Annotated in this window: 61 protein-coding genes and 1 other annotated feature; all 61 genes read left to right on the top strand. The window is 35.9% G+C overall.

What is annotated here, in order from left to right:
• Positions 1-547 (top strand): flagellin (locus tag GX308_04840; protein NLK21401.1); only part of this gene is annotated, 547 nt, incomplete at its 5' end.
• 124 nt (positions 548-671) lie between these two features.
• Entirely contained in the window at positions 672-2948 is a 2277-nt protein-coding gene (locus tag GX308_04835; protein ID NLK21400.1) for a glycosyltransferase, read from the top strand.
• A 327-nt stretch (positions 2949-3275) separates the two neighbouring features.
• Positions 3276-4787, top strand: a complete 1512-nt coding sequence (locus GX308_04830) for a hypothetical protein (GenBank protein NLK21399.1) — start codon at positions 3276-3278, stop codon at positions 4785-4787.
• A 21-nt stretch (positions 4788-4808) separates the two neighbouring features.
• On the top strand, positions 4809-5006 hold the full coding sequence (locus GX308_04825) for a putative motility protein (protein ID NLK21398.1): 198 nt from the start codon (positions 4809-4811) through the stop codon (positions 5004-5006).
• Between the two features lie 110 nt (positions 5007-5116).
• Positions 5117-7678 (top strand): flagellar filament capping protein FliD, encoded by a 2562-nt coding sequence (fliD, locus tag GX308_04820; protein ID NLK21397.1) that lies wholly within the window; start codon positions 5117-5119, stop codon positions 7676-7678.
• Between the two features lies 1 nt (position 7679).
• Positions 7680-8153 (top strand): flagellar protein FlgN, encoded by a 474-nt coding sequence (locus GX308_04815; GenBank protein ID NLK21396.1) that lies wholly within the window; start codon positions 7680-7682, stop codon positions 8151-8153.
• A 136-nt stretch (positions 8154-8289) separates the two neighbouring features.
• Complete coding sequence (locus tag GX308_04810; protein ID NLK21395.1) at positions 8290-8667, top strand: flagellar protein FlaG; 378 nt, start codon at positions 8290-8292, stop codon at positions 8665-8667.
• A gap of 132 nt (positions 8668-8799) precedes the next feature.
• Positions 8800-9204, top strand: a complete 405-nt coding sequence (gene fliS, locus GX308_04805; protein ID NLK21394.1) for a flagellar export chaperone FliS — start codon at positions 8800-8802, stop codon at positions 9202-9204.
• On the top strand, positions 9197-9667 hold the full coding sequence (locus GX308_04800; GenBank protein ID NLK21393.1) for a hypothetical protein: 471 nt from the start codon (positions 9197-9199) through the stop codon (positions 9665-9667). Before fliS ends, GX308_04800 begins: the two co-directional genes overlap by 8 nt.
• 120 nt (positions 9668-9787) lie before the next feature.
• Entirely contained in the window at positions 9788-9937 is a 150-nt protein-coding gene (gene rpmG / locus GX308_04795) for a 50S ribosomal protein L33 (GenBank protein NLK21392.1), read from the top strand.
• 32 nt (positions 9938-9969) lie between these two features.
• Complete coding sequence (gene secE, locus GX308_04790; GenBank protein ID NLK21391.1) at positions 9970-10152, top strand: preprotein translocase subunit SecE; 183 nt, start codon at positions 9970-9972, stop codon at positions 10150-10152.
• A 15-nt stretch (positions 10153-10167) separates the two neighbouring features.
• Positions 10168-10686 carry a transcription termination/antitermination protein NusG gene (gene nusG, locus GX308_04785; protein NLK21390.1) on the top strand — a complete coding sequence of 173 codons (519 nt, stop codon included), beginning with the start codon at positions 10168-10170 and terminating at the stop codon, positions 10684-10686.
• Positions 10687-10756: 70 nt separating this feature from the next.
• The gene (rplK, locus tag GX308_04780; protein NLK21389.1) at positions 10757-11182 is read left to right on the top strand and encodes a 50S ribosomal protein L11; all 426 of its coding nucleotides are present in this window, start codon (positions 10757-10759) and stop codon (positions 11180-11182) included.
• A 64-nt stretch (positions 11183-11246) separates the two neighbouring features.
• Complete coding sequence (gene rplA, locus GX308_04775) at positions 11247-11942, top strand: 50S ribosomal protein L1 (protein NLK21388.1); 696 nt, start codon at positions 11247-11249, stop codon at positions 11940-11942.
• 86 nt (positions 11943-12028) lie between these two features.
• Positions 12029-12157: a sequence feature (ribosomal protein L10 leader region), on the top strand.
• Positions 12158-12172: 15 nt separating this feature from the next.
• Entirely contained in the window at positions 12173-12682 is a 510-nt protein-coding gene (locus GX308_04770) for a 50S ribosomal protein L10 (GenBank protein NLK21387.1), read from the top strand.
• 44 nt (positions 12683-12726) lie between these two features.
• A complete protein-coding gene (gene rplL, locus GX308_04765) occupies positions 12727-13107 on the top strand; it encodes a 50S ribosomal protein L7/L12 (GenBank protein ID NLK21386.1) in 381 nt (126 codons plus the stop codon).
• A gap of 245 nt (positions 13108-13352) precedes the next feature.
• Positions 13353-17234: a DNA-directed RNA polymerase subunit beta gene (locus GX308_04760; protein ID NLK21385.1), complete on the top strand. Its 3882-nt coding sequence runs from the start codon at positions 13353-13355 to the stop codon at positions 17232-17234.
• Positions 17235-17251: 17 nt separating this feature from the next.
• Entirely contained in the window at positions 17252-20776 is a 3525-nt protein-coding gene (gene rpoC, locus GX308_04755) for a DNA-directed RNA polymerase subunit beta' (GenBank protein NLK21384.1), read from the top strand.
• A 144-nt stretch (positions 20777-20920) separates the two neighbouring features.
• Entirely contained in the window at positions 20921-21160 is a 240-nt protein-coding gene (locus GX308_04750) for a 50S ribosomal protein L7ae-like protein (protein ID NLK21383.1), read from the top strand.
• 17 nt (positions 21161-21177) lie between these two features.
• Positions 21178-21591, top strand: a complete 414-nt coding sequence (rpsL, locus tag GX308_04745; GenBank protein NLK21382.1) for a 30S ribosomal protein S12 — start codon at positions 21178-21180, stop codon at positions 21589-21591.
• A 141-nt stretch (positions 21592-21732) separates the two neighbouring features.
• Positions 21733-22203 (top strand): 30S ribosomal protein S7, encoded by a 471-nt coding sequence (rpsG, locus tag GX308_04740; protein ID NLK21381.1) that lies wholly within the window; start codon positions 21733-21735, stop codon positions 22201-22203.
• Positions 22204-22472: 269 nt separating this feature from the next.
• On the top strand, positions 22473-24572 hold the full coding sequence (fusA, locus tag GX308_04735; protein NLK21380.1) for an elongation factor G: 2100 nt from the start codon (positions 22473-22475) through the stop codon (positions 24570-24572).
• Between the two features lie 74 nt (positions 24573-24646).
• Positions 24647-25840 carry an elongation factor Tu gene (tuf, locus tag GX308_04730; GenBank protein ID NLK21379.1) on the top strand — a complete coding sequence of 398 codons (1194 nt, stop codon included), beginning with the start codon at positions 24647-24649 and terminating at the stop codon, positions 25838-25840.
• Between the two features lie 374 nt (positions 25841-26214).
• Positions 26215-26526, top strand: coding sequence for a 30S ribosomal protein S10 (rpsJ, locus tag GX308_04725; protein NLK21378.1), 312 nt, complete (start codon positions 26215-26217; stop codon positions 26524-26526).
• 99 nt (positions 26527-26625) lie between these two features.
• Positions 26626-27258: a 50S ribosomal protein L3 gene (gene rplC / locus GX308_04720; protein ID NLK21377.1), complete on the top strand. Its 633-nt coding sequence runs from the start codon at positions 26626-26628 to the stop codon at positions 27256-27258.
• A gap of 28 nt (positions 27259-27286) precedes the next feature.
• A complete protein-coding gene (gene rplD / locus GX308_04715; GenBank protein NLK21376.1) occupies positions 27287-27907 on the top strand; it encodes a 50S ribosomal protein L4 in 621 nt (206 codons plus the stop codon).
• A complete protein-coding gene (gene rplW / locus GX308_04710; GenBank protein ID NLK21375.1) occupies positions 27907-28206 on the top strand; it encodes a 50S ribosomal protein L23 in 300 nt (99 codons plus the stop codon). The genes rplD and rplW overlap by 1 nt, the downstream gene beginning before the upstream one ends.
• 61 nt (positions 28207-28267) lie before the next feature.
• Complete coding sequence (rplB, locus tag GX308_04705; GenBank protein NLK21374.1) at positions 28268-29101, top strand: 50S ribosomal protein L2; 834 nt, start codon at positions 28268-28270, stop codon at positions 29099-29101.
• 54 nt (positions 29102-29155) lie between these two features.
• Positions 29156-29440, top strand: a complete 285-nt coding sequence (gene rpsS / locus GX308_04700; protein NLK21373.1) for a 30S ribosomal protein S19 — start codon at positions 29156-29158, stop codon at positions 29438-29440.
• A 24-nt stretch (positions 29441-29464) separates the two neighbouring features.
• The gene (rplV, locus tag GX308_04695; protein ID NLK21372.1) at positions 29465-29851 is read left to right on the top strand and encodes a 50S ribosomal protein L22; all 387 of its coding nucleotides are present in this window, start codon (positions 29465-29467) and stop codon (positions 29849-29851) included.
• An 11-nt stretch (positions 29852-29862) separates the two neighbouring features.
• Positions 29863-30522 (top strand): 30S ribosomal protein S3, encoded by a 660-nt coding sequence (gene rpsC / locus GX308_04690; protein ID NLK21371.1) that lies wholly within the window; start codon positions 29863-29865, stop codon positions 30520-30522.
• Positions 30522-30962 (top strand): 50S ribosomal protein L16, encoded by a 441-nt coding sequence (gene rplP / locus GX308_04685; protein ID NLK21370.1) that lies wholly within the window; start codon positions 30522-30524, stop codon positions 30960-30962. Before rpsC ends, rplP begins: the two co-directional genes overlap by 1 nt.
• The gene (rpmC, locus tag GX308_04680; protein ID NLK21369.1) at positions 30952-31155 is read left to right on the top strand and encodes a 50S ribosomal protein L29; all 204 of its coding nucleotides are present in this window, start codon (positions 30952-30954) and stop codon (positions 31153-31155) included. The genes rplP and rpmC overlap by 11 nt, the downstream gene beginning before the upstream one ends.
• 27 nt (positions 31156-31182) lie before the next feature.
• Positions 31183-31440, top strand: coding sequence for a 30S ribosomal protein S17 (gene rpsQ, locus GX308_04675; GenBank protein NLK21368.1), 258 nt, complete (start codon positions 31183-31185; stop codon positions 31438-31440).
• A 26-nt stretch (positions 31441-31466) separates the two neighbouring features.
• Positions 31467-31835: a 50S ribosomal protein L14 gene (gene rplN, locus GX308_04670; GenBank protein ID NLK21367.1), complete on the top strand. Its 369-nt coding sequence runs from the start codon at positions 31467-31469 to the stop codon at positions 31833-31835.
• 19 nt (positions 31836-31854) lie between these two features.
• A complete protein-coding gene (gene rplX, locus GX308_04665) occupies positions 31855-32178 on the top strand; it encodes a 50S ribosomal protein L24 (GenBank protein NLK21366.1) in 324 nt (107 codons plus the stop codon).
• Positions 32179-32199: 21 nt separating this feature from the next.
• Entirely contained in the window at positions 32200-32739 is a 540-nt protein-coding gene (gene rplE / locus GX308_04660) for a 50S ribosomal protein L5 (GenBank protein ID NLK21365.1), read from the top strand.
• A 14-nt stretch (positions 32740-32753) separates the two neighbouring features.
• Complete coding sequence (locus tag GX308_04655) at positions 32754-32939, top strand: type Z 30S ribosomal protein S14 (GenBank protein ID NLK21364.1); 186 nt, start codon at positions 32754-32756, stop codon at positions 32937-32939.
• Between the two features lie 21 nt (positions 32940-32960).
• Positions 32961-33362: a 30S ribosomal protein S8 gene (rpsH, locus tag GX308_04650; protein ID NLK21363.1), complete on the top strand. Its 402-nt coding sequence runs from the start codon at positions 32961-32963 to the stop codon at positions 33360-33362.
• Between the two features lie 58 nt (positions 33363-33420).
• A complete protein-coding gene (gene rplF, locus GX308_04645; protein NLK21362.1) occupies positions 33421-33957 on the top strand; it encodes a 50S ribosomal protein L6 in 537 nt (178 codons plus the stop codon).
• Between the two features lie 21 nt (positions 33958-33978).
• Positions 33979-34347 carry a 50S ribosomal protein L18 gene (rplR, locus tag GX308_04640; GenBank protein ID NLK21361.1) on the top strand — a complete coding sequence of 123 codons (369 nt, stop codon included), beginning with the start codon at positions 33979-33981 and terminating at the stop codon, positions 34345-34347.
• A 16-nt stretch (positions 34348-34363) separates the two neighbouring features.
• Entirely contained in the window at positions 34364-34873 is a 510-nt protein-coding gene (rpsE, locus tag GX308_04635; protein NLK21360.1) for a 30S ribosomal protein S5, read from the top strand.
• Positions 34874-34885: 12 nt separating this feature from the next.
• On the top strand, positions 34886-35068 hold the full coding sequence (rpmD, locus tag GX308_04630) for a 50S ribosomal protein L30 (GenBank protein NLK21359.1): 183 nt from the start codon (positions 34886-34888) through the stop codon (positions 35066-35068).
• Between the two features lie 21 nt (positions 35069-35089).
• A complete protein-coding gene (rplO, locus tag GX308_04625; GenBank protein NLK21358.1) occupies positions 35090-35530 on the top strand; it encodes a 50S ribosomal protein L15 in 441 nt (146 codons plus the stop codon).
• A complete protein-coding gene (gene secY, locus GX308_04620) occupies positions 35531-36790 on the top strand; it encodes a preprotein translocase subunit SecY (protein NLK21357.1) in 1260 nt (419 codons plus the stop codon).
• Positions 36791-36812: 22 nt separating this feature from the next.
• Complete coding sequence (locus GX308_04615) at positions 36813-37463, top strand: adenylate kinase (protein ID NLK21356.1); 651 nt, start codon at positions 36813-36815, stop codon at positions 37461-37463.
• Positions 37463-38212 (top strand): type I methionyl aminopeptidase, encoded by a 750-nt coding sequence (gene map, locus GX308_04610; protein NLK21355.1) that lies wholly within the window; start codon positions 37463-37465, stop codon positions 38210-38212. Before GX308_04615 ends, map begins: the two co-directional genes overlap by 1 nt.
• A gap of 22 nt (positions 38213-38234) precedes the next feature.
• Positions 38235-38519, top strand: coding sequence for an RNA-binding protein (locus tag GX308_04605; GenBank protein NLK21354.1), 285 nt, complete (start codon positions 38235-38237; stop codon positions 38517-38519).
• A gap of 14 nt (positions 38520-38533) precedes the next feature.
• On the top strand, positions 38534-38752 hold the full coding sequence (gene infA, locus GX308_04600) for a translation initiation factor IF-1 (protein ID NLK21353.1): 219 nt from the start codon (positions 38534-38536) through the stop codon (positions 38750-38752).
• A 26-nt stretch (positions 38753-38778) separates the two neighbouring features.
• Positions 38779-38892 carry a 50S ribosomal protein L36 gene (gene rpmJ, locus GX308_04595; GenBank protein ID NLK21352.1) on the top strand — a complete coding sequence of 38 codons (114 nt, stop codon included), beginning with the start codon at positions 38779-38781 and terminating at the stop codon, positions 38890-38892.
• A gap of 218 nt (positions 38893-39110) precedes the next feature.
• Positions 39111-39479: a 30S ribosomal protein S13 gene (rpsM, locus tag GX308_04590; GenBank protein NLK21351.1), complete on the top strand. Its 369-nt coding sequence runs from the start codon at positions 39111-39113 to the stop codon at positions 39477-39479.
• A gap of 22 nt (positions 39480-39501) precedes the next feature.
• The gene (gene rpsK / locus GX308_04585) at positions 39502-39903 is read left to right on the top strand and encodes a 30S ribosomal protein S11 (GenBank protein ID NLK21350.1); all 402 of its coding nucleotides are present in this window, start codon (positions 39502-39504) and stop codon (positions 39901-39903) included.
• Between the two features lie 20 nt (positions 39904-39923).
• Positions 39924-40550, top strand: coding sequence for a 30S ribosomal protein S4 (gene rpsD, locus GX308_04580; GenBank protein ID NLK21349.1), 627 nt, complete (start codon positions 39924-39926; stop codon positions 40548-40550).
• Between the two features lie 61 nt (positions 40551-40611).
• A complete protein-coding gene (locus tag GX308_04575; GenBank protein NLK21348.1) occupies positions 40612-41571 on the top strand; it encodes a DNA-directed RNA polymerase subunit alpha in 960 nt (319 codons plus the stop codon).
• Between the two features lie 31 nt (positions 41572-41602).
• On the top strand, positions 41603-42133 hold the full coding sequence (gene rplQ / locus GX308_04570; protein NLK21347.1) for a 50S ribosomal protein L17: 531 nt from the start codon (positions 41603-41605) through the stop codon (positions 42131-42133).
• Positions 42134-42297: 164 nt separating this feature from the next.
• A complete protein-coding gene (locus tag GX308_04565) occupies positions 42298-43161 on the top strand; it encodes an energy-coupling factor transporter ATPase (GenBank protein ID NLK21346.1) in 864 nt (287 codons plus the stop codon).
• A complete protein-coding gene (locus tag GX308_04560) occupies positions 43137-43991 on the top strand; it encodes an energy-coupling factor transporter ATPase (GenBank protein ID NLK21345.1) in 855 nt (284 codons plus the stop codon). Before GX308_04565 ends, GX308_04560 begins: the two co-directional genes overlap by 25 nt.
• Positions 43992-43998: 7 nt before the next feature.
• Positions 43999-44799 carry an energy-coupling factor transporter transmembrane protein EcfT gene (locus tag GX308_04555; GenBank protein NLK21344.1) on the top strand — a complete coding sequence of 267 codons (801 nt, stop codon included), beginning with the start codon at positions 43999-44001 and terminating at the stop codon, positions 44797-44799.
• Between the two features lie 47 nt (positions 44800-44846).
• Entirely contained in the window at positions 44847-45584 is a 738-nt protein-coding gene (gene truA, locus GX308_04550; GenBank protein NLK21343.1) for a tRNA pseudouridine(38-40) synthase TruA, read from the top strand.
• A 223-nt stretch (positions 45585-45807) separates the two neighbouring features.
• A complete protein-coding gene (gene rplM / locus GX308_04545) occupies positions 45808-46245 on the top strand; it encodes a 50S ribosomal protein L13 (protein ID NLK21342.1) in 438 nt (145 codons plus the stop codon).
• Positions 46246-46268: 23 nt separating this feature from the next.
• On the top strand, positions 46269-46661 hold the full coding sequence (gene rpsI, locus GX308_04540; protein NLK21341.1) for a 30S ribosomal protein S9: 393 nt from the start codon (positions 46269-46271) through the stop codon (positions 46659-46661).
• Positions 46662-46966 lie beyond the last annotated feature (305 nt).

Here is a 46966-nt window from a genome sequence, read left to right as displayed (position 1 = left end):
TGATACTTATACAAAATCAGATCGTGAGAAGATTGCTGAAGAATTAAATCAACTTTCACAAGAAATTACAGATATTACTACAAAAACAGAGTTTAATACTAAGAAATTATTAAATGGTTCTTTAGCATCAGCTTCTGTATATCTTCAAGTTGGTGCAAATGAAGGGCAAAAGATTGAATTTACCATAGGTACAATGAGTGCTGAAGCTTTAACAGTAGCATCTGCAAATATTGGATCTATTGTTGCAAACTCTACTTCAACAGGTGCGGCTATTAGTTCATTAGTTGAAACAGTAAATACAGCTATTGAAAAAGTTTCTAGCGAAAGAGCTAAACTTGGGGCGGTTCAAAATAGACTTGAACATACCATCAAGAATTTAGACGTTGCTGCAGAAAACCTTCAAGCTTCCGAATCTCGTATCCGTGATACAGATATGGCGCAAGAAATGATGAACTTTACAAGAACTAATATTCTTCAACAGGCTGCAACGGCAATGCTTGCTCAAGCAAACCAAGCACCTCGAGGAGTACTTCAATTATTAAGATAATTGATGATTTTATAGCCATTTAAAAAGGGGTTAATGATAACCCCTTTTTTTAAAAGAATTATTTAAATATTAGAGAGGGCATTTCTGATATTTAAATGATTCTTTTATTTATAGGAGGGATTTTATGTTACTTAGTATTGTTATGATGGTTAAAAACGAAGAAAAATATTTATATAAATGTCTTACTAATTTAAAACCAATATTAGAAGGTATTCCTTCTGAGCTAATTATTTTAGACACAGGCTCCACGGACAAAACTATAGAGATAGCTAAAAGCCATACAAAAAAGGTATACGAGCATCCTTGGGAAAATGATTTTGCTAAGATGAGAAATATATCTATTAGCCATGCTAAGGGTCAATGGCTATTTATATTAGATGCTGATGAAATAGTGAGCAATCCAGAAACAATTATCGAGTTTTTTAGGACTAAAAAATATAAGGAATATAGGACTTGCGTTCTAAGTATTAAGAACTTTTTAAATGAAAATGAAAGCGATTGGAACATTATACCCATGATGAGATTGTTTAAAAACACCCCTGATTTTAAATATAGTGGTGCAGTTCATGAACAGCCTTTAGTGGCAGAACCTTTCCATCATCTTGAAACGGTACTTGAACATTATGGATATGTATCATCTGATCCAGTATTGATGAAAAGAAAATTTAAAAGAAATGTAGAAATTTTAGAACAGGAATTAGAAAAGAATCCTGATAATGTTTATTACCTATTTCAAATATCTCAGTCTTATGGGATGTATAAAGATCATAAGACAGCTTTATATTATGCGGAAAGGGCATATGAATTGGCTAAAGAAAAAAAGGTTACTATGATATATATTTATATACATTTATTGCATGTTGCATTATTTAATAATAAATATAAAAAAGTCTTAGAAGTAGCAAAAAAAACTATAGAAATTAGTGACGAATATATAGATGCATATTTTTACTTAGGTAAAGCACAACAAGCTCTGCTTAAAAACAAAGAAGCAATCAAAACCTTTGAAAAGTATATTGAAATGGCCATGGATTATAAAAGTTATGCCGGTTATAAGGATATGGTTACACCTACTTTAACTATCGATTCAGTGGAAGAAGTTTATGGGGATTTATGTTTGCTTTATTCAGATATAGGAGAATATGAAAAAGTATTAGATATAAAAGATAAAATAAGTTTTGATAAGGCAGGGGTTTTGGACTCTATATATCACTCCATAATACTATCTTACATAAGACTGAATCGATGGAAAGAACTAAAAGAATATTACAATAAGATAAAGGTAGAAGGGGAGGATTTAAAAGAAAGCTTTATAAATAATATAGAACTACTTAAAGAAAATATAAGCTTAGATGAAAAGATAGCACTTGAAAAGCAATTTAGTTCTTATGAAGATAATTATGGATTATTAAGTAAAGTTAGAATTGCACTGCAGGAGGGTAATTTTAGTAGTCTAGGAAACATTAAAAAAGACATAAAAACACTGGATTTTGTAAAACTACCTCATTTTTATGGAGATATCCTATGGTACAATATCATAGAAGGAAGCCCCATAGAGGAATATTTATCTCAGGTTAGGGAAGAAAAAATATTTAATTATATACAATATATATTAAATGAAAAAAGTAAAAGGTCCTTTGATATTTTATTTAAGTATATAAAAAATCAGTATCCTATTCTTAATATCAAAACAGCCCATGTTACTAAGATTTTACTTAAGGCTTTACTATTGGATGAAAGTCTAGAGGATAATTACTACAGGGGCATTTTAGAAAGATATGTTGCTAATGGTAATCTTTTAATGAAATATACTTATCAAGAACATATACTAGAAGACGAATTAGAACAATACCTAAAAAACGATGAAGAAAGATTTCTTATGTATATGGATAAAGCCATAAGTATGAAGTTTGAAGACTTATCCAAATCCATAAGCTACCTTAAAAAAGCTCTAAGGGTTTTTCCAGTTATGAAAAAAGGAATAGAATTATATATTGATGAATATAGAAATCTAATTAATCAAAACTTAGAGTTTAACAGTTTGAAAAACAACCTTCAAATAAATATTAATCAATTACTTCAAGAAGGGAAAATTGATGAGGTAGATTCAATGATAAAAGAATATGAAGCTATAATAAAAGATGATTCTTTTATATATTCAACTAAAAGCACTATTGCTATGTTGCAAAATAGTACAGATAAAGCAAAAAGAGTCATTAAAGAAGGCTTATTAAAATACCCTAGAAATTTTGATTTATTATGTAATGGGGCCTATTTATGTGAAATAACAAAAGAAATCAGTATAGCTAATTTATTATATAAAGAAGCATATAAAGCTGCACCAAATGAAGAATATAAGAACCAAATTCAAGGGATTATTAATAAATTATACAAGGAATAAGATGATTATTAGCATATAGGGGGAATATTATACAAGCAATAATATCTGTACCCCCATTAAATATATAAATAATGAGATTTATTATAAAACCAATAATATATAGTCACTTTATTTAGTTAGAGACTATTTATTAGCAGATATTTGAAAAATATAAAGAAGATTATAGGTTCATTTCCATCTTACATGGCTCCTAGGATTGCAGCGGTTATTGAAGATATTATTGGAATAAAGTGTAATGCAGTACCAAATTATTTATCAATAACTTTAACACCGTCAAAAATTGATATAACTAGAAAGATTTTAAGTTATAGAAGGTAGGGTATATATATGAGAAGGTATTTAAAAAGAGATATACTTTCTTTGCTTTATACTATGGAGAAAGCAAGGAAAGTATTAAATAATGAGATAAAAAAGGGAAACTTTGATGTAGCCAATCATATTTTAAAAGATTGTCAAGAAGGGGTTATTGAAATAAAAGATATTGTAAGGGAAACTGAGGGAAAAGAAGTAAATACTATCCATATGATAGAAAAGTATTGCAAAATAATACATGAGCTAAATCAAGCATTTGCTATGAATATAAGCCCAAAGAACACCCTAAAGGAATTTCAAAAACAAAGTTATAGGATTATTAATAGTGTTAAATATGATATTCCAGAAGCAAAGACGGAGATAGCATTTCTTCCATATAAGTATTCGATGTGGGATAGTATGGAAAGCATATGGATGGCCGCTAAGGAGGATTCTAATTGTAATACATATGTTATACCAATCCCTTATTATGATAGAAATGCAGATGGTTCATTTGGCGAAATGCATTATGAAGGGAACGAACTTCCAGAGTATGTGCCTATAACTAACTGGAAGGAATATGATATCAAAAAAAGACATCCTGATATAATTTATTTTCATAATCCATATGATGAATTCAATCTCGTAACCAGCGTACATCCAGATTTCTATAGCAAAAAATTAAAAAATTATACGGAACTATTAGTATATAGTTCTTATTATATTTTAGGCACTGTAGGTACAGAGGAAGAATTTTTAAATAAAATCAGATTGCCTGGTATAATATATGCAGATAAGGTTATTTTGCAATCAAAAGTATTATATGACTTATATCTTAAGTACGGATTCGAATCAGAAAAATTATTATTATGTGGTTCCCCTAAAATAGATGCCTTTGTAAACTTAAAAAAAGAAAATATTGAAATACCACAGGAGTGGTTGGATAAAATCGGGGATAAAAAGGTCATAGCATTGAACTCAAGTATAAAAAACTTATTAAACAGTGACAATTATCTTGATAACTTAGAAATATTATTAGAAGAATTAACTTCAAAGGAAGGGATAGTTTTACTTTGGCGCCCCCATCCTTTGTTAAAACAAACGGTTTTATCTATGAAAAACCATTGGATAGAAAGATACGAAAATATTGAACAAAGAATAATGAGAAAAAGCAATTTTATTTTGGATAGTACCTTGGATAATAAAATCGCAACTATTATATCAGATGGAATGGTCAGTGATGTTAGCTCCTGGACAATAGAATACCTAGCTACAGGAAAACCTGTATTATACATTTATGGCAGAAAGAAAGATTTTGAAGAGTACTTTTTACCATTTGATGAACATATAGCATACTTTATAGAAGATGGAATGAACATAGATATGTTTTGCCAAAAGATTATAGAAAATAGGGATGATGAAAGGGACAAGCGTCTTAAGGAATTAGATACATTAATGGAAAATATGGATGGCACATGTGGGAAAAAAGTGCATAATCTGATAATGGAAGAAGAAATACAAAGGACTTTAGACTCCCATATCGAATAATAAATAATAGGGGGAGATTATATGAATATTGAAGCCATGTCAACTGTATTAAGTCAAGCCCAGATAAAACAAGAAGTTAGTACCACCATGCTAAAGAACGTAATGGATCAAGCAAAAATGCAAATGACATATATATTAAAAATGGCCGATGTGAGCCGTAATATTTTAGAACAGTCCCTACAACCCCATTTAGGACAAAATATTGATATAAGCATCTAAAATCCCCTTAGGGGATTTTTTTGTGCATAATATTGTAAAGGCTATTAAGAAACTATATCAAAATCCGATATTATAGATAAGTAGAGTAATGTGGATGAGGAGGAATAAAGATGATTACTAGTAATAGATTAAGATTTACAGGGATTGCTACCGGTATTGACACAGATATGGCTATACAGCAAATGATGAAGGTGGAATACACCCGAGTAGATAAAATGAAACAAGCAGTTCAGCTGCTCCAATGGAAACAAGAAGGGTTTCGGGATATAGCTAATTTGCTTAGGGGGTTTCAAGACACTTATTTTAATAACCTCAAGATGAAAGACAACTTCCGTTCGCCTACTGCTTTTTCTGCTTTTACCTCCAATGTGAAATCTGGTGGGGTAAGTAGTGAAGGTATTACTGTGGAAGCGGGAGCGGGGGCAGCAGTAGGAAGTCACTCTTTGATAGTGAAACAAGTAGCTGAGGAGGCGGTTTGGAAAGGAACGGACTCGGTTTCAGGGGGTATGAAAGGAAGGCAAATAAGTGCAGAGAACTTAAAGACCTTAACCAAAGGTAAGGAATTTAATGTGACGTATGATGGCGTTACTAAAAAAATTAGATTGGATGGCGGTAGTGGGGAAAACGGCAGCTATACCAATATCACACAATTACAAGAAGAATTGCAACAAAAATTTGATATAGCTTTTGGGATTACCAATAACGGGGAAACTACAAAAAGTAATATAGAAGTTTTAGTAAACGGTGCCGGTCTAGAATTCAAATCAAAGGGCCATGAACTTTTGATTACTAATGTATCTAATACATATGTAAGCTCCCTAGGATTTTCCAATGGCCAAACAAATGCAATAACAGGAAAAGAAATAAATATTACAGAAGAAATAACAGGAAAAATAAAAGTTAGTCTTAATGGAGAAGAAGCAAAAGAAATAGATGTTCATTTTACAAAGGACAATATAGCTGAAAGCTTAGAACAACAAATTAACAGCGCCTTTGGTGAAGGAAATATTGTAAAAGTAACTATAGGTGAGAACAATAAGCTTCAGATTATTTCCTATGATACTTCAAACGAAATCAAGTTTTCCACGGGAGATACGGATAATGTATTAGACAAATTAGGTCTAAGCAATGGTGCTACCATTAAAAGGATGGAAGGTTCAGTTAATATAAATGTAGATGATACAGGAAAAGAATTTAGCATAAATGTTGATGGCATGGATTATCTCATAGAACTTACAAAAGACTATAAAGAAGAAGATTTAGAAGTATTGGCACAGGATATAACAAGTCAGCTAAGTGAAACGGGAGTACAGGTCATAGTAGATGGGAACAAATTAAAGTTCACCAATACCAACGGCAATCAAATCAAAGTATCTAATAATACCCCGTCAGTGGTAGAAAACCTAGGCTTTAAAAATGGAGCAAAAAACACTCTGAACCTAGATGAAAAAATCGAGAATGCCTTTGGAATCGAAGGGAATGTTAAATTCGAACTCAATGGAAAGACCTTTGAATTCGGGAATGATATTACAGTAAAACAAATGATGGATGAGATTAATGGTAGTGCTATAGGGGTAAGCATTCGCTATAGTACCTTTATAGATTCATTCACCATCCAAGGAACAAAAACAGGTTCTATGAATAATATACAGTTTAATATGGATTATGCAGACACCAACACTAACACTTTATTTAGAAAAATGAATCTTATCACTGGTGAGTCAAGCGAATCGGGGTATGAAAAAATAGGTTATAGCGAGGCAAAGGATGCTATATTTAATATAGACGGGGTTGATGCCAATAGGACGGAGAATACCTTTAATATAGATGGGATAAAATACACCATTAATCTAGATCCTAAAAAAGTAGATCCTAGTCAAACCTTTGATATTAAAATTGGAACCGATCCGGATCAACTAGTAGAAAAAATCATAGGATTTGTAGATAAATATAATGAAATAGTAGATACAATCAATGGCAAATATAGTGAAAAAAGAGCAAGGTCCGGCAAATATGAATATTACGAACCCCTAACTGAAGAACAAAGAAAAGAAATGTCCGAAGCAGATATTAAGCTTTGGGAAGAAAAAGCAAAACAAGGGGTATTAAGAGGCGAAGATATCCTAAGTAATATTGCATCTTCTATGAGAAGGGTATTGTATGAAAAGGTAGAAGGGCTAGATATTGGCTTATACGATATAGGAATTACGACTTCTAATATATGGCAGGAAAATGGTAAACTAGTTATTAATGAAGAAAAATTAAAAAAGGCAATCCAAGATATGCCTGATAAGATAACTCAGTTATTCACAAAAGAATCCACGGTAGAATATACAGATACTAAGAATCGTAATCAAAGAATGAAGGAACAGGGTCTAGCTCATAGGCTGTACGATATTTTACAAGATAATATTCGCACCAGTTCCATCAGCGGCTCAAAAGGACTGCTTATAGAAAAAGCAGGTCAAATAGGCACAACCACCGAATATGACAATACCGTATATAATCAGATAAAGGCACAAAACGAAAAGATAGATGAACTATTAGATAGACTGATGCAAAAGGAAGAAAGATATTATGCAATGTTTGCTAGATTAGAAGCAGCTATGCAAAAAGCCAATGCCCAAAGCCAGTGGTTGACGCAGCAATTAGGCGGCATGGGTGGTATGTAATATGGAAAAAGCAGAGATACTAAAGCATATAGCTGATCTTTTACAAAAAAAATTGTCACTCCTGCATTTTATACATGCTATTAGTAAGGAGCAAATTGGTTATGATGCGGAAGAACAAATGGACGATATAGATAGGGCTATTGAAAAAAAACAAGGATTTATAGATAAGATAGAGGGCATCGATAGTAAAATAAAAGACTATAGCCAAGCATTAAAAATAAAAGGGTATATTGATTCCATAGAAGAGCTAGAAGATAAAGATAGACTAGGTGTTATCAAAAAGCTTAATCAAGACGTCTTAAGGCAATTAGAAAAAATTCAACAATTAGATAAAGTAAATAATGACAAATTAAAAGCTTCCTTGTCAGAAGTTAAAAACAACATAAGAAAAATGCAAGAAAGGAAAAAGGCCGATAAAACCTATCAATATCAAATTCCCAGTATAGATGGAGCGTTTTTTGATAAAAAAAATTAAAAATATTACAAAGACTATTTAGGGATTCTATAGGAAATTCGATATTTTATATAGAAAGAAATGCACAAAGGGTTTAAATCTTTCCATTAAAGAAAATACAGGAAAACACAAGGAGGTGAATTCCGTGAAATTAGAGATGATAGATCGGGCAAATTTTGATGTGTCAATTAAAAATACTAGTCAAAGTACAGAAAAGAAAGATTTTGGACTTGAGCAGAATATAGAAAAAGAGTTTAAGACCAGTGTAGCAAAGTACATCGAAGAAAACCCGGGATACCGACCTAATATAGGGGAAGATGCTTTAATCAAAGCTATAGAGTCAGCCAATAAAAAGCTTCAGGGAGCTAATCGTGAGTTCCAGTTTTCTATCCATGAAGGAACCAAACAGATTATGGTAAAAGTAATGAATGCAGAAACAAAAGAATTAATAAGGGAAATTCCCCCTGAAAAGGTGCTGGATATGGTGGCGAAAATGTGGGAATTAGTAGGTTTAGTTGTAGATGAGAAGATATAGTAATAAAAGTAGCTCCCATATAAATATATGGGAGTTATTTATATTTTACCAAAATACATAATGGTGAATTCTATGGTATTATATAAGAAAATGTTATATAATTGATGTAATTATGAGATAGGGGGGTATAACTTGAACAACAATCCATATCAGCGATATAAAAACAACTCTATTTTAACAGCATCCAAACCAGAGTTAACCTTGATGTTGTATGATGGGGCATTAAAGTTTTGTAATATAGCCATTAAAGCAATAGAAGAAAAAAACATACAAGGGGCACATAACGCGATAATCAGAGTGCAAGACATTATCCAAGAATTTCAAATAACTCTGAATAGGGAGTATGAGATTTCAGAGACTTTTGATTTTATGTATGATTATATAATAAGAAGGCTAATAGAAGCCAATGCAACTAAAAATAAAGAAATACTCGAAGAAGTAAAAGGACTAATAAAGGAATTTAGGGATGCATGGAAAGAGGCAATGAAAGCCGCTAAAACCAAACCTGTAGACAATGAAGAAAAAGTAAGTGAATAGTATGGAGGAAGTATTTATACTATCAAAGATACTATTAGAAATCATGGAAAAGAAAATAAACTACCTAGAAAAAATCAATAATATAACAGAGAACCAATCTTCGGTTATACAATCAGAATCCATTGACTTTGAAATTTTTGGAGCCCTTTCTGAGCAAAAATTAGAATTAACCGAAAAAGTAAACGAATTAGATATCCAATTTGAAAATATTTATGCCAATATAAGGCCACAGATTGAAAATAACATGCAACAAATAAAGGAAATCTATAAAGAACTTCAGATAAATATTAGAATAGTGGCTGATTATATTATAAAGATTGAGATAAATGAAGAAAACAATAGGCAACACCTACAAGCATACTTTAGTAGGACTAGAAAAGAACTTAACATATTGAGCAAAGGAAAAACTCAAATACTAAAATCTTACAAGGATAACAATATGTTTTCAAAGAGGGAAAGTTAAAATTTATCAGTGCCTTGACTTATTCGCTATTTCATGCTATATTATTTTAGTGGCGAAAGGTCTTTTTTTTTATGCCCAAAATTATTGGAATTTATCTAGTAGTAAGTGGAGGTGGAAGTTGTGAGAGTTAAAATCACTTTGGCGTGTACGGATTGCAAACAAAGAAACTACAACACAACAAAAAACAAAGCAAACCATCCCGATAGGGTGGAAACTAAAAAGTATTGTAAGTTTTGCAAGACTCATACTGTACACAAAGAAACAAAGTAGTAAATACCAAAAGTCCTTACAAGGGAAGTGAGATGATGAAAGAACTTTTTCACCAATTCAGGGGAGAATTCAAGAAAATTGTTTGGCCTAGCCAAAAGGAACTATTCAAACAAACCTTAACGGTTATAGTTACTTCTATATTGGTAGCCGGCATAGTTTTTGTTATTGACATTATCTACAGTAACGGTTTCGACTTTATCACGAAAATTTTTTGATAAAAGGATGATTGTATGTCTGACGATGCAAGATGGTATGTGGTCCATACCTATTCCGGATATGAGAATAAAGTAAAGGCTAATATTGAAAAAGTAATCGAAAACAGAAACATGCACGAACTGATTGAAGAAGTTGTTGTTCCACTTCATGATGCGGTTGAAATCAAGAATGGAAAGAAAAAGACAGTTCAGCGCAAGGTGTTTCCAGGATATGTATTAATTAAAATGCATATGACGGATGATACTTGGTATGTCGTAAGAAATACTAGAGGAGTAACCGGATTCGTAGGACCGGGTTCAAAACCTGTCCCTCTTTCAGAAGATGAAATCAGAGGAATGGGCATTGAACTTCCACAAGCAAAAATCGATATAGAAGCCGGAGATGCTGTAAAAGTCATAACAGGGCCATTTGAAAATTCAGTGGGTCTAATTAAAGAAATTCATGCTAGTAAAAGAACGGCAATCGTGAAATTATCTATGTTTGGACGGGAAACTCCAGTTGAATTGGATTTTGCTCAGATTCAAAAAATGTAACAAAGGTAAAAGGCATGACCAGTGGGAGGGAAGTTCCCGCGAATACCACATTATTAGGAGGTGCGCTTAAATGGCGAAGAAAGTTACTGGAATGATTAAATTGCAGATTCCTGCAGGAAAGGCAACACCGGCACCACCGGTTGGACCTGCTTTAGGTCAACATGGTGTAAATATTATGGGATTTTGTAAAGAGTTCAATGAAAGAACAGCACAACAAGCAGGACTTGTTATTCCTGTTGTTATAACTGTTTATCAAGATAGAAGCTTTACATTTATCACAAAGACTCCACCGGCAGCAGTATTACTTAAAAAAGCATGTAAAATTGACTCTGGTTCTGGAGTGCCTAACAAAGATAAAGTTGCAACAATTTCTAAAGAAGAAGTTAGAAAGATTGCTGAACTTAAAATGTCCGATCTTAATGCTGCAACTGTAGAAGCTGCTATTAGTATGGTTTCTGGAACAGCAAGAAGCATGGGAATAGTTGTACAAGACTAATTAAAGAGTATGGTTTAAAGTGGGAGGGTATTTGTCCCCGATAATACCACAAGGAGGTAATGAAATGAAAAGAGGTAAAAAATATATAGAAGCTGCAAAATTAGTAGATCGTACTACTCTTTACAATCCGCAAGAAGCTATGGATTTGATTCAAAAAACAAGTGTAGCAAAATTTGACGAAACAGTAGAAGCACATATTAGATTGGGCGTTGACTCAAGACACGCAGACCAACAGGTTCGTGGTGCAGTTGTTCTTCCCCATGGAACTGGTAAAAAAGTGAGAGTTCTTGTATTTGCGAAGGGTGACAAGGTAAAAGAAGCAGAAGATGCAGGGGCAGATTTTGTTGGGGGAGAAGAACTTATCCCTAAAATCCAAAATGATGGATGGTTAGATTTTGATGTTGTAGTAGCAACACCGGATATGATGGCTGTTGTTGGACGTCTTGGACGGGTTTTAGGGCCAAAGGGTTTAATGCCGAACCCTAAAGCAGGAACAGTTACCCCTGACGTTGCAAAAGCAATTCAAGATATAAAAGCCGGTAAAATCGAATACCGTTTAGATAAAACCAATATTATTCATGTACCTATTGGTAAGGTATCTTTTGGTACACAAAAATTACTCGATAACTTCCAAACACTTATGAATGCAGTTATAAAAGCAAAACCAGCGGCTGCAAAAGGACAATATCTAAGGAGTATTTCCATATCTTCCACTATGGGTCCGGGAATTAAAATTAGTTCTTCAAAACTAGGAGAATAATTTCAATTGAATTTCTGACAATAAATACTTCGTTAAAAGAAATATTGACAAGCCGACTAATAACAGATATAATGTTTTTTGTTGGATAAATTAATACTTTGTAACCGCAGACAGTAGGTGCCTTAGGCATAACGATTATCTACCTACCGAGGTATTTATATTTTTAATGAGTATAACCTCTTTGTCTGTGGGCAAAGAGGTTTTTATTATCTCCAAGGAGGTGGAAGTAAATGGCTAAAGTAGAACAAAAACAAGTTATAGTGAACGAAATCAAAGAAAAATTAAATGGTGCTGCATCTGCTGTATTAGTAGACTATAGAGGTCTTACTGTAGAGCAGGATACAGAACTTAGAAAGAAACTTCGTGATGCAGAAGTAGAATACAAAGTTTACAAAAACACAATGATGAACTTTGCAATCAAAGATACGGATTTTGAACCACTTAAAGATTACCTAGAAGGTCCAAGTGCTATAGCATTCAGCTATAATGATCCAACCAGTGGTCCAAGAATACTAGAAGGGATTGCTTCAAAGTACAAGGCTTTGGAATTCAAGGCTGGAGTTGTTGAAGGTAAATTCTACGATGCAACGGCAATCGTAAAAGTGGCTAAAATACCACCAAAAGAAGAACTTCTTTCAAAATTACTTGGAAGTTTCAATTCTCCAATTGCATCCTTTGCTCGTGTAGTTAAGGCAATTGCTGAGAAACAGTCAGAAACGGCAGAAGCTGCTACTGAATAACTAAAAAAAATTATAAAATATAAAAATATTCGGAGGTGTCCTAAATGGCAAAATTAGCAATTCAAGATATTATCGATGCTATCAAAGAACTTACTGTTTTAGAATTAAATGAATTAGTAGAAAAATGTGAAGAAGAATTTGGAGTATCCGCTGCTGCTGGGGTTATGGTAGCTGCAGGTGGCGCTGCAGGCGGTGCCGCTGGTGGAGAAGAAAAATCAGATTTCGATGTAGAATTAACTGAAGCCGGAGCACAAAAAATCAAGGTTATCAAAGTTGTAAGAGAAATAACTGGACTTGGATTAAAAGAAGCTAAAGATCTTGTAGAAGGTGCTCCAAAAGTAGTTAAGGAAGCTCTTCCAAAAGAAGAAGCAGAGGAACTAAAAGTAAAGCTAGAAGAAGTTGGTGCAAAAGTAACATTAAAATAAAAAAATCTCCATTAGGAGATTTTTTTTACAATATAAAAAGACCTTGACAGGTCTAATTAAGTGTGCTAAGATTTTAAAATGCGTCAATGTGTATATATACAGACTTTTTATCTACTCTATTATAACATATTCACACAGAAATGACAATATACATTAAGGATTTTATTATATTCTACCATATTATGATTACAAAATGCAAATTTTGCATTTGTGAGTATAAAAATTTCAAGGGGTGAGAGTACAACATGGAAGAAAATAGAATTCATCCCGTGCCAGTCGGGAAAGGAGTTCGTATGAGCTATGCCAGAATGGATGAAGTTCTGGAGATGCCAAATTTAATTGAAGTGCAGAAAAACTCTTACAAGTGGTTCTTAAATGAAGGCTTGAAAGAAGTTTTTCAAGATATCTCCCCTATCACTGATTATAGTGGTAATCTGGTATTAGAATTTGTTGACTTTTCTTTGGATAGTGAGCCTAAATATACCATTGAGAAGTGCAAAGAAAGGGATGCTACATATGCTACAGCCCTAAAAGTAAAGGTTCGTCTGCATAATAAAGAAACCGAAGAAATCAAGGAACAGGAGATTTTTATGGGGGATTTCCCCATTATGACAGATAATGGAACCTTTATCATTAATGGTGCAGAAAGGGTTATAGTAAGTCAACTCGTACGTTCCCCAGGGATTTATTATGATATTGACTACGACAAGGTAGGAAAACAATTATTCTCTGCAACAGTAATCCCAAATCGTGGAGCTTGGCTAGAATACGAAACCGACTCCAATGATATTTTTTATGTACGTGTAGATCGTACAAGAAAAGTACCTGTTACGGTATTGATTCGTGCTTTAGGAATTGGCACTGATGAAAAAATAAAAGAACTGTTTGGCGAGGATGCTAAGATATTAGCTAGTATCGAAAAGGATAGCACCAAATCTCATGAAGAGGGCTTAATAGAAATTTATAAAAGAATTCGTCCAGGAGAGCCTCCTACTGTAGAAAGTGCAAAGTCCCTTCTAAATAATATGTTCTTTGACCCAAAACGCTATGATTTAGCGAAAGTTGGGCGATATAAGTTTAATAAAAAATTAGCTTTTAGAAATAGAGTTAGAAATCTTGAATTGGCAAATACGGTAATAGATGAAAATACCGGAGAAATAATAGCGGAAGCAGGAGCAAGGATTACACCCGAATTGGCTGATGCCATACAAGATACAGGGGTAAAGTCCATAACTGTAAAAGTAATGGGTTATGATAAGGCTGTAACCATTCTCAGTAACTTAGTAGTAAACATTGAAAATTACATCAATGTAAATGCAGCCGAGGAGTTTGGCATAAGAGAAAATGTATACTATCCGGTATTAAAAGAGCTAATAGAACAATATGATGAAGAAGAAGATTTAAAAGAAGCAATAAAAGAAAATATCCAAAGATTAATTCCAAAACATATTACTCTTGAAGATATTATGGCATCCATTAACTATAATATTCACCTAGAATACGGAATAGGCAATAAAGACGATATTGATCACCTTGGCAATAGAAGAATCCGTGCCGTAGGAGAATTGTTCCAAAACCAATTTCGAATTGGTTTATCTAGAATGGAAAGAGTAATAAGGGAACGGATGACCATCCAAGATATGGAAGTAGTAACCCCACAAGCGCTAATTAATATTAGGCCTGTTTCTGCTGCTATAAAAGAGTTCTTTGGAAGTTCTCAATTATCACAGTTTATGGATCAGACTAATCCACTAGCTGAGTTGACCCATAAGAGAAGATTATCAGCTCTAGGTCCTGGGGGTCTTTCAAGGGAAAGAGCGGGGTTCGAATTTCGTGACGTACATTATTCCCACTATGGAAGAATGTGTCCTATCGAAACACCGGAAGGTCCGAACATTGGGCTTATTAACTCTTTAGCGACTTATGCGAGAATTAATGAATATGGCTTTATAGAGGCACCTTATAGGGTTGTGGATTACTCAACAGGAAAGCCTATCGTTACAGATGAGGTAATATATGTAACTGCCGATGAGGAAGAAAATTATACAGTGGCCCAGGCTAACCAGCCTCTCGATGAAAAGGGAGCATTTATAAATAAAAAGGTAACCGGTAGGCATAGGAAAGAAATAATCGAGGTGGATGCAAATCATATTGACTTAATGGATGTATCTCCAAAACAATTGGTTTCTGTAGCAACCGCCATGATTCCTTTCCTAGAAAATGATGATGCTAATCGTGCTCTTATGGGTTCGAATATGCAGAGGCAGGCAGTGCCTCTTTTGGTAACTGAATCCCCTGTTATTGGGACAGGTATGGAATATAAAGCAGCAAGGGATTCGGGAGTTGTTGTCATAGCTAAAAAGGCTGGTATAGTAGAAAGAGTTTCGGCTACAGAAATTGTAATCAAAACCGATGAAAAAGAATATCATACCTATAAACTCCTAAAATTCCTGAGGAGCAATCAAGGAACCTGTATTAACCAAAAAGCAATCGTTAATAAGGGAGAGAGGGTGGAAGAAGGCCAAGTAATAGCAGATGGACCTTCCACTGAAGAGGGAGAAATAGCATTAGGTAAAAATGTATTAGTGGGTTTTATGACCTGGGAAGGTTATAACTATGAGGATGCTGTTTTACTTAGTGAAAAGCTAGTGCAGGAAGATGTGTATACATCTATCCATATAGAGGAATATGAAGCAGAATCAAGGGATACGAAGTTAGGTCCAGAAGAAATTACAAGAGATATCCCAAACGTAGGGGAAGAAGCCCTAAAAGATTTAGATGAACGAGGAATTATAAGGATAGGTGCAGAAGTACGTTCAGGGGATATATTAGTTGGTAAAGTAACACCGAAGGGTGAAACAGAACTAACAGCAGAAGAAAGGCTACTTAGGGCAATATTCGGAGAAAAGGCAAGGGAAGTGAGAGATACATCCCTTCGTGTTCCTCATGGAGAGTCCGGTATCATCGTCGATGTAAAGGTATTTACAAGGGAAAATGGAGATGAATTATCTCCAGGGGTTAATCAATTAGTCCGTTGTTACATCGCGCAAAAAAGAAAGATTTCTGTGGGAGATAAAATGGCAGGTCGTCATGGGAACAAAGGGGTAATCTCAAGAATTCTTCCAGTGGAAGATATGCCATTTTTGCCCAATGGCCGCCCATTAGATATCGTTCTTAACCCTCTAGGTGTTCCGTCACGTATGAATATCGGGCAGGTTTTAGAGGTTCACTTAGGTTTAGCAGCTAAGGCTCTAGGATGGAAAATTGCCACCCCTGTCTTTGACGGAGCTAATGAAATAGATATCATGGATACCTTAGATCTTGCCCATGATTATGTTAATATAAAATGGGAAGAATTTGTAGAAAAGTGGAAAGAGAAAATTCATCCCGAGATATTTGAATATCTAGAAAAGGGCAAAGACCATAGGAACGAGTGGAAGGGGGTACCTATTCCACGGAATGGTAAGATTGCCCTAAGGGATGGAAGAACAGGTGAATACTTTGATAATAAGGTTACAGTAGGATATATGCACTATCTTAAATTAGCCCATTTGGTTGATGATAAAATCCATGCTCGTTCTACTGGACCCTATGCAACTATTACACAACAACCTCTTGGAGGTAAGGCACAATTTGGAGGACAACGTTTTGGAGAGATGGAAGTATGGGCTCTAGAGGCCTATGGGGCAGCATATACCCTACAAGAAATTCTAACCATTAAATCTGATGACGTTGTAGGCCGTGTAAAAACCTATGAGGCAATTGTTAAGGGTGAGAACATTCCAGAGCCGGGAGTACCCGAATCTTTCAAGGTTCTTCTTAAGGAATTACAATCCCTTTCTTTAGACGTTAAGGTGCTTATGGAAGATGAAACAGAAGTAGAAATAAAAGAATCAATAGATGATATTGATGAACTTAATGTGAATATAGAAGGTACAGAAGACGGACAAGATTATAGGGCAGGTTATGGTAATACAAAAGGTGATATTGAAGAAGGAGAAGAAGAGGATGTCGATGATGATTTAGAGGAAAGTTTCTTCGAGACATCAGAAGAAGATGAGTCCATGGATGATGATGATGTCTTTAGTCTTCTCAAAAAAGATGATGGTGATTTCGAAACGGAATAGGAAAGGAGAGTAATCCCATGCCTATAGTAAATATGGAACAATCCGTTTTATTTGATGCAATGAAAATATCTCTAGCTTCTCCGGATAAAATAAGAGAATGGTCCAGGGGAGAGGTTAAAAAACCCGAAACAATCAACTATCGTACTTTAAAGCCTGAAAGAGACGGATTGTTTTGTGAGAGGATTTTTGGGCCCAGTAAGGACTGGGAATGTCATTGCGGAAAATATAAACGCATCCGATATAAAGGTGTTGTTTGTGATCGTTGTGGGGTTGAAGTAACAAAATCAAAGGTTAGACGGGAGAGAATGGGTCATATAGAGTTAGCAGCACCTGTTTCTCACATTTGGTATTTTAAAGGAATACCAAGCCGCATGGGTCTTATCTTAGATATGTCCCCGAGGGCCTTGGAAAAGGTACTGTATTTTGCATCTTATATTGTGTTGGATGCAGGAGATACCAGTCTGCAATATAAGCAACTTCTGACAGAAAAAGAGTATAGAGATACCATTGAAAAGTATGGAAGCACCTTCCGTGCCGGGATGGGTGCAGAAGCTGTTAAAGAATTATTAATGAATATAAATCTTGAAAAAGAATCCAAAGAACTAAAAAAAGCCCTCAAGGAAACAACAGGACAAAAAAGAGTTCGTATCATAAAAAGATTAGAGGTCATAGAAGCCTTTAGAGTTTCTAAAAATAGACCGGAGTGGATGATTCTTGATGTTATTCCGGTACTACCACCAGATCTTCGCCCCATGATTCAGCTAGATGGGGGTCGATTTGCTACTTCTGACCTAAATGATTTATACAGAAGGGTTATCAATAGAAATAACCGCCTAAAAAGATTATTAGACCTTGGTGCACCAAATATCATTGTTCGTAATGAGAAAAGAATGCTCCAAGAGGCAGTAGACGCTTTGATTGATAATGGTCGAAGGGGTCGTCCAGTTACTGGGCCGGGGAATAGAGCCTTAAAATCCCTATCTGATATGCTAAAGGGTAAACAAGGACGTTTCCGTCAAAACTTACTAGGTAAGCGAGTTGACTATTCAGGCCGTTCGGTTATTGTTGTAGGCCCTAGCTTAAAGATATATCAATGTGGACTTCCAAAAGAGATGGCAATAGAACTTTTTAAACCCTTTGTAATGAAAAAACTTGTAGAAGATGGTTTAGCCCATAACATAAAATCTGCAAAACGGATGGTTGAAAGACTTCAATCTGAAGTATGGGATGTGCTAGAAGAAGTGATCAGGGAGCATCCTGTAATGCTTAACCGTGCCCCCACACTCCATAGGCTTGGAATCCAAGCATTTGAGCCTGTATTAGTAGAGGGCCGTGCAATTAAGTTGCATCCATTAGTATGTACAGCCTACAATGCCGACTTTGATGGTGACCAGATGGCGGTTCACGTACCACTTTCTGTAGAGGCTCAGGCAGAGTGCAGATTTCTCCTACTCTCTCCCAATAACCTATTAAAACCTTCTGATGGAGCACCGGTTGCAGTTCCTTCCCAAGATATGGTATTAGGGACCTATTATTTAACTCTTGATAAGGAAGGTGAAAAGGGAGAAGGTAGTGTTTTCAAAGATGAAAGGGAAGCAATATTAGCTTACGAAAACAAAAGCATTACTCTTCATGCAAGGATAAAAGTTCGAAGAACTTTAGAAATAGATGGGCAAAGACAATCAGATATTGTTGAAACAACTGTAGGGCGTATTATGTTTAACGAGGCAATTCCACAGGATATTGGATTTGTTGATAGAAATGACCCTAATAATAGGTTCAAATTCGAGGTGGATTTCCTAGTGGATAAGAGATCCCTAGGTAAAGTCATTAATCGTTGTATTAATAAGCATGGAGCTACAAGAACTGCCATTGTTTTAGATAAAGTAAAGCAATTAGGTTTTAAATTCTCTACTATTGGGGCTATTACGGTATCCGTATCCGATATGGAAATTCCGGAACAAAAGAAGGATTTACTCCAAGAAGCAGAACAAACTGTAGATCATGTTACCAAATTATTTAGAAGAGGATTAATGACCAACGAGGAAAGATACTTGAAAGTTATTGCCGCATGGAATAAGGCTAATGATAAAATAACAGAAGCTCTTCTTGATAATTTAGGAAAACATAATAATATATTTATGATGGCTCATTCAGGAGCCCGAGGCTCTACTAACCAGATTAAACAATTAGCTGGTATGAGGGGTCTTATGGTTAGCGCATCCGGCAGGACTATAGAATTGCCTATTAAGGCAAATTTCCGAGAAGGATTAACGGTACTTGAGTATTTTATCTCCGCTAATGGAGCAAGGAAAGGTCTTGCGGATACCGCCCTTCGTACAGCAGACTCAGGATATCTTACAAGGCGATTAGTCGACGTTTCACAAGATTTGATTATCCGTGAAATAGATTGTGCTAAAGAAGATGGAGAAATCCCGGGTATGTGGGTTAAGGCTTTTAAAGATGGAAATGAAATTATTGAATCTTTGCAGGATAGGATACGAGGTAGATGGGCAGTAGAAGATATCATTAATCCTGAAACCAAAGAGATAATTGTAAAGGCTGATACAATGATTTCTCCAGATCAAGCAGAAACCATTGAAAGATTAGGAATTAGAAAAGCCCATATAAGGACAGTATTAACCTGTCGCTCTAGAATAGGTGTTTGTTCGAAATGTTACGGAGCTAATATGGCATCGGGACTTAAAGTTAGAGTAGGAGAATCCGTAGGAATCATAGCAGCACAATCTATCGGAGAACCCGGTACACAGCTTACCATGCGTACATTCCATACAGGGGGAATAGCAGGAGATGATATTACCCAAGGTCTTCCTAGGGTAGAAGAGCTATTTGAAGCAAGAAAGCCAAAAGGGCTTGCTATTATTGCAGAGTTTGGTGGAACCATAAAGATTAATGATACAAAGAAAAAAAGAGAAGTGGTTGTTACCGATGATGAAAATGGAGAATCAAAATCGTATCTTATTCCCTATGGTTCAAGGGTAAAGGTATATGAAGGTGACACGGTAGAAGCAGGAGACGAATTAACAGAAGGTAGTGTTAACCCCCATGATATTCTTAAGATTAAGGGATTAAGGGGAGTACAAGACTACATGCTTCAGGAGGTTCAAAGGGTGTATCGTCTTCAAGGGGTTGATATTAACGATAAGCATATAGAAGTGATTGTTCGTCAAATGCTTAAAAAGGTCAAGATAGAGGAAAATGGAGATACGGATTTCCTCCCTGGAAGTTTAGTTGACAGATTAGAATACGAAGAAACTAATAAGAAAATGGTAAATGAAGGACTTAATGAAGCTGATGGCAAGCAAGTGCTCCTTGGTATTACCAAAGCTTCCTTAGCAACGGATTCCTTCCTATCGGCTGCATCCTTCCAAGAAACAACTAGAGTCCTTACAGAAGCAGCTATAAAAGGTAAGATGGATCCACTTATTGGACTTAAAGAGAATGTAATAATAGGTAAGCTTATCCCAGCAGGAACAGGGATGCAAAGATATAGGAAAATTGGGGTTGTAGAAGCAGAATAAAAACTTTTTGGGCACCTAGGGGTGCCCAAAAAAGTTGAGAAATTTAACATTGCCTTGACAATTTTGTCTCTAGGTGATAAAATTCATCAGTGTGTGTTTTAAGGATTTCACACGCATAAAAATGAACCTAAGAGGGGGATTTATGTGCACAGATTAAAAACACAACACAAAGTTGTAGGAGCAAAACAGGCAACTAAAGTGATAGAAAGAAACGAAGCGGAGGTTGTCTATATTGCTAAAGATGCAGACGAGCGTGTAGTACGCAGAGTTCTGGAGCTTGCGAAAGAGCAGGCGGTACCGATTGTCATGGTAGAGACCATGAGGCAACTGGGAGAAGCATGCAATGTAGAAGTCAAAACTGCAACAGCAGTAATAATCAAGTGAGTAAGGAGGTGTAATGCATGCCCACATTTAATCAATTAGTCCGTAAAGGAAGAAAAACAATTGAAAAGAAATCAACAGCACCAGCTCTTCAAAAGGGATTTAACTCCATAAGAAAAAAATCAACAGATATTTCTGCACCACAGAAAAGAGGAGTTTGTACGGCTGTTAAAACTGCAACCCCTAAGAAACCAAACTCAGCTCTTCGTAAGATTGCGAGGGTTCGTCTTACTAATGGAATAGAAGTAACTGCATATATTCCAGGGGAAGGACACAACCTTCAAGAGCACAGTGTTGTTCTTATAAGGGGAGGAAGAATAAAAGACCTTCCAGGTACCAGATACCATATTGTTCGTGGTACCTTAGATACAGCTGGGGTTGCAAACAGAAAACAAGCCCGTTCTAAATATGGTGTTAAAAGACCAAAAAAATAAGCTAAAACATTGGGTGCCCAGACGGATACACATATAACTCTGCGTCAAGCGGTATAATATAGATGTAGCGGATGGAGCACGTAACACACTTTCGTGTGAGTACCGATGATATAATTTAAGATTGTTAAGGAGGGAAGAATCGTGCCACGTAAAGGACATATTGCAAAAAGAGAGGTATTACCCGATCCTTTATACAACAGTAAGCTTGTTACAAAGCTAATTAACAATATCATGTTGGATGGGAAAAGGGGTATTGCACAAAAAATAGTATACAATGCATTTGAAACAGTTGCTGATAAATCAAGCAAAGAGGCGTTAGATGCCTTTGAGGAAGCAATGAATAACATTATGCCTGTACTAGAAGTAAAAGCTCGCCGTGTAGGAGGAGCAACTTATCAGGTTCCAATGGAAGTAAGAGTTGATAGAAGACAAACATTGGGCCTACGTTGGCTAGTAACTTATGCTAGACAACGAGGAGAAAAAACGATGACAGAACGTCTTGCAGCAGAAATTTTAGATGCAATCAACAATTCTGGTGGAGCTGTTAAGAAAAAAGAAGATACCCACAAAATGGCAGAAGCTAACAAAGCTTTTGCACATTACAGATGGTAATAACGTACCAAATATACCATCATTATTTATAAGGATATATCCTAGAACAGCGTTAAAGATTATTCTATCAATCTGAACATAGGTGAAGGATTTTAAACTTTAGGTTCTTCCCTATGCTCGGAATGACAAAATGGAATAAGGATAAAACTCTGATGTTTTCCTAATAACTTTGGATATATTCTATGGAATATGCATAAAAATAAAAAAAACCGTAGAAACTAGTAAGTAGAGTAAATAGATTAGTTGATATTACCAAAGGAGGAGTAACTTTGGCAGAAAGAGAATTTCCCCTTGAGAGGACCAGGAATATTGGTATCATGGCCCACATAGATGCGGGGAAAACGACACTATCAGAACGTATATTATATTATACCGGTCGTACACATAAGATTGGAGAAACCCATGAGGGTTCTGCAACTATGGACTGGATGGAACAAGAACAAGAAAGAGGAATTACAATTACCTCAGCGGCAACAACTTGCCAATGGGAAAATCACCGCATTAACCTTATTGATACACCAGGTCACGTTGACTTTACAGTTGAAGTGGAACGTTCTCTTCGTGTATTAGACAGTGCTGTTGGAGTTTTCTGTGCAAAAGGTGGAGTTGAGCCTCAATCTGAAACAGTATGGCGTCAAGCTGATAAATATCAGGTACCCCGTATGGCTTTTGTGAACAAAATGGATATTATGGGAGCCGACTTTTTTAATGCGGTATCTATGATGAAAGAAAGACTTAATGCTAACGCTGTGCCAATTCAACTACCAATAGGTAAAGAAGAGAATTTCGTAGGAATTATCGATTTAATGAAAATGAAGGCTTTCATTTATAAAGATAATTTGGGGAATGATATGTCCGAAGAAGAAATCCCAGGAGATATGAAAGAACTAGCGGAAGAATATAGGATGGCAATGGTAGAGGCAATAGCAGAAACCGATGAGGAACTGATGATGGCATATCTTGAAGGAGAAGAACTTTCTGAGGAACAGCTAAAAACTGCTCTTAGAAAGGCAGTTATCAGTGTACAAATCATTCCTGTATTATGTGGTACTGCATACAGAAACAAGGGAGTTCAAAGATTATTAGATGCTGTTATTAGTTATCTTCCATCACCAATCGATATACCTCCTATAAAAGGAGTTATTCCGGGTAAAGATGAAGAAGAGGAAGTAGAAAGACATTCTTCTGATGAAGAACCTTTCTCAGCGCTAGCATTTAAAATCATGAGTGACCCTTATGTTGGAAAGCTTGCTTTCTTTAGAGTATATTCTGGTACAATGAATTCCGGTTCTTACGTACTTAATTCTACAAAAGGCAAAAAAGAAAGAATAGGACGTATTTTACAGATGCACGCTAATCATCGTGCAGAACTAGATAAAGTTTATTCAGGAGATATAGCGGCAGCCGTTGGACTTAAGATAACAACTACAGGAGATACCCTTTGTGATGAACAACATCCTGTAATCCTAGAATCCATGGTATTTCCAGAACCAGTTATTTCTGTTGCCGTTGAACCAAAAACAAAAGCAGGCCAAGAAAAAATGGGTATTGCCCTTACTAAACTTGCAGAAGAAGATCCAACCTTTAGAACCTACGCAGATGCTGAAACCGGTCAAACAATTATCTCGGGTATGGGTGAATTACACCTCGAAATCATTGTAGATCGTTTGCTTCGTGAGTTTAAGGTAGAGGCTAACGTTGGTGAACCACAGGTTGCATATAAAGAAACCATTCAAAATGCAGTCGATACTGAAGGTAAGTTCGTAAGACAATCTGGTGGACGAGGACAATATGGACACTGTAAAGTTAAATTCGAACCTATGGATGCCAATGCTGATAAGGTATACGAATTTGAAAACAAGGTTGTTGGAGGAGCTATTCCTAAGGAATATATCCAACCAGTTGACAATGGTATTCGTGAAGCAATGCAAAGTGGTATTCTTGGCGGATATCCTGTACTTGGTGTGAAGGCTATCTTATATGATGGCTCTTACCATGAGGTGGACTCCTCTGAAATGGCATTTAAGATTGCTGGTTCCATGGCATTTAAAGAAGCTATGAGAAAAGGTAACCCTGTTCTTCTTGAACCTATTGAAAAAGTAGCTGTTACTGTTCCGGAAGATTATATGGGGGATGTTATAGGAGATATTAACTCTCGCCGAGGACGTATAGAAGGTATGGAGCCAAGAAATGGGGTACAGGTTATTAATGCCTATGTACCATTGGCTGAAATGTTTGGATACGCAACAGACCTTCGTTCTAAAACCCAAGGTCGTGGAACATATTCTATGGAGTTCCACCACTATGAAGCAGTACCAAAAAGTATTCAAGAAAAAGTAGTTGCAGGTAAAACAAAAGCTTCTGAATAAGTCTTGAAATCTAACGAGACTTGAAATATAATAAAAAATGAATGCAAAGGCAAATAAAAGGAGGAAATTTTAAAATGTCAAAAGCTAAATTTGAAAGAACAAAGCCCCATGTTAACATTGGAACAATCGGACACGTTGACCATGGTAAAACCACATTAACAGCAGCAATCACAAGAACTCTTAATGACAGATACCAATTAGGAGAATCTATGTCCTATGATAGTATAGACAAGGCTCCTGAAGAAAGAGAACGTGGAATTACCATTTCTACTTCTCACGTAGAATACGAAACACCAAACCGTCACTATGCACACGTTGACTGCCCAGGACACGCTGACTATGTTAAAAATATGATTACTGGAGCAGCTCAAATGGATGGTGCTATCATCGTTGTTGCTGCAACTGATGGCCCTATGGCTCAAACAAGAGAACATATTCTTCTTTCTCGTCAGGTAGGAGTTCCTTACATTGTAGTATTCATGAATAAATGCGATATGGTTGATGACGAAGAATTACTTGACCTAGTTGAAATGGAAATTCGTGAATTACTAAATGAATATGAATTCCCAGGAGATGATATTCCTGTAGTTAGAGGGTCAGCTCTTAAAGCACTAGAAGATCCATCTAGTGAATGGGGAGATAAAATCGTTGAATTATTTGAACAAGTTGATTCTTATATCCCAGCTCCTGAACGTGACGTTGACAAACCATTCCTTATGCCTGTAGAGGACGTATTCTCTATTACAGGTCGTGGAACAGTTGCTACTGGTAGAGTAGAACGTGGAGTACTTAAAGTACAAGACGAAGTTGAACTTGTAGGTCTAACAGAAGAAGCTAGAAAAGTAGTTGTAACAGGAGTAGAAATGTTCCGTAAGCTTCTTGACCAAGCTCAAGCTGGTGATAACATAGGAGCGCTTCTTCGTGGAATTCAAAGAGATGAAATCGAAAGAGGACAAGTTTTAGCTAAACCAGGAACTATTACACCACATACAAAATTTAAAGCTCAAGTATACGTTCTTAAAAAAGAAGAAGGTGGCCGTCATACTCCTTTCTTTGGAAACTATAGACCACAATTCTATTTTAGAACAACAGACGTTACAGGAGTTATTCAATTACCAGAAGGTGTTGAAATGTGCATGCCTGGAGATAATATCGAAATGGAAATTGAACTTATCGCACCTATTGCTATGGAAAAAGGACTTCGTTTTGCTATCCGTGAAGGTGGTAGAACAGTTGGTGCTGGTTCTGTTGCAGAAATTATTGGATAATAAACATAAAAAATCACATCCTACGGGATGTGGTTTTTTATGTTTTGTCATTCTAAATGTATATCTATTTAATTGGATGGAATTTCCGAAAGAATATAATGAATAAATTTAAAAAAACCTTGCAATCATGTACATTTTATTGTATACTTGGTACTGTTGTGACATTGAGAGTGATGATGTGAAAGGTTGCCACATAGTGGGAGAATTTTCACTGAATGAATGTCCAGTTCATGAAACGGGACGACAAGGTCACTGTACTATATCGACGGATTGCATTAATGATGCAAATTGTGTACTTAGGATACACCCGGAGGAGTGTGCAGTCACCACTTGTCGTACTAAACTAAAAGTGCGAAAAGGAGGGGACTTTTTTTATGGCAAGCCAAAAGATTAGGATTAACTTAAAAGCTTATGATCACAAATTAATCGATCAATCAGCTGAAAAAATTATTCAAACTGCTAAAAAAACCGGAGCAAAAGTAAGTGGGCCAATTCCATTGCCAACCAAAAAAGAAGTTGTGACAATCTTAAGGGCGGTTCACAAATACAAAGATTCTAGAGAGCAGTTCGAAATGAGAACCCATAAGAGACTAATCGATATCGTGGTTCCAACACCTAAAACTGTAGATGCTCTAATGCGCCTTGATTTACCAGCAGGCGTAGATATCAAAGTTGATGTTAAGTAGTATTTAAGTAGATTCACCATCGAAATACGATGACAACGAATCTATCTAGGATGATTGTAGATGAATGCAATCCGCTGTAGATTAATAGGAGGTGTAATAATGAAAAAGGCTATTTTGGGTAAAAAAATAGGAATGACTCAAATTTTTGACGAAAACGGCAAGCAAATTCCAGTTACAGTTTTAGAAGCAGGACCTTGCGTTGTAGTTCAAAAGAAAACTATAGAAAATGATGGTTATAATGCAATTCAAATCGGATATGTAGATGCTAAGGAAAAGCATGTCAACGAACCGATGAAAGGCCATTTCAAAAAAGCAGGTGTTGATTTAAAAAGAAAATTAAAGGAATTCCGTTTAGAAGATATCAGCGCATATGAAGTTGGAGCAGAAATTAAAGCAGATGTTTTTTCTGCAGGAGACAAAATTGATGTAACTGGTATTTCCAAAGGTAAAGGATTCCAAGGCGCTATTAAAAGACATGGACAATCAAGAGGACCTATGGCTCACGGTTCCAAGTATCACAGAGGAGTAGGGGCTATGAGTGGTAGTGCTTCCCCAGGTAAAGTATTCAAGGGTAAAAAGCTACCAGGGCAGATGGGTGCAGAAAAAGTAACAGTTCAAAACCTAGAAATTGTTCGTGTTGATGCAGAAAAGAACTTGCTTCTTATTAAAGGAGCAGTACCGGGACCAAAAAATTCAGTTGTATTTGTAAAAGATAGTGTTAAAAACGCATAGTTGACATTTAGAGAAAGGAGGAAGTAATATGGCTAAAGTTGATGTGTATAATATGAGCGGACAACAAGTTGGGGAAATCGAATTAAACGATGTAGTATTCGGCGCAGAAGTTAATGAATCTGTACTTCATACAGCAGTAGTGCAGTATCTAGCAAATCAAAGACAAGGAACCCAAAGTGCTAAAACCCGCGCAGAAGTACGTGGAGGCGGTAGAAAACCTTGGAGACAAAAAGGAACAGGAAGAGCAAGACAAGGTTCAATTCGTTCACCACAATGGACAGGCGGAGGAGTAGTATTTGCTCCAAAACCAAGGGATTATTCCTTCAAATTAAATAAGAAGGTTAAGAGATTAGCTATAAAATCTGCTTTATCTAGTAAAGTGCAAGGAAATAAGCTTATTGTTTTAGATGAATTAAAACTAAACGAAATCAAGACTAAAGAAATGAAAAAAGTATTAGAAAATCTTAAGCTAAACAAGGCATTGATTGTAACAGGCGATGATGATAAAAACATAGTTTTATCAGCAAGGAATATTCCAAATGTAAAAACTACCGCAATTAACACAATTAATGTATATGATATTTTAAAGTATGATTCCTTCGTTATAGCTAAGGATTTACTTGAAACAATTCAGGAGGTGTATGCATAATGGCAGATTTGAAATATTATGATGTCATTTTAAAACCGGTTATTACCGAAAAAAGTATGAATCAAATGGCAGACAAAAAATACACTTTCCTTGTACATCCGACAGCAACCAAGAATCAAATAAGGGATGCTGTGGAAAAAATGTTTGAAGGTGTTAAAGTTGAAAAGGTAAATACCTTAAATCAAGAAGGTAAAACAAAAAGAAGGGGAATGACCTTTGGTAAAACCCCAAAGACAAAAAAAGCAATTGTTCAATTAGCTGGAGATAGCAAAGACATTGACTTTTTTGAAGGAATGTAGTTAAATAAACAAATATGAACCACTAGGTTGCGTGTAAAGAAATTTGAAAGGAGTGAAAACGATGGGCATTAAAAAATACAAACCATATACCCCCTCAAGAAGACAAATGACTTCTCTTTCCTTTGAAGAAATCACAAAGACTATTCCTGAGAAATCTTTAGTGGTATCTTTAAAGAAAAATTCAGGTAGAAACAACCAGGGGAAAATTACAGTTCGCCATCGTGGAGGAAGAGTTAAGACTAAATATAGAATCATCGATTTCAAAAGAAATAAAGATGGGGTGCCGGCAAAGGTAGCTTCCATCGAGTATGATCCAAATAGAACAGCAAATATCGCGCTACTTCAATATGTTGATGGTGAAAAAAGATATATCTTAGCACCAAACGGATTAAAAGTAGGGGATAAACTAATGAGTGGTGAAACTGCAGAAATTAAAGTAGGTAACACACTCCCAATGCGATATATTCCTGTTGGTACTACCATCCATAATATTGAGATGAAGCCCGGAAAAGGAGCACAATTAGTTCGTTCTGCTGGGGTGGAAGCACAACTTATGGCTAAAGAAGGAAAGTATGCAACAGTTAAATTACCTTCTGGAGAAACAAGATTACTCCCAATAGGATGCAGAGCTACTATAGGGCAAGTAGGCAATATCGAACATGAGCTTATTAACGTGGGTAAAGCAGGAAGAAAACGTCATATGGGATTTCGTCCTACAGTTCGTGGATCTGTTATGAACCCTAATGACCATCCACATGGTGGTGGGGAAGGTAAAGCACCAATTGGACGTCCAGCACCATCTACGCCTTGGGGTAAACCAGCTCTTGGTCTTAAGACAAGGAAGAAAAATAAAGAGTCTAATAAATATATCATTCGTAGAAGAGGACAAAAATAATTATATCAGTTCAATTTTTGGCTCAGGAGAGCTAAAATCGAAAGGAGGATTAATATGGGTCGATCCCTTAAAAAAGGACCTTTTGCAGATGGGCATCTATTAAAAGCAATTGATGCAATGAATAAAAGCGGAGACAAAAAGGTTATAAAGTCTTGGTCACGCCGTTCCACAATTTTTCCACAAATGGTTGGACATACAATAGCTGTTCATGATGGAAAAAAACATGTACCTGTATATATTACAGAAGACATGGTAGGTCATAAATTAGGAGAATTTGCGTTAACAAGAACCTATAGAGGTCATGGAAAAGACGCAGAAAAGAGATCAAAAGTACGTTAAGTTTGATGGAAGGAGGGTCGCTTCATGGCTAAAGGACATAGAAGTCAAATCAAGAGAGAAAGAAATGAAAATAAAGATATAAGACCAAAGGCGCATGTAAAATATGCAAAGGTTCCTGCAACTAAAGCAAAAATTGTCCTTGATACAATAAAAGGAAAACAAGCTGGGGAAGCTTTAGCTATTCTTGCATACACACCGAGAAATGCGGCTAGAATTATAGAAAAGCTTTTAAAATCAGCAGTGGCAAATGCAGAAAACAATCAGGGAATGGATGTTTCTAAATTATTTATACAGGAAGCCTATGCAAATAGGGGACCAAAAATGAAGAGAATTCGCCCAAGAGCGCAAGGAAGGGCATATCGAATTGATAAGCAAACTAGCCATATTTCAATTATACTAAATGAAAGATAAGGAGGTAGAAAATGGGACAGAAGGTTAATCCTCACGGTTTAAGAGTCGGCATTATAAAGGACTGGAGTGGAAAATGGTATGCGTCCAAGAAAAATTATGCTGATTTATTAATCGAAGATAACAAATTAAGAGAATTTATTAAAAGCAGACTTTATGAAGCAGGAATTTCAAACATTGAAATAGAAAGAGCAGCCGAAAGAGTTAAAGTGCACATTCATACCTCCAAACCAGGTATCGTGATTGGTAAAGGTGGATCTTCCATAGAAGCACTTCGTAAAGAAATACAAAAAATGACTGATAACAAAGTAATGGTTAACATTGTAGAAGTTAAAAAACCAGAAATAGATGCACAATTAGTTGCCGAAAACGTTGCTTTACAATTAGAAAATCGTATTTCCTTTAGAAGAGCAATGAAACAGGTAATGGGGAGAGCAATGAAGGGTGGAGCACAAGGAATAAAGGTATCATGCTCCGGTCGTTTAGGTGGAGCTGAAATTGCTCGTACAGAACACTATCATGAGGGAACAATTCCTCTTCAAACCTTAAGGGCAGATATTGACTACGGTTTTGCAGAGGCAGACACCACATATGGCAAGATTGGTGTAAAAGTATGGATTTACAATGGTGAAATTCTTCCTCAAAGAGCTAAAAAGGAAGGGAGCGATCAGTAATGTTAATGCCTAAAAGGGTAAAACGTCGTAAGCAATTTAGAGGACGTATGACAGGGCAAGCTACCCGTGGTAATAAAATCACTTACGGAGAATATGGACTTGTGGCAGAAGAGCCAAGTTGGATTACTTCTAACCAAATAGAAGCAGCCCGTATTGCTATGACAAGATATATAAAACGTGGAGGTAAAGTTTGGATAAAGATATTCCCAGATAAGCCTATCACACAAAAACCTGCCGAAACTCGAATGGGTAAGGGAAAAGGATCCCCAGAATATTGGGTGGCAGTAGTAAAACCCGGAAGAGTGATGTTCGAGCTCGCTGGGGTACCAGAAGAAACAGCAAGAGAAGCTTTACGTCTTGCAATGCACAAACTGCCAATAAAATGTAAAATCGTATCACGTGCAGAACAAGAAATGGACGGTGATAGCAGTGAAAACTAATGTATATATAGAAGAATTAAAAAATAAAACTTTTGATGAACTAAGATTAGAGTTAACTTCTGCAAAGAAAGAACTCTTTAATCTAAGATTCCAAAATGCTACAAATCAATTAAACAATACAGCAAGAATTAAAGAAGTAAGAAAAAATATTGCAAGGATTCAAACCGTCATTACCCAAAGGAATAATGCGTAATATTAGTTGCGAAAGGAGGAATTCACTGTGCAAGAAAGAAATCTTCGCAAAACCATGATTGGTAAAGTTGTAAGCGACAAGATGGATAAAACTATCGTGGTAGCTGTTGAAAATAACGTAAAACATCCACTATACGGTAAAATAATGAAAAGAACCTATAAATTAAAGGCTCATGATGAGAATAACGAATGTAAAATCGGCGATCGTGTTAAAGTAATGGAAACAAGACCACTCTCTAAGGATAAGAGATGGAGATTAGTTTCAGTCGTTGAAAAAGCTAAATAATTTCTTGCTCGAAAGGAGGGTAAACTATGATTCAACAAGAAAGCAGATTGAAAGTTGCAGATAACACCGGTGCAAAGGAACTATTGTGTATTCGAGTTTTGGGTGGTTCCGGAGCTAGGTATGCGAACGTTGGAGATGTAATTGTTGCTTCGGTTAAAGATGCAACACCCGGCGGTGTTGTTAAAAAAGGCGATATAATCAAAGCAGTTATAGTTAGGACTGTGAAGGGTGTTAGAAGACAGGATGGTTCGTATATAAAATTTGACGAAAATGCAGCTGTTATCATTAAAGAAGATAAAAATCCAAGGGGAACCCGTATTTTTGGACCGGTTGCAAGAGAACTAAGAGAAAAGAAGTATATGAAAATCTTATCCTTAGCACCAGAAGTATTATAAGGAGGTGTTTTAAGTGAACATTAGACTAAAAAAGGATGACAAAGTTCGAGTAATTGCAGGTAAAGATAAAGGAAAAGAAGGAAAAGTCCTTAAAATTGATCATAAAAACGGCCGTGTTATCGTTGAAGGGGTTAACATGATTTCAAAGCATCAAAAACCAAATCCGATGGGACAGGGCGGAATTATCCATCAAGAAGGTTCTATTCATATTTCTAATGTAATGTATCTATATAATGGAAAACCAACAAGAATAGGTACAAAAGTAGTTATGGAAGAAAGAAATGGACATCAAAAAGCTGTTCGCTATAGAGTAGCAAAATCTACAGGAGAAGTAATTGATTAAGTGCTGGAAGGAGGGTAAGCTTTGAGTAGAATGAAAGAAGTATACAATAACGAAATTGTAGATGCAATGATGAAAAAATTCGGATATAAAAATAGATTACAAGTACCCAAAATTGAAAAGATTGTTATCAATATGGGTGTAGGAGAAGCAAAAGAAAATTCTAAAATATTGGATGCGGCTGTAAATGACTTATCAATTATTTCCGGACAAAAACCAATTATAACAAAGGCTAAAAAATCAGTAGCAGCTTTCAAACTTCGTGAAGGAATGTCTATCGGATGTAAAGTAACACTTCGCGGAAATAGGATGTATGATTTTACAGATCGTCTAATCAGTTTAGCATTGCCTAGAGTTCGTGACTTCAGGGGAGTTAATCCTAATGCATTCGATGGAAGGGGAAATTATTCCCTAGGCATTAAAGAACAATTAATTTTCCCGGAAATCGAATTTGATAAAGTTGACAAAGTAAGAGGTATGGATATCATTTTTGTTACCACGGCAAAAACAGACGAAGAAGCTCGTGAACTGTTAAGACTGTTTGGAATGCCATTCAGAAAATAGAAGGAGGATAACAAATGGCAAAGAAATCAATGATAGCTAAGCAACAACGTAAGCCAAAGTTTTCTACAAGAGCTTATAATCGTTGTAGGATTTGCGGAAGGCCTCATGCATATATAAGAAAATTTGGCGTATGCCGTATTTGCTTTAGAGAATTAGCCTATAAAGGTCAAATTCCAGGTGTTAAAAAAGCTAGCTGGTAAAAGGGGAAGGAGGTACATTCAATGACAATGAGCGATCCAATTGCAGATATGCTAACAAGAATCAGAAATGCTAATGTTGCGAAACATGATACAGTAGATATACCTGTTTCAAAAATGAAAAAAGCAATTTCTGACATATTATTAAATGAAGGTTATATAAAAGGGTACGAAGTTGTTGAAGGTGGTACAAAATCAACAATTCGCATTACACTAAAATACGGAAAAGACAAAAATGAAAAAGTTATTTCCGGTTTAAAGAGAATTTCTAAGCCCGGACTTAGGGTATTTGCAAATAAAGATGAAATACCCAAAGTATTAGGTGGACTTGGTACTGCTATTATATCCACAAGCAGCGGAGTATTAGCTGATAAAGATGCTAGAAAATTAGGTGTTGGTGGAGAAGTAGTTGCGTTTATTTGGTAAAAGTAAAATTAGTTGGTTGTTAAATATAAAGTAGTAATGAGCTTAAGGAGGTGCAACCATGTCACGTATTGGTAAATTGCCAATAGAAATCCCATCCGGTGTAGAAGTAAAAATAGGGGATGGAAACTTTATAACTGTAAAGGGACCAAAGGGTTCTTTAGAAAGAAAATTACCAGAAGAAATTTCTATAGTGGTTGAAAATAATGAAATAGTTGTTACAAGACCAAATGATCTTAAAAGAAACAGATCACTTCATGGTTTAACAAGAACACTGGTTGCCAATATGGTAGAGGGAGTAACAAATGGTTTCTCTAAAGTATTGGAAGTAAATGGTGTTGGATATAGAGCACAAAAACAAGGTAAAAAACTTGTATTAACCTTAGGATTTTCTCATCCTGTCGAATTAGAAGATCCTGCTGGTGTGGAAAGCACCTTAGAAGGAAATAAAATAACCGTAAGTGGAATTGATAAGGAAAAAGTAGGTCAATACGCGGCTGAAATTCGTTTCAAACGTCCACCGGAACCTTACAAAGGAAAAGGAATTAAATATGCTGATGAAGTAATTAGACGTAAAGAGGGTAAAACCGGTAAGTAATAGAAAAGGGGTGAAATCCATATGATCAAAAAAGAATCACGCTCAAAAGTTCGTGCAAAGAAGCATTTAAAAATAAGAAACAAGTTTTATGGTACAGCCCAAAGACCACGATTGGCAGTATTTAGAAGTGATAAACACATATATGCTCAACTTATCGATGATGAACAAGGCAATACCTTGGTTTCTGCTTCAACAGTAGAAAAGGATATCGTAGCGAAGGTTGAAAAGACAAGTAATTTAGAAGCTGCTAAGGTGGTAGGCGAGTTGGTTGCAAGAAGAGCTTTAGATAAAGGATTAAATGAAGTAGTATTTGACCGCGGAGGATATATATATCACGGTAAAGTTAAAGCATTAGCAGATGCGGCTAGGGAAGCTGGCTTACAATTCTAGTAAAGGAGGGAATAAGATGCCTAGAACTAAAATGGACATAAACGGCCAAGAATTAAAAGAAAGAGTTGTTACAATTAAAAGAGTTACCAAGGTAGTTAAAGGTGGACGTAATTTTAGGTTCTCTGCTTTAGTTGTTGTTGGTGATGAAAATGGTTATGTTGGTGCAGGGTTAGGTAAGGCAACAGAAATACCTGACGCTATTAAAAAGGCTATTGATGATGCAAAGAAAAACTTAATTTTTGTTCCAAGAGACGAAAATGATAGTATTACCCATGAATTCGTTGGAGAATTTGGAAGTGCTAGGGTATTATTAAAACCTGCAGCAGAAGGTACTGGAGTAATCGCAGGTGGACCTGCCCGTGCAGTACTCGAATTAGCAGGAATTCGTAACATTAGAACAAAATCCTTAGGTTCTAATAATAAGAGAAACGTTGTAAATGCAACTATGGAAGCACTAAAAAATATCAAGAATCCAGAAGAAGTTGCGAAATTACGTGGCAAATCATTAGAAGAGCTATTAGGATAAGGAGGGGTTGCAGTGTCTAACAAGTTAAAGATAACATTAGTAAAATCTACAATTGGTGCAAAACCAAAACAAAAAGAGACAGTAAAAGCTTTAGGATTAACTAAAATGCATAAAACTGTTGAACAACAAGACAACGCTGCCATCCGAGGAATGATTAATAAAGTTGCTCATTTGGTAAAGGTTGAAGAAATATAGAGGTTTAAAGGAGGTGCCAAGATGAACTTAAATGAATTAAGACCAACCGAAGGTTCTAAAAAAAGCGCATTTAGAAAAGGAAGAGGACACGGTTCAGGAGCAGGAAAAACTGCAGGAAAAGGGCATAAAGGTCAAAAAGCCCGTTCTGGTGGCGGTGTAAGACCTGGCTTTGAAGGTGGACAAATGCCACTTTATAGACGTGTGCCTAAAAGAGGGTTTACAAATAGAAACAGTTTAGAAATTGTTGCTATTGGCGTTGAGCGTTTAAATATATTCGAAGATAATACAGTGGTTACTGTAGATACCCTGAAAGAAGCAGGTATTATCAAAAATCCTAGAGATGGTGTAAAAATTCTTGGAAACGGAGACCTAAATAAAAAGTTGACTGTAATGGTAAATCAGTACAGCAAATCAGCAGTAGAGAAGATAGAAGCTGCTGGCGGAAAAGCAGAGGTGATTTAGGTGCGTAAAACCCTTATAAATGCCTGGAGGATACCTGATTTAAGAAAAAAATTAATATATACTTTAATGATGCTTTTTGTAATCCGTTTAGGAGCTCATATTACAGTTCCCTTTGTTAATGCTGATGCAATCAGAAAGGTATTAGAACAACAAGGGGGCGGGGCATTAGGTCTCATGGATATGATTTCCGGTGGAGCATTCCGAGATATGACCTTATTTGCAATGGGTATTGTACCATATATTAATTCATCTATTATATTTCAGCTTCTTCAGATTGCTATTCCTAAAATAGAGGAAATTTCAAAAGAAGGGGAAGATGGAAGAAAGAAGATTGCAAAATGGACTAGATATTTAACTATAATATTAGCTGCAATCCAAGCATGGGGCTTTACATTTGCTCTTCGCAGACAAGGTATTTTGATTAACCCAAATCTTTGGACTTGGACTGTTGCAATTCTAACTTTCGTAGCTGGTACTGCTTTCCTAATGTGGATTGGAGAACAGATAACCGAAAAGGGGATTGGAAACGGTATATCCTTAATTATTTTTGTGAATATAGTTTCAAGATTACCAGTTGGAATAAATGCCTTGCTTAGTTATAAGGACTATGTTGCAACGGCGATTTTGGTTGTGATTTTTGCTATTATTGTTGCCTTCGTTGTCTTGGTACAGGGAGGAGAAAGAAGAATTGCAGTACAATATGCAAAAAGAACAGCAGGTAGAAACGTATATGGAGGTCAATCCACCCATATTCCAATTAAGGTTAACTTAGCAGGGGTTATTCCGATTATCTTTGCTATGTCACTGCTACAATTTCCCGAAACAGTAACAGGATTCTTCAATGCGAATCCAACAGGAGCCTGGGGTACAATATTACGAGTAATTAAATGGACCCATCCATTTGGAGCAATCTTATATGCACTGCTTATTTTATTCTTTACATTTTTCTACTCAACGATTACTTTTAATCCGGTTGATGTAGCAAACAATATGAAGAAAAGTGGTGGATTTGTTCCGGGTATTAGACCGGGGAAACCAACTGCCGATTATTTAACTAAGGTTGTTAATAACATTACATTAGTAGGAGCTCTTTTCCTAGCTATTATTTCACTAATGCCTTTAGGGTTACAAGCGATATTTAAAATGAATATTGGTTTTGGTGGAACATCCCTACTTATCGTAGTTGGTGTTGCGCTAGAAACTGTAAAACAAATGGAAGCACAAATGCTTATGAGACACTATAAAGGATTTTTAGGTTGATAGCTTATAGGAGGAAATCGTTATGAGATTAATAATGTTAGGAGCTCCGGGTGCAGGTAAAGGAACCCATGCACTTCTTCTTTCCAAAGAATACCGTATTCCTCAAATTTCAACGGGGGATATATTAAGGACAAATATTAAAAATGAGACTGACTTAGGGAAAAAAGCCAAGGAATATATGGATAAGGGACTATTAGTACCTGATGAACTAGTTGTTAAGCTTGTCAAAAACCGATTAGAAGAACAGGATTGTAAAGGAGGCTTTATATTAGATGGCTTTCCAAGAACAATTCCTCAAGCCAAGGCCCTTGATGAAGCATTAGAGGCTATGGGAATCGGGTTAGATAAGGCTGTAAACATTCATGTTCCTAACGAGAAGATAATTAATCGTATGGCTGGTAGAAGGGTTTGCCCGAAATGTGGCGCTTCCTATCATATAGAATATAAAAAATCCCTTAAGGAAGATGTTTGCGACGAATGTAGCTCGGTGTTAATACAAAGAGAAGATGATAAGGAAGAAACAGTTAAAAAAAGATTGGAAATTTATCATGAACAAACAAGGCCCTTGATTGATTATTATCAAAATAGGGAAATACTTTTAACTGTAGACGGTGTTGGCAAGATTGAAGATATAAGCAGTAGAATAAAGGATGCATTGGAAGTGAATAAATAGTGGGTATTATAATAAAATCTGACAATGAAATTATGAAAATTCGTAAAGCAGGTTTGATTTTAGCAAAAACTCATGAACTCTTAGCCAATGCCCTTAGACCGGGAATTACTACGATGGAATTAGATGAAATTGCTGAAAATTATATTAGTAGTCAAGGTGCAACTCCTTCATTTAAAGGATACGGTGGTTTTCCTGCATCTATATGTACATCAGTCAATGAAGAAGTTGTCCATGGTATTCCTAGTAGGAATATAAAATTAAAAGATGGAGACATAATCGGAATTGATATCGGTGTGTATTTAGATGGATTTCATTCTGATGGAGCAAAAACCCATGCAATTGGCGAAGTTCCTGAGGCAACAAAAAAACTAATCCAAGTTACTAAGGAAAGTTTTTATGAAGGAATAGGCTATGCAAAAGCAGGAAATCATTTGTATGAAATTTCTGTTGCTATACAAAAGTATGTAGAGTCCAATGGTTTCTCAGTTGTTAGGGATTTAGTGGGGCATGGGGTAGGAAAAGACCTCCATGAAGAGCCCCAAATCCCGAACTTTAAAGTGCCTGGACGAGGGCCAAAGTTACAAAAAGGTATGGTTCTTGCTATTGAGCCCATGGTGAATATGGGAACATATGAGGTAAGAATACTAAACGATAACAGCGTCGTTACAAGAGATGGTTCACTTGCAGCTCATTATGAGCATACAATCGTCATAACTGATGGGGAACCTGAAATTCTTACGACTTTGTAATTAGAGGTCAGGTGAGCAAAAGATGAATGAATACACCATCGGTCAAATTGTGTTTTCTAAATCAGGTCGGGATAAGGGAAAACCATTTATCGTAGTCAAGGTAGAAGGTGAATACCTTTATCTAGTCGATGGGGATTTAAGAAAACTCCATAAACCCAAAAAGAAAAAGAATATACATCTACAAAAGACTAAAGAAATAGTAGGATTTATCAAAAGTGGTTTAGAAGAAGGAAAAGATTTAAAGGATTCTGATATAAGGAAAGCATTAAATCTTTACAAACCTTTTTCAATAAATGTAATTAAATGAGGAGGCATGATACCTTGGCGAAGGGTGATGTTATAGAAGTAGAAGGGACCGTGCTAGAAAAATTACCTAATGCAATGTTCCAGGTGGAACTAGAAAACGGACACAAGATTTTAGCGCATATTTCTGGGAAACTTCGAATGAATTTTATTCGCATTTTGCCGGGAGACAAAGTAACAATAGAACTCTCTCCCTATGATCTGACAAAAGGCCGAATTACTTGGAGAGCTAAATAAATTGAGAGAGGAAAGGAGAAAAGCAAATGAAAGTAAGACCTTCTGTAAAACCAATCTGTGAAAAGTGTAAGATTATAAAAAGAAAAGGTCGCATTCGTGTTATTTGCGAAAATCCAAAGCATAAGCAAAAACAAGGTTAAAAGTAAAAATATGCTTGCTCGAGGGGCAAGCATCCTTGAGCAGGCTTGATGATAGATTTAACAGTAAAAATAATTGATATATTATACAATCTATTATATAATAATATTTTGTGAAGAACAAAACAATGTTCTCAAGCGGCTGCAATTTTTTTGCTGATAGAAGATGATAGTAGTAAATAATAGATGTTAAAGGAAATTGTAGGAGGTGTAATCGCTATATGGCACGTATTGCAGGTATAGATTTACCAAGGGATAAACGTGTAGAAATCGGACTTACCTATATTTATGGTATTGGGCGTGCTAGCTCTAATCGTATTTTAAAAGAAGCTGGAATTAATCCAGATACAAGGGTAAGAGATTTAACAGATGACGAGGCAGCAAAACTCCGTGAAATCATTGAAAAAACCCAAATGGTTGAGGGAGATTTACGTAGGGAAACAGCTCTAAATATTAAGCGTCTTATGGAAATCGGATCTTACAGAGGAATCCGTCATAGGAAAGGGCTTCCGGTGAGAGGGCAAAACACGAAAAATAATGCAAGAACTAGAAAAGGACCAAAAAGAACTGTTGCTAATAAGAAAAAATAGTGCATAAAGGAGGTAGTGTGAAATGGCAAAGAAAGTAGCTAAAAAAGCAACAACCCGCAGACGCCGTGATAGGAAAATTGTTGAGCGGGGACAAGCGCATATTCAGTCTACTTTTAACAATACAATTGTAACATTAACAGATGCCACAGGAAATGCTTTATCCTGGGCAAGTGCCGGACAATTAGGTTTTAGAGGTTCAAGAAAATCTACTCCATATGCAGCACAAATGGCAGCAGATACTGCGGCTAAAGCAGCTATGGATTACGGCTTAAAATCTGTAGAAGTTATGGTAAAAGGACCTGGTTCTGGTAGAGAAGCGGCTATCCGTGCTCTTCAGGCAGCAGGCCTTGAAGTAACAATGATTAAGGATGTTACTCCAGTTCCTCATAATGGATGTCGTCCACCAAAACGTAGAAGAGTTTAGATTAGGAGGTGTAAGCTTAAATGGCTAGATATATAGGACCCGTTTGTAGACTATGCCGTAGAGAAGGGCAAAAGCTATATTTAAAGGGAGAAAAATGTTTTTCACCAAAATGTCCTGTTGATAGAAGACCTTATGCACCGGGACAACATGGTCAAAGTAGAAAGAAATTATCCGAGTATGGACTCCAGCTTCGTGAAAAGCAAAAAGCAAAGAGAATCTATGGGGTTCTTGAAGCACAATTTGCTAATTACTTTGAAGAAGCAGAGCGTATTTCGGGGGTTACAGGGGAAAACCTACTTCGATTATTAGAATTAAGATTGGATAATGTTGTGTATCGTTTAGGATATGGACGTTCAAGGACAGAGGCAAGACAAGTGGTTCGCCATAATCACGTTCTTGTAAACGGGAAAAAAGTAAATATTCCATCTTATCAATTAAAAGTTGGGGATGTTATCGAAATTAAGGAAAACTCTAAGAATATTCAAAGATTCAAGGATATCAGTGATACAACAGCATCTAGACTTGTACCCGAATGGCTTGAAGCTGACAAAGACAACTTAAGCGGAAAAATTGTTTCTTTACCAAACAGAGAACAAATAGACATCGAAATCCAAGAAACACTTATCGTAGAGTTGTATTCCAAATAGTAATTAGAAGACAAATTGTCACCCTCAGTATGATTAAAAACCAAAAAGGAGGGTTTACCGGGTGTTTGAATTTGAAAAACCTCGCATTGAAATTGCTGAAATGTCAGAAGATGAAACATATGGGCGTTTTGTTGTAGAACCTCTTGAAAGAGGATATGGAACAACACTGGGAAACAGTTTAAGAAGGATATTACTTTCTACCCTTCCCGGTGCTGCTGTTAGCAGTGTTAAAATCGAAAATGTACTCCATGAATATAGTACTATTCCTGGGGTAAAAGAAGATGTCACAGAGCTTATCCTAAATATTAAAAACTTAGCTATTAAAAACCATAGTGAAGGAAATGAACCTAAGGTAGCCTATATAGAAGCCGAAGGGGAATGTGTTGTCACAGCAGCGGATATTAAGGTGGATTCGGATATTGAAATATTAAATCCCGATATTCATATCGCTACATTAAGTGGTGGTTCAGATAGTAAGTTATTTATGGAATTGACAATAACAAAAGGTAGAGGCTATGTTGGTGCAGATAAGAATAAGAAAAAAGAACAACCCATAGGGGTTATTCCTATTGATTCTATCTATACCCCTGTAAGCCGTATAAATTTTGTTGTCGAAAACACAAGGGTGGGTCAAATCACTGATTACGACAAGTTAACATTCGAAATATGGACCAATGGGACTATTAAGCCGGATGAAGCAGTGAGTTTAGGTGCAAAGGTTCTTAATGAACATTTAAACTTATTTATCGATTTATCTGAAAATGCTAAGAATGCAGAAGTAATGGTGGAAAAAGAAGAAGATAAAAAAGAAAAAGTCCTAGAAATGAGCATTGAGGAACTGGATTTATCGGTTCGCTCCTATAACTGCTTAAAGAGGGCGGGCATTAATACAGTAGAAGAACTCATCAACCGTACGGAAGAGGAAATGATGAAGGTTCGTAATTTAGGGCGCAAATCATTAGAAGAAGTCCTTAATAAACTTGCAGAATTAGGGTTATCCTTAAAGCCCAATGAAGATTAATTGCTTATATTCGTGAAAAGGAGGTTGAATGATGGCAGGGTACAGAAAATTAGGTCGTACTTCCTCACAGCGCAAGGCTTTGTTGAGAAACCAAGTGACCAATTTATTATATCATGGCAAAATTAGAACAACTGAAACAAAAGCAAAAGAAATTAGAAGAATTACAGAAAAACTCATTACTCTTGCTGTGAAAGAAAAAGATAATTTCACAGAAGTAACCGTTAAATCTAAAGTAGCAAGAAAAGATGCAGAAGGAAAGCGCATCAAAGAAGTAGTTAACGGCAAAAAAGTAAGTGTGTTTGATGAAGTAGAAAAGTCTGTTAAAAAAGATAATCCTTCTCGCCTTAGTGCAAGAAGGCAAATACTACGCGTGTTATATCCTGTAACAGAAACTGATAGTATGAAAAAAAGACAAAACACTAAAAGTGTGGATATGGTGGAAAAATTATTTGCTGAAATAGCACCTAAGTATACAGACCGTAACGGTGGATATACGAGAATTGTAAAAATTGGACCCCGTAAGGGCGATGGTGCAGAAGAAGTTATTATTGAATTAGTGTAACATGCCTAGGGATTAAGATTGAGTCTTAATCCCTATATATATATCCTTTATAATTGAAAAGTGAATACCTATTACGTCCTTTTGTCATTCTGAGCATAGCGAAGAATCTAATTGGTGGGTATTAAATTTTGAGTTATAAAGGAAACTATAAAGGTTGGTGAACCATGAATAAAATCGTAACTAGTAAAGGGCTTATTTATGAATACTATACCCATAATGATAAAGGCGAAATAGAGTCTAAGGAAACTGCCTTAGATGATATAAATATAGAAATAACAAAGGGCGAATTTGTAGTTATACTAGGTCATAACGGCTCGGGAAAATCTACCTTCGCAAAACATATGAATGCAATTCTTCACCCAAGCGGTGGAACCCTCCTAATAAAGGGCATGGATACAAAAGATGAGGATAACCTATGGAATATCCGCCAAAGTGCAGGCATGGTCTTCCAAAACCCTGATAACCAAATCATCGCTGCCGTAGTGGAAGAAGATGTGGCGTTTGGTCCTGAAAACTTAGGGGTTGAACCTAATGAAATAAGAAAGCGGGTAGAGGAGTCCGTAGATGTAGTGGGAATGAGCGAATATATAACCCATTCTCCTAATCTCCTTTCCGGAGGACAAAAGCAAAGAATTGCCATTGCAGGAGTTTTGGCAATGAAGCCTGAGTGTATTATACTAGATGAGCCTACAGCAATGTTGGATCCCATAGGCAGAAAGGAAGTTTTGCAGACCATCCATAGACTTAATAAAGAAGAAGATATAACGATTATTCATATTACTCACTATATGGAAGAAGCCATAAAAGCCAATAGGGTGATTGTTATGGATCATGGTAAGGTAGTAATGGATGGAAAACCAAAAGAAATTTTCAGTCAAGTTGAAAGGCTAAAAGAATTAGGGCTAGATGTTCCCCAAGCAACAGAACTTGCTTATCATATGAAAAAACAAGGGATTGATATTTCCACAGAAATACTTACAGTAAAGGAAATGGTGGATGCGATATGGCAATTACATTTAAAGGGGTAAACCATATATATAGTGGGGGCACTCCTTTTGAAAAAACAGCATTGTATGGTATAAATCTTCATATAGAAAAAGGACAATTTGTTGGTTTGATAGGACATACGGGTTCGGGGAAATCTACCCTTATTCAGCATTTTAATGGATTGCTTAAACCAACTGATGGGGAAATTACCATCCTAGGTAAAAATATCAATGATAAGGACACTTCATTAAAAGAAATACGTCAAAGGGTGGGCCTTGTATTTCAATATCCTGAACACCAGCTTTTTGAAATGACCATATTTAAGGATGTATCCTTTGGACCTCAAAATATGGGATTATCAAAAGAAGAGATTGATAAAAGGGTAAAAGAGGCCCTAGATATAGTTGGTCTTGATGAAAGCATGTACGAAAAATCTCCCTTTGAATTATCTGGGGGACAAAAAAGAAGGGTAGCTATAGCAGGAGTTTTGGCAATGAAGCCGGAGGTTTTAGTTTTGGATGAACCTACAGCAGGACTTGACCCTAAAGGTAGGGATGAAATCCTAGGGCAAATACAAAAACTCCATAAAACCTTGGGAATCACAGTTATTCTAGTATCCCACAGTATGGAAGATATAGCGAAATTAGTCGATAGAATTATCGTTATGCATAGGGGTAAAATAGCCTTGGATGGAAGTCCGAAAAACGTTTTTGAACATGTAGAGGAGCTAGAAAAGATGGGACTTGCAGCCCCAAAAATAATGTATATAATGAAGGCATTAAAAAGTAAAGGACTTAAGGTTTCTACGGATGTATTGACTGTAGAAGAGGGAGCTAAGGAATTAGCTTCTTTATTGAAAAAACAAAAGTAGGTGTAAAATGTTTAAAGATATCACTATTGGACAATATTATCCAGTTGATTCATGGATTCATAGACTAGATCCTAGGGTTAAGATTATATCTACATTTATATTTATTATTACTCTTTTTATTGCTAATAGATATATTGGTTATGGATTTACCCTGTTTTTCTTAGCATATCTTATATTTTTATCTAAAGTACCAGTAAAGTTCATGCTAAAGGGACTAAGGGCAATCTTTGTAATAATATTAATAACCGTCGCTTTAAATATTTTCATGACCCCTGGGGAGAATATCCTATGGTCATATAAAGCAATAAAAATAACTGGAGAGGGATTGTATTTAGCAGGGTTAATGGCGACCCGTTTAATCTTTCTTATTATAGGCTCTTCGATACTAACATTAACCACATCCCCTATTCAGCTTACAGATGGCATAGAAAATCTTCTTAACCCGTTTAAAAAAATAGGAGTCCCTGCCCATGAAATAGCTATGATGATGACCATAGCTCTTAGATTTATTCCGATACTATTAGAGGAAACAGATAAAATAATGAAAGCCCAAATGGCAAGGGGTGCAGATTTTGAAAGCGGGGGGATAATAAAAAGAGCTAAAAGTTTAATACCACTTTTAGTCCCACTATTTATATCTGCTTTTAGAAGAGCAGATGAACTAGCTATGGCAATGGAGGCTAGATGTTATCATGGTGGGGAAAATAGAACAAGAATGAAACAGTTGATGATAGGAAAGCATGATTATATAGCTATGATTGGGATTACAATATTTACAATAATCATGATATGTATCCGTTTTATCTAGTAAGGGGTGGTTTTTGTACCTCCCTCGCAAAACAGGATGTGTATAAAGTGAAAAATATATTACTTACCATCTCCTACGATGGGACAAATTATAACGGCTGGCAGCGCCAACCCAATGGTATAGGGATACAACAAAAAATAGAAGAAGCCTGCCTTAAAATATTTAGGAACAATCTAATTGTTACAGGTGCTGGTAGAACTGATGCAGGGGTTCATGCCTTAGGACAGCGGGGATTAATTAAAGTAGATACAACTATCCCTACCGATAGAATTCCCTATGCATTAAATACGGTTCTTCCTGAAGATATAGTAATAAAAGATGCCAAAGAAGTTCCAAAGGACTTTCATCCAAGATATGATGCTAGGGAAAAAACCTATAGATATCAAATACTAAATGAAACATTCCCAATACCCCAATATAGAAATATAAGTACATTTATATCCTCTAAATTGGATATAGATGCAATGGATAAAGGGGCTCGGTATTTCGTTGGAATCCATGACTTTGCATCCTTCTGCTCAACAGGCAGTTCCGTCAAAACTACGGAAAGAATAATATACGATGCTACAGTGACTAAAAAAGAACCTTTTATTATATTTGAGGTTAAGGGTAATGGTTTCCTATATAACATGGTAAGAATTATGGTGGGAACCTTAATAGAGATAGGACTAGGCAAGAAAGCTGCTTCTGATATAAAAGATATAATCTTATCAAAAAATCGCAATCTAGCAGGGAAAACAGCTCAACCCCAGGGACTAACCTTAATAGAAATACTTTATTCCTAAGGAATATTAAGGTCAGGGAAAGGATTCAAATTTTTGTTATTCTGAACGAAGTGAAGAATATTTTAAAGAGCTCTTGGAAAATTCGTCTAAACCAAACATATTCCTTGACACGCTAGGGTAGATGTACTATAATGATTTTTGTGTAATTATGCCACTTTAAAATCCCTTAGCCCCGGATTTTAAATAGAGCCGTGAATATTAGAAGAATCAAGGAGGGAATGTAATGAATACAACATATATGGCGAAAGCCGAAACAGTTGAAAGAAAATGGTATGTTGTTGATGCAACAGACATGACATTGGGACGCTTAGCTTCCGAAGTTGCAAAAATTCTTCGTGGAAAGCATAAACCAACTTATACACCCCATGTGGATACGGGAGATCATGTTATCATCATCAATGCAAAAGACGTTAAATTAACAGGTAAAAAATTAGATCAGAAATATTATAGATACCACACAGGACATCCTGGTGGCCTAAAAGAAGTAAAATACAGAGATTTAATGGCGACAAAACCTGAAAAGGTGCTTTATCAGGCAGTAAAAGGAATGCTTCCAAAGAATAGCTTAGGAAGACAAATGCTTACAAAACTTCGTGTTTATAGAGATGCACAGCACAATCATGAAGCTCAAAAGCCAGAAGTATTAGAAATTAAATTTTAAGGTAGCGAAGGGAGGATATCCGAATGGCTGAAGTAAGATATTATGGAACAGGTAGAAGAAAAAAATCAATTGCAAGAGTATACCTGGTACCTGGAAATGGAAACTTTAAAATAAATAAAAGAGATATCAACGAATATTTTGGATTAGAAACTCTAAAGGTTATTGCAAAACAACCTTTAGTATTAACAGATACATTAAGCAGATTCGACGTACTAGTAACCGTGCGTGGTGGAGGATACACAGGGCAAGCAGGTGCAATCCGTCACGGGGTATCAAGAGCACTTCTTCAAGCAGATGCTGAACTTAGACCAGCTCTTAAAAAAGCAGGTTTCTTAACAAGGGATCCAAGAATGAAAGAAAGAAAGAAATATGGACTCAAAGCAGCAAGAAGAGCTCCACAATTCTCAAAGAGATAATTTCAAAGTTATCAAAAGCCTCGAAAACAAAGCGTTTCGAGGCTTTATTTTTTTGTCGTGTCGCAAATCTGTCGCAAGCTAAGTTTTAAAGAAGAATAAAAAAACATATTATGATATTCTACTTTGAGTAAAATAAAAAAACATATTTTAATATTTTTTGATATTTCTTAGTATAATATGTAAGTGCTTCAAAACATGACGTAGTGCAAAACGGATATGAATAAGGTATACTTTCTCCAATAATGAATTTCGAGGAGGTACCTTATGAATCAGGCATCACTAGAACTTTGGAAAAAAAGAATTGA

The sequence above is a fragment of the Candidatus Epulonipiscium sp. genome (assembly GCA_012519205.1).
In the GTDB taxonomy this organism is placed as follows: Bacteria; Bacillota; Clostridia; order Lachnospirales; family Defluviitaleaceae; genus JAAYQR01.
This window is presented reverse-complemented; position numbering and strand designations above follow the sequence as displayed.

Coding starts and splice junctions, on each gene's coding strand:
- secE (NLK21391.1), top strand. CDS start 9,970: ATGATGAAAGAACTTTTTCACCAATTCAGGGGAGAATTCAAGAAAATT.
- fliD (NLK21397.1), top strand. CDS start 5,117: ATGATTACTAGTAATAGATTAAGATTTACAGGGATTGCTACCGGTATT.
- rplL (NLK21386.1), top strand. CDS start 12,727: ATGGCAAAATTAGCAATTCAAGATATTATCGATGCTATCAAAGAACTT.
- rplB (NLK21374.1), top strand. CDS start 28,268: ATGGGCATTAAAAAATACAAACCATATACCCCCTCAAGAAGACAAATG.
- rplC (NLK21377.1), top strand. CDS start 26,626: ATGAAAAAGGCTATTTTGGGTAAAAAAATAGGAATGACTCAAATTTTT.
- rpsJ (NLK21378.1), top strand. CDS start 26,215: ATGGCAAGCCAAAAGATTAGGATTAACTTAAAAGCTTATGATCACAAA.
- tuf (NLK21379.1), top strand. CDS start 24,647: ATGTCAAAAGCTAAATTTGAAAGAACAAAGCCCCATGTTAACATTGGA.
- rplR (NLK21361.1), top strand. CDS start 33,979: ATGATCAAAAAAGAATCACGCTCAAAAGTTCGTGCAAAGAAGCATTTA.
- rplA (NLK21388.1), top strand. CDS start 11,247: ATGAAAAGAGGTAAAAAATATATAGAAGCTGCAAAATTAGTAGATCGT.
- GX308_04605 (NLK21354.1), top strand. CDS start 38,235: ATGAATGAATACACCATCGGTCAAATTGTGTTTTCTAAATCAGGTCGG.
- GX308_04760 (NLK21385.1), top strand. CDS start 13,353: ATGGAAGAAAATAGAATTCATCCCGTGCCAGTCGGGAAAGGAGTTCGT.
- rplP (NLK21370.1), top strand. CDS start 30,522: ATGTTAATGCCTAAAAGGGTAAAACGTCGTAAGCAATTTAGAGGACGT.
- rpsC (NLK21371.1), top strand. CDS start 29,863: ATGGGACAGAAGGTTAATCCTCACGGTTTAAGAGTCGGCATTATAAAG.
- rplM (NLK21342.1), top strand. CDS start 45,808: ATGAATACAACATATATGGCGAAAGCCGAAACAGTTGAAAGAAAATGG.
- GX308_04770 (NLK21387.1), top strand. CDS start 12,173: ATGGCTAAAGTAGAACAAAAACAAGTTATAGTGAACGAAATCAAAGAA.
- GX308_04810 (NLK21395.1), top strand. CDS start 8,290: ATGATAGATCGGGCAAATTTTGATGTGTCAATTAAAAATACTAGTCAA.
- rplQ (NLK21347.1), top strand. CDS start 41,603: ATGGCAGGGTACAGAAAATTAGGTCGTACTTCCTCACAGCGCAAGGCT.
- GX308_04655 (NLK21364.1), top strand. CDS start 32,754: ATGGCAAAGAAATCAATGATAGCTAAGCAACAACGTAAGCCAAAGTTT.
- GX308_04825 (NLK21398.1), top strand. CDS start 4,809: ATGAATATTGAAGCCATGTCAACTGTATTAAGTCAAGCCCAGATAAAA.
- rpoC (NLK21384.1), top strand. CDS start 17,252: ATGCCTATAGTAAATATGGAACAATCCGTTTTATTTGATGCAATGAAA.
- GX308_04560 (NLK21345.1), top strand. CDS start 43,137: ATGGCAATTACATTTAAAGGGGTAAACCATATATATAGTGGGGGCACT.
- rpsD (NLK21349.1), top strand. CDS start 39,924: ATGGCTAGATATATAGGACCCGTTTGTAGACTATGCCGTAGAGAAGGG.
- rpsM (NLK21351.1), top strand. CDS start 39,111: ATGGCACGTATTGCAGGTATAGATTTACCAAGGGATAAACGTGTAGAA.
- rpmJ (NLK21352.1), top strand. CDS start 38,779: ATGAAAGTAAGACCTTCTGTAAAACCAATCTGTGAAAAGTGTAAGATT.
- rpsH (NLK21363.1), top strand. CDS start 32,961: ATGACAATGAGCGATCCAATTGCAGATATGCTAACAAGAATCAGAAAT.
- rplF (NLK21362.1), top strand. CDS start 33,421: ATGTCACGTATTGGTAAATTGCCAATAGAAATCCCATCCGGTGTAGAA.
- rplK (NLK21389.1), top strand. CDS start 10,757: ATGGCGAAGAAAGTTACTGGAATGATTAAATTGCAGATTCCTGCAGGA.
- rpsK (NLK21350.1), top strand. CDS start 39,502: ATGGCAAAGAAAGTAGCTAAAAAAGCAACAACCCGCAGACGCCGTGAT.
- GX308_04565 (NLK21346.1), top strand. CDS start 42,298: ATGAATAAAATCGTAACTAGTAAAGGGCTTATTTATGAATACTATACC.
- GX308_04830 (NLK21399.1), top strand. CDS start 3,276: ATGAGAAGGTATTTAAAAAGAGATATACTTTCTTTGCTTTATACTATG.
- rplD (NLK21376.1), top strand. CDS start 27,287: ATGGCTAAAGTTGATGTGTATAATATGAGCGGACAACAAGTTGGGGAA.
- GX308_04555 (NLK21344.1), top strand. CDS start 43,999: ATGTTTAAAGATATCACTATTGGACAATATTATCCAGTTGATTCATGG.
- GX308_04615 (NLK21356.1), top strand. CDS start 36,813: ATGAGATTAATAATGTTAGGAGCTCCGGGTGCAGGTAAAGGAACCCAT.
- rpsI (NLK21341.1), top strand. CDS start 46,269: ATGGCTGAAGTAAGATATTATGGAACAGGTAGAAGAAAAAAATCAATT.
- rpsL (NLK21382.1), top strand. CDS start 21,178: ATGCCCACATTTAATCAATTAGTCCGTAAAGGAAGAAAAACAATTGAA.
- rplO (NLK21358.1), top strand. CDS start 35,090: ATGAACTTAAATGAATTAAGACCAACCGAAGGTTCTAAAAAAAGCGCA.
- GX308_04835 (NLK21400.1), top strand. CDS start 672: ATGTTACTTAGTATTGTTATGATGGTTAAAAACGAAGAAAAATATTTA.
- rpsS (NLK21373.1), top strand. CDS start 29,156: ATGGGTCGATCCCTTAAAAAAGGACCTTTTGCAGATGGGCATCTATTA.
- rplW (NLK21375.1), top strand. CDS start 27,907: ATGGCAGATTTGAAATATTATGATGTCATTTTAAAACCGGTTATTACC.
- GX308_04815 (NLK21396.1), top strand. CDS start 7,680: ATGGAAAAAGCAGAGATACTAAAGCATATAGCTGATCTTTTACAAAAA.
- rplN (NLK21367.1), top strand. CDS start 31,467: ATGATTCAACAAGAAAGCAGATTGAAAGTTGCAGATAACACCGGTGCA.
- nusG (NLK21390.1), top strand. CDS start 10,168: ATGTCTGACGATGCAAGATGGTATGTGGTCCATACCTATTCCGGATAT.
- rplV (NLK21372.1), top strand. CDS start 29,465: ATGGCTAAAGGACATAGAAGTCAAATCAAGAGAGAAAGAAATGAAAAT.
- rpsE (NLK21360.1), top strand. CDS start 34,364: ATGCCTAGAACTAAAATGGACATAAACGGCCAAGAATTAAAAGAAAGA.